At 75.1% G+C, this 49,979-nt stretch carries 45 protein-coding genes and 1 riboswitch; of the genes, 22 read left to right on the top strand and 23 right to left on the bottom strand.

Annotated elements, in window-relative coordinates; translation table 11 throughout:
* Positions 1-367: 367 nt before the first annotated feature.
* The 8 genes from E1200_RS03030 to E1200_RS03065 form a co-directional block, all read right to left on the bottom strand.
* Positions 368-838: a bifunctional nuclease family protein gene (locus E1200_RS03030; RefSeq protein WP_131950220.1), complete on the bottom strand. Its 471-nt coding sequence runs from the start codon at positions 836-838 to the stop codon at positions 368-370.
* A gap of 142 nt (positions 839-980) precedes the next feature.
* Complete coding sequence (locus tag E1200_RS03035; RefSeq protein WP_207933116.1) at positions 981-1,691, bottom strand: MerR family transcriptional regulator; 711 nt, start codon at positions 1,689-1,691, stop codon at positions 981-983.
* Between the two features lie 35 nt (positions 1,692-1,726).
* On the bottom strand, positions 1,727-2,257 hold the full coding sequence (locus E1200_RS03040; RefSeq protein WP_131950222.1) for an FHA domain-containing protein: 531 nt from the start codon (positions 2,255-2,257) through the stop codon (positions 1,727-1,729).
* A gap of 309 nt (positions 2,258-2,566) precedes the next feature.
* Positions 2,567-3,376: a DUF881 domain-containing protein gene (locus E1200_RS03045; RefSeq protein ID WP_131950223.1), complete on the bottom strand. Its 810-nt coding sequence runs from the start codon at positions 3,374-3,376 to the stop codon at positions 2,567-2,569.
* Positions 3,373-3,705: a small basic family protein gene (locus E1200_RS03050; protein WP_131950224.1), complete on the bottom strand. Its 333-nt coding sequence runs from the start codon at positions 3,703-3,705 to the stop codon at positions 3,373-3,375. Before E1200_RS03050 ends, E1200_RS03045 begins: the two co-directional genes overlap by 4 nt.
* Positions 3,706-3,757: 52 nt before the next feature.
* Positions 3,758-4,633 (bottom strand): DUF881 domain-containing protein, encoded by an 876-nt coding sequence (locus tag E1200_RS03055; RefSeq protein WP_131950225.1) that lies wholly within the window; start codon positions 4,631-4,633, stop codon positions 3,758-3,760.
* Between the two features lie 35 nt (positions 4,634-4,668).
* The gene (locus tag E1200_RS03060) at positions 4,669-5,337 is read right to left on the bottom strand and encodes a response regulator transcription factor (RefSeq protein WP_207933118.1); all 669 of its coding nucleotides are present in this window, start codon (positions 5,335-5,337) and stop codon (positions 4,669-4,671) included.
* Between the two features lie 81 nt (positions 5,338-5,418).
* A complete protein-coding gene (locus E1200_RS03065; RefSeq protein WP_131950226.1) occupies positions 5,419-6,057 on the bottom strand; it encodes a LysE family translocator in 639 nt (212 codons plus the stop codon).
* A gap of 94 nt (positions 6,058-6,151) precedes the next feature.
* Between E1200_RS03065 and E1200_RS03070 the strand changes: the two genes are divergently transcribed.
* A complete protein-coding gene (locus E1200_RS03070; protein ID WP_131950227.1) occupies positions 6,152-7,489 on the top strand; it encodes a PLP-dependent aminotransferase family protein in 1,338 nt (445 codons plus the stop codon).
* A 39-nt stretch (positions 7,490-7,528) separates the two neighbouring features.
* Here E1200_RS03070 and E1200_RS03075 read toward each other — a convergent pair whose 3' ends face one another.
* Together E1200_RS03075 and E1200_RS03080 are read right to left on the bottom strand one after the other, a co-directional pair.
* Positions 7,529-10,027 carry a mannose-1-phosphate guanyltransferase gene (locus tag E1200_RS03075; protein ID WP_131950228.1) on the bottom strand — a complete coding sequence of 833 codons (2,499 nt, stop codon included), beginning with the start codon at positions 10,025-10,027 and terminating at the stop codon, positions 7,529-7,531.
* The gene (locus E1200_RS03080) at positions 10,024-10,725 is read right to left on the bottom strand and encodes a CDP-alcohol phosphatidyltransferase family protein (protein WP_243708310.1); all 702 of its coding nucleotides are present in this window, start codon (positions 10,723-10,725) and stop codon (positions 10,024-10,026) included. The genes E1200_RS03075 and E1200_RS03080 overlap by 4 nt, the downstream gene beginning before the upstream one ends.
* Positions 10,726-10,921: 196 nt before the next feature.
* Here E1200_RS03080 and E1200_RS03085 point away from each other — a divergent pair, with 196 nt between their 5' ends.
* The 3 genes from E1200_RS03085 (at position 10,922) to E1200_RS03095 (ending at position 14,763) form a co-directional block, all read left to right on the top strand.
* Positions 10,922-11,995 (top strand): hypothetical protein, encoded by a 1,074-nt coding sequence (locus E1200_RS03085; protein ID WP_131950230.1) that lies wholly within the window; start codon positions 10,922-10,924, stop codon positions 11,993-11,995.
* A gap of 98 nt (positions 11,996-12,093) precedes the next feature.
* Positions 12,094-12,207: riboswitch (TPP riboswitch) on the top strand.
* Positions 12,203-13,936, top strand: a complete 1,734-nt coding sequence (gene thiC / locus E1200_RS03090; protein WP_131950231.1) for a phosphomethylpyrimidine synthase ThiC — start codon at positions 12,203-12,205, stop codon at positions 13,934-13,936. (Overlaps the previous riboswitch by 5 nt.)
* A 239-nt stretch (positions 13,937-14,175) precedes the next feature.
* Positions 14,176-14,763 (top strand): TetR/AcrR family transcriptional regulator, encoded by a 588-nt coding sequence (locus tag E1200_RS03095; protein WP_243708311.1) that lies wholly within the window; start codon positions 14,176-14,178, stop codon positions 14,761-14,763.
* 31 nt (positions 14,764-14,794) lie between these two features.
* Here E1200_RS03095 and E1200_RS03100 read toward each other — a convergent pair whose 3' ends face one another.
* The gene (locus E1200_RS03100; RefSeq protein ID WP_131950232.1) at positions 14,795-15,631 is read right to left on the bottom strand and encodes a metallophosphoesterase; all 837 of its coding nucleotides are present in this window, start codon (positions 15,629-15,631) and stop codon (positions 14,795-14,797) included.
* A 24-nt stretch (positions 15,632-15,655) separates the two neighbouring features.
* Positions 15,656-16,159, bottom strand: coding sequence for an anthrone oxygenase family protein (locus tag E1200_RS03105; RefSeq protein WP_131950233.1), 504 nt, complete (start codon positions 16,157-16,159; stop codon positions 15,656-15,658).
* A gap of 200 nt (positions 16,160-16,359) precedes the next feature.
* Between E1200_RS03105 and E1200_RS03110 the strand changes: the two genes are divergently transcribed.
* Entirely contained in the window at positions 16,360-17,376 is a 1,017-nt protein-coding gene (locus E1200_RS03110; protein ID WP_131950234.1) for an AraC family transcriptional regulator, read from the top strand.
* Here the strand turns inward: E1200_RS03110 and E1200_RS03115 are convergent.
* The gene (locus E1200_RS03115; protein WP_243708312.1) at positions 17,292-18,413 is read right to left on the bottom strand and encodes a carbohydrate kinase family protein; all 1,122 of its coding nucleotides are present in this window, start codon (positions 18,411-18,413) and stop codon (positions 17,292-17,294) included. The two genes, E1200_RS03110 and E1200_RS03115, sit on opposite strands and share 85 nt — an antisense overlap.
* 385 nt (positions 18,414-18,798) lie before the next feature.
* Here E1200_RS03115 and E1200_RS03120 point away from each other — a divergent pair, with 385 nt between their 5' ends.
* Complete coding sequence (locus tag E1200_RS03120; protein ID WP_131950235.1) at positions 18,799-19,056, top strand: EF-hand domain-containing protein; 258 nt, start codon at positions 18,799-18,801, stop codon at positions 19,054-19,056.
* Positions 19,057-19,121: 65 nt separating this feature from the next.
* On the opposite strand, the gene pgi is transcribed toward E1200_RS03120, so the two are convergent.
* Positions 19,122-20,768 (bottom strand): glucose-6-phosphate isomerase, encoded by a 1,647-nt coding sequence (gene pgi / locus E1200_RS03125; protein ID WP_207933122.1) that lies wholly within the window; start codon positions 20,766-20,768, stop codon positions 19,122-19,124.
* Between the two features lie 175 nt (positions 20,769-20,943).
* Between pgi and E1200_RS03130 the strand changes: the two genes are divergently transcribed.
* Both E1200_RS03130 and E1200_RS03135 read left to right on the top strand, forming a co-directional pair.
* Entirely contained in the window at positions 20,944-21,759 is an 816-nt protein-coding gene (locus E1200_RS03130; RefSeq protein ID WP_131950237.1) for an acyl-CoA thioesterase domain-containing protein, read from the top strand.
* Between the two features lie 84 nt (positions 21,760-21,843).
* Positions 21,844-23,223, top strand: coding sequence for an NADP-dependent succinic semialdehyde dehydrogenase (locus tag E1200_RS03135; RefSeq protein ID WP_131950238.1), 1,380 nt, complete (start codon positions 21,844-21,846; stop codon positions 23,221-23,223).
* Positions 23,224-23,260: 37 nt separating this feature from the next.
* Here E1200_RS03135 and paaZ read toward each other — a convergent pair whose 3' ends face one another.
* Positions 23,261-25,318 (bottom strand): phenylacetic acid degradation bifunctional protein PaaZ, encoded by a 2,058-nt coding sequence (paaZ, locus tag E1200_RS03140; RefSeq protein ID WP_207933124.1) that lies wholly within the window; start codon positions 25,316-25,318, stop codon positions 23,261-23,263.
* 165 nt (positions 25,319-25,483) lie between these two features.
* Here paaZ and E1200_RS03145 point away from each other — a divergent pair, with 165 nt between their 5' ends.
* Genes E1200_RS03145 through E1200_RS03155 form a run of 3 tightly spaced genes read left to right on the top strand, consistent with a single transcriptional unit; the run spans position 25,484 to position 28,529 of the window.
* Positions 25,484-27,061, top strand: coding sequence for an AMP-binding protein (locus E1200_RS03145; RefSeq protein WP_131950239.1), 1,578 nt, complete (start codon positions 25,484-25,486; stop codon positions 27,059-27,061).
* 29 nt (positions 27,062-27,090) lie between these two features.
* The gene (gene mgrA / locus E1200_RS03150; RefSeq protein ID WP_131950240.1) at positions 27,091-28,116 is read left to right on the top strand and encodes an L-glyceraldehyde 3-phosphate reductase; all 1,026 of its coding nucleotides are present in this window, start codon (positions 27,091-27,093) and stop codon (positions 28,114-28,116) included.
* Between the two features lie 41 nt (positions 28,117-28,157).
* The gene (locus tag E1200_RS03155; protein ID WP_131950241.1) at positions 28,158-28,529 is read left to right on the top strand and encodes a DUF6343 family protein; all 372 of its coding nucleotides are present in this window, start codon (positions 28,158-28,160) and stop codon (positions 28,527-28,529) included.
* A gap of 7 nt (positions 28,530-28,536) precedes the next feature.
* On the opposite strand, the gene E1200_RS03160 is transcribed toward E1200_RS03155, so the two are convergent.
* Together E1200_RS03160 and E1200_RS03165 are read right to left on the bottom strand one after the other, a co-directional pair.
* Positions 28,537-29,364 (bottom strand): glycosyltransferase, encoded by an 828-nt coding sequence (locus E1200_RS03160; protein WP_131950242.1) that lies wholly within the window; start codon positions 29,362-29,364, stop codon positions 28,537-28,539.
* 13 nt (positions 29,365-29,377) lie between these two features.
* Entirely contained in the window at positions 29,378-30,265 is an 888-nt protein-coding gene (locus tag E1200_RS03165) for a glycosyltransferase (RefSeq protein WP_131950243.1), read from the bottom strand.
* A 224-nt stretch (positions 30,266-30,489) separates the two neighbouring features.
* Between E1200_RS03165 and E1200_RS03170 the strand changes: the two genes are divergently transcribed.
* The 10 genes from E1200_RS03170 to E1200_RS03215 are packed head-to-tail and all read left to right on the top strand — an operon-like array spanning position 30,490 to position 41,462.
* Positions 30,490-32,130 carry a carbamoyltransferase C-terminal domain-containing protein gene (locus tag E1200_RS03170; protein WP_131950244.1) on the top strand — a complete coding sequence of 547 codons (1,641 nt, stop codon included), beginning with the start codon at positions 30,490-30,492 and terminating at the stop codon, positions 32,128-32,130.
* On the top strand, positions 32,127-33,665 hold the full coding sequence (locus tag E1200_RS03175) for an HAD-IIIA family hydrolase (protein ID WP_131950245.1): 1,539 nt from the start codon (positions 32,127-32,129) through the stop codon (positions 33,663-33,665). Before E1200_RS03170 ends, E1200_RS03175 begins: the two co-directional genes overlap by 4 nt.
* Positions 33,662-34,672: a glycosyltransferase family 9 protein gene (locus E1200_RS03180; protein ID WP_131950246.1), complete on the top strand. Its 1,011-nt coding sequence runs from the start codon at positions 33,662-33,664 to the stop codon at positions 34,670-34,672. The genes E1200_RS03175 and E1200_RS03180 overlap by 4 nt, the downstream gene beginning before the upstream one ends.
* On the top strand, positions 34,669-35,664 hold the full coding sequence (locus tag E1200_RS03185; RefSeq protein ID WP_243708313.1) for a glycosyltransferase family 4 protein: 996 nt from the start codon (positions 34,669-34,671) through the stop codon (positions 35,662-35,664). Before E1200_RS03180 ends, E1200_RS03185 begins: the two co-directional genes overlap by 4 nt.
* Entirely contained in the window at positions 35,661-36,893 is a 1,233-nt protein-coding gene (locus tag E1200_RS03190) for a glycosyltransferase (RefSeq protein WP_131950248.1), read from the top strand. The genes E1200_RS03185 and E1200_RS03190 overlap by 4 nt, the downstream gene beginning before the upstream one ends.
* Positions 36,890-37,486, top strand: a complete 597-nt coding sequence (locus E1200_RS03195; RefSeq protein ID WP_131950249.1) for an SIS domain-containing protein — start codon at positions 36,890-36,892, stop codon at positions 37,484-37,486. Before E1200_RS03190 ends, E1200_RS03195 begins: the two co-directional genes overlap by 4 nt.
* Positions 37,483-38,892, top strand: coding sequence for a PfkB family carbohydrate kinase (locus E1200_RS03200; RefSeq protein WP_131950250.1), 1,410 nt, complete (start codon positions 37,483-37,485; stop codon positions 38,890-38,892). The genes E1200_RS03195 and E1200_RS03200 overlap by 4 nt, the downstream gene beginning before the upstream one ends.
* Positions 38,889-39,566, top strand: a complete 678-nt coding sequence (locus tag E1200_RS03205; protein WP_131950251.1) for an SDR family oxidoreductase — start codon at positions 38,889-38,891, stop codon at positions 39,564-39,566. Before E1200_RS03200 ends, E1200_RS03205 begins: the two co-directional genes overlap by 4 nt.
* Positions 39,557-40,495, top strand: coding sequence for a glycosyltransferase family 9 protein (locus E1200_RS03210; protein ID WP_131950252.1), 939 nt, complete (start codon positions 39,557-39,559; stop codon positions 40,493-40,495). Before E1200_RS03205 ends, E1200_RS03210 begins: the two co-directional genes overlap by 10 nt.
* A gap of 10 nt (positions 40,496-40,505) precedes the next feature.
* Positions 40,506-41,462, top strand: coding sequence for an NAD-dependent epimerase/dehydratase family protein (locus E1200_RS03215; RefSeq protein WP_131950253.1), 957 nt, complete (start codon positions 40,506-40,508; stop codon positions 41,460-41,462).
* 16 nt (positions 41,463-41,478) lie between these two features.
* Here the strand turns inward: E1200_RS03215 and E1200_RS03220 are convergent, their stop codons facing one another.
* Entirely contained in the window at positions 41,479-42,369 is an 891-nt protein-coding gene (locus tag E1200_RS03220; RefSeq protein ID WP_131950254.1) for a polysaccharide pyruvyl transferase family protein, read from the bottom strand.
* A gap of 475 nt (positions 42,370-42,844) precedes the next feature.
* Here E1200_RS03220 and E1200_RS03225 point away from each other — a divergent pair, with 475 nt between their 5' ends.
* A complete protein-coding gene (locus E1200_RS03225) occupies positions 42,845-43,633 on the top strand; it encodes a SigB/SigF/SigG family RNA polymerase sigma factor (RefSeq protein WP_131950255.1) in 789 nt (262 codons plus the stop codon).
* 54 nt (positions 43,634-43,687) lie between these two features.
* Here the strand turns inward: E1200_RS03225 and E1200_RS03230 are convergent, their stop codons facing one another.
* The 5 genes from E1200_RS03230 to E1200_RS03250 form a co-directional block, all read right to left on the bottom strand.
* Positions 43,688-44,542 carry a serine protease gene (locus E1200_RS03230; RefSeq protein ID WP_131950256.1) on the bottom strand — a complete coding sequence of 285 codons (855 nt, stop codon included), beginning with the start codon at positions 44,540-44,542 and terminating at the stop codon, positions 43,688-43,690.
* Positions 44,543-44,643: 101 nt separating this feature from the next.
* Positions 44,644-46,161, bottom strand: coding sequence for a glycerol kinase GlpK (glpK, locus tag E1200_RS03235; RefSeq protein WP_131950257.1), 1,518 nt, complete (start codon positions 46,159-46,161; stop codon positions 44,644-44,646).
* 11 nt (positions 46,162-46,172) lie between these two features.
* Entirely contained in the window at positions 46,173-47,018 is an 846-nt protein-coding gene (locus E1200_RS03240) for an MIP/aquaporin family protein (RefSeq protein WP_131950258.1), read from the bottom strand.
* A 184-nt stretch (positions 47,019-47,202) separates the two neighbouring features.
* The gene (locus tag E1200_RS03245; RefSeq protein WP_131950259.1) at positions 47,203-48,885 is read right to left on the bottom strand and encodes a thiamine pyrophosphate-binding protein; all 1,683 of its coding nucleotides are present in this window, start codon (positions 48,883-48,885) and stop codon (positions 47,203-47,205) included.
* A complete protein-coding gene (locus tag E1200_RS03250) occupies positions 48,882-49,703 on the bottom strand; it encodes a cyclase family protein (RefSeq protein WP_243708314.1) in 822 nt (273 codons plus the stop codon). Before E1200_RS03250 ends, E1200_RS03245 begins: the two co-directional genes overlap by 4 nt.
* Between the last annotated feature and the right edge of the window lie 276 nt (positions 49,704-49,979).

Genomic DNA, 49,979 nt, shown 5'->3' on the forward strand with positions numbered 1-49,979 from the left:
CCAAAACGATCATCAGCCTCCCAGGCAGGGGTCCCCCAACTCCCTCAAGACAAACCCGTCCACACTATGCAAATGATCACGGGAAGCTCCCCCGAAGTCCGCCACCACCCGACACGGCTCACCGTGCGCTGACGGGGTCTCGGAGGGCCGCCGCCGGACCGGCACCGGCCTGCATGATCATCCATTCAGGTGATCACTGACCTGCATGATCACCCCACGGGTCGTGCGGCTGGAGGGCGCTCTAGCGCCCGGAGGTCGCAGGACCCGCCGAGCGGCGGGCCGTTTCACGAGACGCGCCAGCGGATCGGGAAACGGTTCGCCGCTCGCAACGGGGGTTCCAGGGGGTCGCCCCCCTGGGTGAACACCTCTAACCAGCCCTGCCGAAGTCCTCTGGGGAGATCGTGTCGAGGAACTCGCGGAACTTCTCGACTTCGTCCTCCTGCTCGTCCGGGATGGCCACGCCGGCTTCTTCCAGGACGTCTTCGCTGGCGAAGATCGTGGCGCCGGTGCGGAGGGCGAGGGCTATGGAGTCGGAGGGGCGGGCGCTGACCTCCACGCCGTTGGAGAAGATGAGGTCGGCGTAGAAGATGCCTTCGCGGAGGTCGGTGATGTTCACGGTGCGCAGTTGGACGCTGAGGGCGTCCAGGACGTCGCGGAACAGGTCGTGGGTGAGCGGGCGGGCCGGCAGCACCCCCTGCTGGGCGAAGGCGATCGCGGTCGCTTCGACCGCCCCGATCCAGATGGGCAGGTAGCGGTCGCCCTCCGTCTCCTTCAACAGGACGATCGGCTGATTGGAGGGCATCTCGACCCGGACGCCGACGACCTCCATCTGCTTCACTGCGGCTCCCTGCTGGTTCTCGCTGTCTCGATCACCTTGTGCAGCGGATCGATTCGTGACCGAACCCTGTAGCCAACGTACACCCGTGCCCGGACGGCTCGTGATTCCGCGGGTGCGGGAAAATCCTCCGCGGCCCCCATGGTCAGCGGTCCAGGCTTTCGCGGAGACCGGCCGAGACCAGCGCGGCGTGCAGCTTGACCGACAGCGCGGCGATCTCCCGGGCGGTCTCGGCGGCCTGCTCGTGGGCGCCGCGGCTGCGGCGGCGCAGCTGGGGCGCGACCATCTGCTCGATGAGGCCCGCCTGCCGGTCGGCGGCGGCCTTGACGGCGCGCAGGTGCCGGACCTCGAACCCGTACTCGCCGAGCGCCGCGGCGGCCCGCGCGATGCTCAGCGCGTCGCCCTCGTAGTGCGTGCCGGCGCGGCGGACGAGCCCGTACTCCTCCAGCCGGGCGAGGAGGGCCTCGTCGATGCCGGCGCCGTCCAGGAGCTGGCGGCGCGTCAGCCGGACGGCGGGGTCCTCGGCGGTGGTGTCGGCGGCGACGAGGGTGCGGGGGCGGCGCGGCTCGGGCGCGCCGAGGGGCGGGACGTCCTCGCCGCGGTCGCGCGCCTCCAGGTGCTCCCGGATCACGCGCAGCGGGAGGTAGTGGTCGCGCTGGGCGGCGAGGACGAACCGGAGCCGCTGCACGTCGGCGTCGCAGAACTTGCGGTAGCCGGACGGGCTGCGCTCCGGCTCGACGAGCCCCTCGGCCTCCAGGAACCGGATCTTGGAGATGGTGATGTCGGGGAAGTCCGGCCGGAGCAGGCCGAGGACGTCCCCGATCGTCATCAGGGACCGGGCTGGCTGCGCGTTCACGGCCCCTCCCATCGTCGCGCGTCCTCCCGCCCGCGTCAGCCGTGGGCCGGGTTGGTCAGGAACACCAGCCGGAACTTGCCGATCTGGACCTCGTCGCCGCCCGACAGCGCGGCCTGGTCGATCCGCTGCCGGTTGACGTAGAGGCCGTTGAGGCTCCCCACGTCGCGGACGGAGAACGCGTGGCCCTGCCGGGAGAACTCGGCGTGCCTGCGGGAGACGGTGACGTCGTCCAGGAAGATGTCGCTCTCGGGGTGCCGGCCCGCGGAGGTGCGGTCCTTGTCGAGGAGGAAGCGGCTGCCCGCGTTGGGGCCCCGCTTGACGACGAGCAGCGCGGTGCCCGGGGGCAGCGCCTCCATGGCCATCTGGTCGGGGCCGAGGGACTCCTCGGCGCCCGCGTCGGTGTCCAGGGCCTCGAAGCCGCCGATGGATATCGTGGACGTGGACTCGCCGGGTGACTCACGGTGCGGCGGCGGCGCGTTCCGGGTCAGCGGAGTGCCGCAGTTCGAGCAGAAGCGGGCATCATCCGGGTTGGCGTGACCGCACTGCGTGCAGTAGACGCTCGGCATCGATCCGCTCGGCCTCCTACCTTCGGCGTACCGCCCGCGAACCCCCCGCCGCAGCGGGAGCCGCCTGCGCCACGCGCTCCATCCGACCAACCCACGCCGGGGAACCGCCCCCGGCCACGGTCCAGCTCACCGGCCGCTCACGCGACGGTCGCCGCAACTTACGCGGGTATTACCCGAGGGGTCAACTGGAACGGCGAGCCGACTGGACCAAACTACATTCGTCAATGATCGCAGGTCTACGCCGCCGCGCGGACGGCCGGTCCCGGCGGCCGTGCCGGGCCCCCGGTCCACCGCGTCCCCCGTTCCCCTCTACGGAGACCGTACCGCGCCGACGGCCACTTTCGCGCGGGGGTTGATCAAGACGCCGGCGCCCTTCCCCTGCAGCGTCCCGACCAGGCCGCCGGGGATGTTCATGGCGGTGGCCATCGTGTGGGGGTCGCCGATGGCGAGGAACCGGTACGGGGCGGTGAGGAGCGCACCGCCGGACTCGATGCCGCGCGGGCCGTCCACGAAGTAGGTGTCGACCCCGGCGCGGACGTCGTTGACCTGGACGACCTCGGCGCCCGCGTCGCGGAGTTCCTCCAGGGCGTCCAGCAGGTCGATCGCCTTGACGCGGCCTCCCGGGTCGCTGATCACCATCTCGATGCCGGGCCCTTCGGCGGGGAGGGTGCCCGCCAGGAGGCCGTAGGCGGTGGTGCGTTCGCGCGCCTCCTGCAGCGCGGTCTCGCCCTCGGCGTCGCGTTCCAGTTCCGCCTTGGTGTTCTCCAGTTCGCGGAGGTCGCCTCTCAGCCGCTCTGAGCGCTGGCCCAGATCGGACAGGATGCCGACGAGTTCGTCCTGGCGCGCGGTGGCGAAGGCGGTGTCGCGCTTGGTCGCCTGGACCTGGACGACGACCGCGAAGCCCAGCAGGAGGCACAGCAGCCCGCCGGCGAGCTGGCCGCGGCTGACTCGCGGCCGCAACAGCCCGGCGAGCCCGCGCAGGCCCGCCGGCTCCGGCGGCCCCTCCTCCGCGAGCGCGTCAGCGGACGTGTCGGCGGACGTGTCGGCGGACGTGTCGGCGGACGTGTCGGCGGACGTGTCCGCGGGCTCGGTGGCGCGCTCGTCCTCGCGGGCGGTCATGCGCCGAACACCCGCCGCCGGATTCCCGCGACGTTGGCGAAGATCCGGATGCCGAGGACGACCACGACGCCGGTCGACAGCTGGGAGCCGACGCCGAGCTGGTCGCCGAGGAAGACGATCAGCGCGGCGATGACGGCGTTGCCGACGAACGAGACCACGAACACCTTCTCGTCGAAGACGCCCTCCAGCCGGGCGCGGAGCCCGCCGAACATGGCGTCGAGGGCCGCGACGATCGCGATCGGCAGGTACGGCTGCAGCCACAGCGGCACGTCGGGCTGCAGCAGCAGGCCCAGCGCCGCGCCGATCAGCAGCCCGAGCAGGGCGATCATCCCCGGGTCACCTCTCCCCCGCCCGCCGGCCGTCCCGCGCCCGGCCGACCGCTCACCGGCCGCCCTCCGCGCCGGGGACGGCGTACCGCAGCCGGACCGGCGCCGCCGCGGGCAGCCGCGCGTCCGGCGCGCCGCGCGTGCCGTACTCGATCCGGTAGCGCTGCTCCAGGGCCCGCAGCCGCCGGTCGGCGGCCGAGCCGGTGAAGGCGTCCCGCAGGCGGCGCGGGTCGCCCAGCGCCGTCACCTCGTAGGGGCGGGCCAGCGGCCGGTAGTCGACCAGGATCGCCTCCCCGGCGGAGCGGATCGCCGTCGTCGCCGTGAGCCGCCGGCCGTTGACGCCGATCGCCTCGGCGCCCGCGGCCCAGAGCCCGTTGACCAGGACCTGGAGGTCACGATCATAGACCCGCCCGCGAGCGGCCCCGGCCTCGTCGCGCGGGGAGTCGTCGAGGGTGACGACGATCCCCTCGCCGGCGGCGGGCGCGGCGGCCGCGGCGGCGGCCGCGCGGCCGAGCCGGAGGCGGACGCCCTCGCCGGCGTCGCCGCGGGCGAGGGCGGCGGCGCGGTGCCGCTCGGTCTCGGCGTGGAGCAGGTCGACGCGCCGCTGGAGCCCGTCGGTCTCCGCGGTGCGGGCGCGGATCTCCTCGACCAGCCGCGAGCGCTGCTCGGCCGCCACGGGTGCGCCGCGGCGCACCTCGGCCCCGGCGACGGCGATCAGCGTGCCGGTCAGCGCGAGCACCAGCAGGACGCCGCCGCCGCGGCCCCGCCGCGGGGGCGCGGCGTCCGGGCGGCGGGCCCGCCGCGCCGCGGCCTCCGCGTAGCCGGGGTCGAGGAGCTTGCCGGCGAGCATGTCGGCGAGCAGCGAGGGGGAGGCGCCGGGCCGCCCCGGGGCGCGGCCGCGGGGCTCGCCGGGGTCCTGTCGTGCGGTCACCGCCCCATCATGGCAAGGGACGGCGGTACCGTCCCTCAGCCGACCCGCGGCATGCGCAGGACGTAGCCGACCCGCGGCACGGTGTGGATGAGGCGGGGGTCGTGGTCGTCCAGTTTGCGGCGCAGGGAGCTGATGTAGGTCTGGACGACGCCCTCGCCGCCGGTGAAGTCGTACTGCCAGACGTGGTCGAGGATCTGCCGCTTGGTCAGCACCCGGCCGGAGTTGTGGAGCAGGTAGCGCAGCAGCGTGAACTCGGTGGGCGCCAGGTCGATCGGGACGCCGCCGCGCCGCACCTCGCAGGCGTCCTCGTCGAGTTCCAGGTCGGCGATGGTCAGCCGCGCCCGTTCGCGGCCGGCGGGCCGGGTGCGGCGGAGCACGGCGCGGACGCGGGCGGCCAGCTCGTCGAGGCTGAACGGCTTGGGCACGTGGTCGCAGCCGGGCGCCCCCGCGGCCCCGTGCATGGCGCCGGGGCCGGTGAGGAGGACGACCGGGGCCTCGCACCCGTTCCGCCGCAGCCGGGCGCGGACGTCCGGCAGCGCCGCGTCCAGCACGATCAGGTCGGGGCCGAAGCGGGGAGCGTCCGCCAGCGCCTCGGCGCCGGAGCGGGCGACGGCGGTCTCGTAACCCTCGTACCGCAGGGCGTTCGCGGCGAGGTCCGCGACGTAGGCGTCGCCGTCCACGACGAGGATCTTGGTGGGGTTCACCGTGCCAGTCTGTCCCCTTGCGATCCGCCGCCGCACCGCGGGACGCCGTGGCTCCGCTCACGTGGGCGGGTCGGGCGCGGGTCAGGCGGAGGCGGGCCGGGCCAGGCCCAGGTGGGCGGCGAGCCCGGCGAGCACCGATCCCATCAGGTACCGCTGGGCGCGCCGCCAGCCGGGCCGCCGGGCGAGGAAGACCGCGATGGAGCCGGCGCCGAGCACGATGAGGGCGTTGACCGTCACCGCGACGGTGAGCTGGGTGAGACCGAGCAGGACGCTCTGCACGGCGACGTGACCGCGGTCCGGATCGGTGAACTGCGGGAGCAGCGACACGTACAGGACCGCGATCTTCGGGTTGAGCAGGTTGGTGACGAGGCCCATCGTGAACAGCCTGCGGGGCGGGTCGGCGGGCAGGTCCGCCGGGGTGAACGCCTCCGTCCCGCCGGGCCGGACCGTCTGCCAGGCGAGCCACAGCAGGTAGGCCGCGCCGGCGGCCTTGAGCACCGTGTAGAGGGGCGGGACGAGCGTGAACACGGCGGTGATCCCGGCGGCGGCCGCGAGGATGTAGACGCCGAACCCGGCGGCGACGCCCGCCAGGGAGATCAGGCCGGCCGTGCGGCCCTGCGTCACCGACCGCGATACCAGGTAGAGCATGTTGGGGCCGGGGGTGAGGACGAGGCCGAGGGCGACGAGGGCGATGGCCGCCAGCGCGGTGGACGAGATCATGGCACTCCCCGATCGATGATGATTCGAGCCTAGATCTCCGCATAAACTCGGTGCAATACTGACATTGCTCTCGGTGCAATCGTCCGGAGGTCCGGTGGATTACCAGAGGATCGCGGACGCGGTGGCCGCCGACATCGCGACGGGCCGGCTGCGCCCCGGCGACCGGCTGCCCCCGCAGCGCGTCTTCGCCCGGCGGCGCGGGATCGCGAACTCGACGGCGGGCCGCGTGTACCGGGAACTGGCGGCGCGCGGCCTGGTGACCGGCGAGGTGGGGCGCGGCACGTTCGTCCGCGCCGGGCGGGACCGGCCCGGCCCCGCCCTCGCGGAGCCCGCCGCCGCCCGGATCGACCTGGAGCTCAGCAACCCCTCCGTCCCCGGGCAGAGCGAGCTGATGCGGGCCGGGATGGAGCGGCTGCTGCGCCGCGACGTCCTCGCCGCGGCGCTCGGCCCGGCCGGGACCACCGGGACGCCCGCCGCGCGGGAGGCGGCGGCCGGACTGCTCGCCGCGCCCGGGTGGCGGCCCGCCCCGGCGCGCATCCTGTTCGCCGGGAACGGTCGGCAGGCGATCGCGGGCGCCGTGGCCGCGCTCGTCCCGCCCGGCGGCCGGCTCGCGGCCGAGGCCGTGACCTACCCGGTGGTCAGGGGCATCGCGGCGCGGCTCGGCGTCACGCTCGTGCCGGTCGAGACCGACGGGCACGGCCTGTGCCCGGACGCCCTGGCCGCCGCCCACCGCCGTGCCCCGCTCGGTGCCGTCTACCTCCAGCCGACGCTGCACAACCCGTACGGGACGACGATGCCGCCCGAGCGCCGCGCGGAGCTGGCCGCCGTCCTGGAGCGGCTCGGCCTCCACGCGGTCGAGGACCGCGTCTGGGCGTTCCTCCCGGAGGACGGCCCGCCGCCGCTGGCGGCGGAGGCGCCGCAGCGGACGGTCGTGGTCGACAGCCTCTCCAAGCGCCTCGCGCCCGGCCTCAGCGTCGGGTTCGTGGTGCCGCCCGCCGCGCTGGCGGGCCGCGTCGGCGCCGCGCTGCGGTCCGGCGCGTGGGGGCCGACGGCGTTCGCCTTGGAGGCGGCGACCGGCTGGATCAGGAACGGGACGGTCGCGGCGGTGACCGGGGCCAAGCGCGCGGACGCGGCCGCGCGGACGCGGATCGCCGCCGAGCGCCTCCCGGGGGCGGCGGACCGGTCCGCCCCGTGCGCCTACTTCCGCTGGTGGGAGCTGCCGCCCCGGTGGCGCGCGGAGACCTTCGTCGCGGCGGCGGCGCGGCGCGGCATCGCCGTCACGCCCGGGGCCGCCTTCGCCGCCGGGACCGGCTCGTCCCCCCGCGCGGTGCGGGTCGGCCTGGCGTCCCCGCCGCTGGAGCTCCTCGGCGACGCGCTCGGCGTGCTCGCGGAGATCGCCGCCGGGTCGCCCGAGGACGACGCCGTCGACTGACGGCACGGTCGGGAGCCGGTGCGGCCGGGAACCGGTGCGTCAGGAGCCCGCGCGCTCCACGACGGCGGCCCACTCCGCCAGGAGCGCCTGGGCGGCGTCCGCGTCCGGGCCCTCGGCCCACAGGTGGGTGACCGGCTCGGACGGGTCGGGCAGCACCAGGACCCAGCGGCCGTCGTCCTCGACCACGCGGACGCCGTCGGTGGTGTCGACCGTGCGGGGGCCGGCGGCCTCCACGACGTGCCGCATCACGCTGCCCTTGGCCGCCCACGGCGTGGGGACCGAGCGGCGCAGCAGGTGCGCCTCGGGGATGCGGCGGTCGATCTGCGACAGCGTCAGCCGCGTCCGGGCGACCAGGCCGACGAGCCGGACGAACGCCGCGATCCCGTCGACGGTGCCGCTGAACTCGGGCATCAGGAAACCGCCCCGCCCGTCGCCGGCGAAGACCACGCTGGGCTGGGCGGCGGCCTTGGTCAGGACGTCCTGGGACGTGGACGTCCACTCGACCTGGACGCCGTGGAACCGGCACACCTGCTCGGCGACCCGGGTCGTCGTCACCGGCAGCGCGACCCTGCCGCCGCGCCGCTCGGCCGCGACCAGGTCGAGCATGACCAGCAGGGCGCGGTCGTCGCCGACCAGCTCGCCGTTCTCGTCCACGAGCGAGATCCGCTCCCCGACCGGGTCGAAGCGGACGCCGAACGCGGCCCGCGACGACGACACCAGCTCGCCGAGCCGTTCCAGGTCGCGCATGCGCTCGGCGAGCGTCTCGGTGGGGTTGGCCTCGTCCAGGCCGGCGTTGCGGGTGAGGACCTCGACGCCGACCTTGCCGAGCAGGTTCGGCAGGACGAGCGACGCGACGCCGCCCGCGCAGTCCAGGACGATCTTCAGCCCGGCCTCGCGGACACCGCGGATGTCGACGCGCCGCAGCAGCTCGCGGGTGTAGGTCTCGACGACGCGGGGCGGGTAGGTCAGCTCCGCGATCTCGCCGGGGAACGCGCGGCGGTACTCCTGCCGGCCGAAGACGCGCTCCAGCTTGCGCTGCGCGGCCTGCGACAGGTCGGCGCCGCCGGGGTCGAGGAAGAGGATGTCGACGCCCTGCGGGTCGCCGAGGGTGGTGCGGATGTAGATGCCGCCCACGCTGTCCTCGCGGCCGGTCTCGAACCGGGCGACGGTCAGCGGGGTGGCCTCCAGGTCGCGGACGTTGATCGCGCTGGCGGTCAGCGCGCTGTTCACCGCGCGTTTCAGCGTGCGGGCCGCGCGGGACACGTCGCGGCCGGTGACGACCGTGGTGCCCTTCTTCAGCGTCGTCGCGTACGCGCTGGCGAGCCGGACCGCCAGCTCCGGCGTGATCTCCACGTTGACCAGCCCGGACACGCCGCGCGGGCCGAACAGGTTGCGCTGCCCGCGCGACTCCCAGATCACGCTGGTGTTGACGACCGCGCCGGCCTCGATGGTCTTGAACGGGTAGACCTTCACGCCGCTGGAGACGTACGCCTCGGCCTCGATCACGCACTCGTCGCCGATGACCGCGCCCTCCTCGACGCGGGCGCCGGCCATGATGTCGGTGTTCTTGCCGACCACGCAGCCGCGCAGGTTCGTGGACGGCGCGACGAACACGTTGTCGTGGACGATGGCGCGGTGCAGGAACGCGCCCTCCTTCACGACGACGTTGCTGCCGAGGACGGTGAACTCGCGCAGCTCGACGCCCGCCTCGACCTTGGCGTAGTCGCCGATGTAGAGCGGGCCCTTCAGCACGGCCTCGGAATCGACCTCGGCGCCCTCGGCGACCCAGACGCCGGGCGACATCTCGAAGCCGTCCAGGTCGACGGCGACCGCTCCGGACAGCATGTCGGCCTGCGCCTTGAGGTAGCTCTCGTGGGTTCCGACGTCCTCCCAGTAGCAGTCGGCGATGTAGCCGAACAGCGGGGCGCCCTCCGCGAGGAGCTTGGGGAACACGTCCCCGGACCAGTCGACCGGCTCCCCCTCGGCGACGTGGTCCAGGACCTCCGGCTCCATCACGTAGATGCCGGTGTTGACGGTGTCGGAGAAGACCTGCCCCCACGTCGGCTTCTCCAGGAACCGCTGCACGCGGCCGTCGTCGTCCACGATGATGATGCCGAACTCCAGCGGGTTCGGGACGCGCTTGAGCCCGATGGTGACGAGGGCGCCGTTCTCCTCGTGGAACCGGACCATGTCGGTCAGGTCGATGTCGGTGAGCGCGTCGCCGGAGATGACGAGGAACCGGTCGTCGCGCAGCGCCTCCCCCGCGTTCTTGACGCTGCCGGCGGTGCCGAGCGGGACCTCCTCGGTCGCGTAGCTCAGCGACATGCCGAGCTCCTCGCCGTCGCCGAAGTAGTTGCGGATCAGCGCCGCCAGGAACTGGACGGTGACCACGGTCTCGCTGAACCCGTGCCGCTTCAGCAGCCGCAGCACGTGCTCCATGATCGGCCGGTTGACGAGGGGCAGCAGCGGCTTGGGCTGGTTGGCGGTCATCGGACGCAGCCGCGTCCCCTCGCCACCCGCCATCACGACGGCCTTCATCGGGGGGTCTCAGCTCCCTTCTGGTCGCCGGCCGGCGGATCCGCGCCCGGGTCGGCCCCCGGACCGGCGCCCGGGTCCGCGCCGGGCACGGCGCCGGGCCCGGCGGGCGGGGGCGAGCCGCGGCCGGCCAGCACCAGTTGCCGCGTCTGCACCCAGTAGAGGACGGCCGCCCACCAGTACAGGGCCGTCCCCCAGATGGCGAACGACCATCCGGCGACCTTCGCCGCGGTCGCCGCCGCGCCGTCGTGGTCGCCCAGCAGCAGCAGCGGGAACGCGTACAGCAGGCACATCGTCCCGGCCTTGCCGATGAAGTGCACCGGGAGCGTCCCGCCGTAGCCGAGCCGCCGGATGACCGGCGCGATCGGCAGGATCGCGACCTCCCGCGCCACCAGCACCACGACCAGCCACAGCGGGATGATCTCGCGGATCGTCAGGCCGACCAGCGTCGCCAGGATGTAGAGCCGGTCGGCCGCCGGGTCGAGCACCGCGCCGAGCTTGCTCGCCTGGTTCAGGACGCGGGCGAGCTTGCCGTCCAGCCAGTCGGACAGGCCCGCGAACACCAGCACGCCGAGCGCCCACCAGTCGGCCTCGATCAGCACCAGCCAGAGGAACAGCGGGACGCCCAGGAGCCGGGCCAGGCTCAGGGTGTTCGGCACCGTGAAGATCCGGTCCTGCGGGGCTTCCTGCTGTGTGCTCACCGACGCGCTCGCCTCCCCTGGTCCCTTGATCCTGACCCTACCGGTAAGGGTTGTGAAAGCCCCCGATGACGTCGGGCCCATTCGGCGGGCCGGCCCGCACGTACCGGGCCGCCGCCGCTTGACACCACTGGTCAGGCCGCGGGCGCGGGCCGGCGACCGCCTATAGTTCTGCACACTCCCGGACGAAGGGCTGAAGGTGTCCGTCCCCCCGCCCGCGCTCACGATCACCCTGGGCGGGAACGCCTACCGGTGGCCGCTCCGCATCTGCCTGACCGCGCTGACGGCCGGGCTGGCCGGCACGCTGTCCACGCTCACCGGCCCGGGGGCGTGGGAGCCCGAGGAGGCGGGGAGGGCCATCGCCGCATTCGGCGGCGGCGCCGTCCTCATCGCCCTCGCGGCGGCCGTGTGGGCTCTCGTTATCCACCGCGACCGCCTCACCGTGACGATCGGCCGGGACGGCCTGACCCTGCGCCGCCGCGGGCGGGAGGCGGTCGTCCCCGCCGCCGCGGTGGACGCCGTCGGGATCACCTGGCCCGTCGCCGACCCCGTCTGGACGGTCTGGTTCGATCCGGAGGCCGCGCCGGGCGTCGACGCCGTCACGAAGGTCGAGGGGCGCGCGGCGGCCCTGCTGCCGGAGCGGTCGCTTCCCCAGGGCTGGCTGGAGGCCGTCCACGCCACCGCCACCGAGACCCTGGGGGCCCGCTGGCGCGTCCTGGACGACGAGGGCGAGGAGGTGGACCGGCTGCCCGAGGACGCGCTGCGCGAGGCCGACGACATCCTCGTGGACGGGGACGGGCGCCACCGCGACGGCCGCACCGGCGCGCTGCTCGCCGTGGCCTGCGGCCCGCCCGCGGACCGGTCCGGCCTGCCGCTCCCCGGCCGGGTGACCGTGCTGCGCGATCCCCACGCCCGCCCGCTGCTGGAGCTGCGGAGGGGCCTCCCGGGCGGCGGCCGGGTGCGGGTGTTCCTCCCGGACGGGCGGCCCGCCGGCGAGATCCGCGGCTCGGACGAGCCGTCCTTCCACACGGCCGGCGGGACGCTCCTCGGCACCACCCGGGCGGCCGGCGGCCGCTGCGTCGTCACCGGCGTGGACGCCCGGGAGTCGGCCACGCTCCGGATCGAGAAGGACGGCGGCGGCCCGCTGCGGCTGGAGCGGTCGCCGTCCACCCCCGAACCGCTCCGCACCCTCGCGCTGGCCCTCCCCTGGGTCGTCCGCGGCGGCCCGCGCCGTCCCGCCAGGTGGACGGGCCGCACGTCAGGGCGGGTCTAGGGCGGGTTCGACGACGGGTTCGACGGCGTCCCGGCCCGCCGTCCTTATCCCATGGACGCCGGTTGCGGCAAGGCCGGTGCGGCGGGTTAGCGTCGGGGACGACAGATCGCGGGGGTCCGGCGAACCGGGCTGAGATAGCGGCTGGGACGGCCGCTGACCGCATGAACCTGACCGGGTAATGCCGGCGTAGGGAGAGATCGAGTCGTCATGACCGAACCTGTGGTTCCAGCTGCCCGCAAGACCTACCTGCAGGGCTCGCGACCGGAGATCCGCGTCCCGATGCGGGAGGTGCCGCTGACCAACGGCGACGCCGTCGTCCTGTACGACACGTCCGGGCCGTACACCGACCCAGAACAGGAGACCGACGTCCGCAAGGGGCTGCCCGCGCTGCGGGACCCGTGGATCACCGAGCGCGGCGACACCGCGCCGTACGACGGGCGCCCGGCGCGCCCGGAGGACGACGGCCGCCGCGCGAACGGCGCGGCACCGCCGCGGGCGGCGTTCCCGCCGCGCAGGCCGCGCCGCGCGACGGGCGGTGCCGTGACCCAGCGGGCCTACGCGCGGCGCGGGGAGATCACGCCGGAGATGGAGTTCGCGGCGCTGCGCGAGGGCGTGCCGCCGGAGGTCGTCCGCGAGGAGCTCGCGGCGGGACGGGCCGTGCTCCCCGCCAACGTCAACCACCCCGAGATCGAGCCGATGGTGATCGGCAAGAGGTTCCTCGTCAAGGTCAACGCGAACATCGGCAACTCGGCGGTGGCGTCGTCGATCGAGGACGAGGTCGAGAAGATGACGTGGGCGACCCGCTGGGGCGCCGACACGATCATGGACCTGTCCACCGGCCGGGACATCCACACCACGCGCGAGTGGATCCTGCGCAACTCGCCGGTGCCGGTGGGGACCGTCCCGCTGTACCAGGCCGTGGAGAAGGTGGGCGGCGACCCGGCCGAGCTGACGTTCGACGTCTTCCGCGACACCGTGATCGAGCAGGCCGAGCAGGGCGTGGACTACATGACCGTCCACGCCGGGGTGCTGCTGCGGTACGTGCCGCTGACGGCGCGGCGCAAGACCGGGATCGTGTCCCGCGGCGGGTCGATCATGGCGGCGTGGTGCCTGGCGCACCACGAGGAGAACTTCCTCTACACCCGCTTCCGCGAGCTGTGCGAGATCTTCGCCGCCTACGACATCACCTGGTCGCTCGGGGACGGGCTGCGCCCCGGCTCCATCGCCGACGCCAACGACGAGGCGCAGTTCGCCGAGCTGCGCACCCAGGGCGAGCTGACGAAGATCGCCGCCGAGTACGGCAACCAGGTGATGAACGAGGGGCCCGGGCACGTCCCGATGCACAAGATCAAGGAGAACGTCGACCTGCAGCAGGAGTGGTGCGACGGGGCGCCGTTCTACACCCTCGGCCCGCTGACCACCGACATCGCGCCCGGCTACGACCACATCACCTCGGCGATCGGCGCCGCGATGATCGGCCACCACGGCACCGCGATGCTCTGCTACGTCACGCCGAAGGAGCACCTCGGGCTCCCGGACCGCGACGACGTCAAGGCGGGCGTCATCGCCTACAAGATCGCGGCGCACGCCGCGGACCTGGCGAAGGGGCACCCGGGCGCGCAGGCGTGGGACGACGCGCTGTCGGAGGCGCGGTTCGACTTCCGGTGGGAGGACCAGTTCAACCTGTCCCTCGACCCGGAGACCGCCCGCTCCTTCCATGACGAGACGCTCCCGGCCGCGCCGGCGAAGACCGCGCACTTCTGCTCGATGTGCGGCCCGCACTTCTGCTCGATGAAGATCACCCGCGATGTGCGCCGGTTCGCCGAGGAGCGCGGCCTGGCCGAGGACGCCGCCCTGGACGAGGGGATGCGGGAGAAGGCCGCGGAGTTCAAGGAGGCCGGCGGGCGGGTCTACCTGCCGCTGACCCCCGGCGGCGGCTGACCGGACGGCGGTCCGCTCCCGGCGTCCCCGAACGCCGGGAGCGGACCGCGGGACCCGCCGCGGCACGGGCCTCAGCACGGGCTTCGGCACGGGCTGCGGCACGGCCGCGGCGGGTCCGCGCCTCCCCCCGGCGAGGTCCGCGGACGGGCGCGGCTACTATCAAGGGACCGTTCCAAAGCCGCGGATCCCCTCGAAACGCCGCAGGCCCGTTGCCCCGCCGGGAAGGACCGACGACCCAGTTGACCAGCGACGACTCACCGAAGGCGCGCGTCCGCGCGGTGCGCGCCGACGTGCGCCGCAACCGGGCCAGGCTGATCGGCGCGGCACGGGAGGCGTTCGAGCGCGACGGAGCCGACGCGTCCCTGGAGGGCGTCGCCCGGCTCGCCGGCGTCGGCATCGGAACGCTCTACCGCCACTTCCCGACGCGGCAGGATCTGCTGGAGGCGCTGCTCGCCGACGCCTACGGGGAACTCGCCGCCAGGGCGCGCGATCTCGCGCTCTCGGCCTCGCCGGGGGACGGCCTGCTGGAGTGGCTGCGGGAGTTCGTCTCGGCGGTCACGGCGTTCCGCGGGATGGCGGCGGCGGCCGTGGTGTCGCTGCGCGACGACCGGCCGGAGGCGTCCCGGGCGATGCGCGAGGCCGGCGAGGCGCTGTTCGCCCGCGCCCAGGAGGCCGGGGACGTGCCGGCGGACGCCGCGTTCATCGACGCGCTCCGGCTCGCGGGCGCGATCGCCATCGTCACCGAGGACGACGCGGAGGCGTCCGGCCGCCTGCTGGCGCTGGCCGCCACGGGAATGGTCCCCGGCAAGGCGGCCGCACCGCGCTGAGGCCCGCGGGCTCCCTGGGCCCTGTGGCCGGTCAGTCCGTCTCCGGGTCGGGCAGGATGCGGCGGGGCCCGCGCGGCGCCTCCGCCCGCTTGCGCCACTCGCGGGGGTAGCCGACCGACACCTCGATGTGGGGAACGTCACCGGTCCAGATCGTGCGGGGGATGTGGAGGTGCCCGTACACGACGGACACCGCGCCGAAGCGGCCGTGCCAGCCGGCGGTGCGCTCGGTGCCGCACCACTGGGCGAACTCCGGGTACCACAGGACGCGGGTGGGCTCCCGGACGAGCGGCCAGTGGTTGACGAGCACGGTCCGCGTCCCCGGCGCCAGGGCGGACAGGCGCTTCTCGGAGTAGGCGACCCGAGCGTCGCACCAGGCGTCCCGCGTGGGGTGCGGGTCCGGGTGGAGGAACACCTCGTCGGTGCACACGACGCCCGCCTCGTGCGCGATCGCGAGGGCCTCCTCCTTGGTGGCGGCCCCGTCCGGCCGGAACGTGTAGTCGTACAGGACGAACAGCGGCGCGATCGTCACGGGCCCGCCGTCGCCCTCCCACACGGGGTACGGGTCCTCGGGGGTCAGGACGCCGAAGCGCCGGCACATGTCGACGAGCCTGCGGTAGCGGGCCTCCCCGCGCAGCCGCACCGGGTCGTCCTTGACCGTCCACAGCTCGTGGTTGCCGGGCGTCCAGATCACGGTGGCGAAGCGTTCGCTCAGGGTGCGCAGCGTCCACTCGACGTCCGCGAAGCGCTCGGCGACGTCGCCGGCCACGATGAGCCAGTCATCGCCGGACGCGGGCCGCAGCCCCTCGACGAACGCGCGGTTCTCGGGGAACCCGACGTGCAGGTCGCTGATCGCGTACACACCGCTCATCCTTGAGATCGTAGGCCCTGCGCGTCACGCGTCCTTTCCCCAGAGGTACACGCCGAGGCTCATCGCGAGGACGCTCGCCCAGCTCGCCGCGGCCCGCAGGTGGTTCCAGGCCGTCCAGCGGCCGGAGTAGTCCGTCCAGACCTTCGCCGCCTCCCCCGCGTCCGCCGGAACCGCCGCGGCGTCCAGGGCGTTGTTCATCGGGATGTTCACCGCGAAGCTCGGGACGAGCGCACCCGCGAAGTACATCCCGGCCGCGACGAAGAACAGCGCGGCCGCGGACTTCTCGTCCAAGGTCAGCAGCAGTGCCCCCGCCGCGGCCGCCGCCACCGGGACCAGCAGGAACATGGCGATGAACAGCGGGTTCTGGATCTTCTGGTTGATGCCCTGCATGGCTTCGATCGCCGACGCCGGACGCGCCGCGCCCAGGCCCGGCATCACGCCTGTGGAGAAGGCGAAGTAGGTTCCGGTCATGCCGGCGGCCATGATGAGGGAGAGGGTCACCGAAGTCCCGGCGAGTACGGATCTCATCGTCGTTCCACTCTGTCGGAAGGGGTTGTCGGTGGTGCCATGTCAGGTGTTCCAGACGCCGCTGGCGGCGGTGCGCCGCGCGTAGTCGGCGAAGTCCCGTCGCGCTTGCCGTTCGCCATGTCTCCGAGTCAACAGCCGGACGGTTCCGGCCACCATCGTCGAGAAGCTCGCCCGCATACGCCGGCGTCTACGCTTGCCGCATGGACGCCCTGACCGACCTCCTCGACGGGCCCCGGGCGCGCGGCGCGTTCCTGCTCCGCGCGGCCCTCAGCCCGCCGTGGTCGCTGCGCGTCCAGGACGAGGCGCCCCTCACGCTGCTGTCGATGGTCCGCGGCGACGCGTGGCTGATCCCCGGCGGCGCCGAGCCGCGGCGCGTCTCCCCCGGCGACATGGCGGTCTTCCGGGGCCCCGATCCCTACACCGTCGCCGACTCCCCCGGAACCGAGCCGCGTGTCGTCATCCACCCCGGGCAGGTGTGCACCGCGCCGGACGGGACGCCCATGTCGGGGGCGATGGACCTCGGCGTCCGCGCCTGGGGCAACGACCCGGACGGGTCGGCGGTCATGCTGATCGGCACCTACCCGATGCGCGGAGCCGTCACCCGGCGGCTGCTGGCGGCCCTCCCGCCGGTGGCGGTCGTCCGCGGCACCGAATGGCGGTCGCCGCTGGTGGACGTGCTCCGCGAGGAGGTCGGCCGGGACGAGCCCGGGCAGGAGACCGTCCTCGACCGCCTGCTCGACCTGCTGCTCGTCGGGACGCTGCGCGCCTGGTTCGGCCGCCCGGACGCCGCGGCGCCCGGCTGGTACCGCGCCCACGGCGACGCGGTCGTCGGCCCCGCCCTGCGGCTGCTGCACGACGACCTGGCGCACCCCTGGACCGTCGCCGGGCTCGCCGCCGCGGTCGGCGTCTCCCGCGCCGCGCTCGCGCAGCGGTTCACGAGGCTGACCGGCGAACCGCCGATGGCGTACCTGACCGGCATCCGGCTGGCCCAGGCCGCCGACCTGCTCCGCGAGGGCGACGCGACGCTGGACGCGGTGGCGCGCCGGGTCGGCTACGGCACCGCGTTCGCGCTCAGCACGGCCTTCAAGCGCGAGTACGGGGTCAGCCCGCAGGAGTACCGCTCCGCCCCCGGTCAGGTGCCGATGCGGAGGGTGGGTTCGGCGCGGACGGGCGAATCGTCGGCCGTGTCCGGGATGAACGAGACGACGAACGCGTAGTCGGCCAGGACCGACTCGGGCACCTCGCCCGACTCGCCGAAGGCGGCGATCTCGCCCCAGCACGGCGCACCCAGCGAGCCGCTGTGGTGCCGGACCGACAGCCCCGCGCACAGGTTGGCGAACCGGAGCCGCTCGGCGAGCGGGAGGCCGGCGAGGGTGCCGAACACGAAGCCGGCGGCGAAGACGTCGCCCGCGCCGGTCGGGTCGAGCGCCTCGACTGGCAGCGCGCCGACCTCGGCCCGCTCCCCCGTCGCCGAGTCGATCGCGATGGCGCCGTCCCCGCCGCGCTTGACCACGACGACCGGGACGCGTCCGGCGAGGGCCTCGGCGGCCTCCACCGCCGTGCCGGTGCGCGTGTAGGCCATCGCCTCGGCGGCGTTCGGCAGGAACACGTCCACGTGCCGGAGCCGGTCGAGGACCTCGGCGGGCCATGCGCCGGTCTGGTCCCAGCCGAGGTCGCCGAAGACCAGCGCGCCGCGGCCGCGCATGGCGGGGATCCACGGCGGGACCGGGCGGTCGACGTCGACGAAGCACGCCCGGGCGGACGGCGGCGGCGCGCCCGCCAGGTCGTCCACCGGGCCGGGCACGGGGCGGGCGTAGGTCACCATGCTGCGGTCGGAGTCGTAGGCCATCGACACCGTCACCGGCGTCGGCCAGCCGCGCACCCGCCGCGACAGCCCGAGGTCGACGCCCTCCTGCTCGGCGAGGGTCCGCCAGAGGTAGGCGCCGAACATGTCGTCGCCGAACGGCGCGGCGAGCCCGACCCGCAGGCCGAGCCGGCTCATCGCGACGGCGATGTTGGCGACGCCGCCGGGGGCCGAGCCGAGCCCGTCGGTGACGAGCTCGGTGCCCGGCGGCGGCAGCCCCGGCAGCCCGGTGAAGATCATGTCCATGAACACCCGGCCGGACAGGAACACGTCCAGCGCGGGCGCCGGGCCGCTCCCGCCGCGCAGCCGCTCCCCCGCCGCCCCGCGCTCGGCGCAGGGGTCGGCGAGGGACGGCTCCGGCGGCACGCCCGGCGCGGTCTGCTGAGTCACGAGGCCCCCCGGGTGCGCGGCTCGGGCACGGTCTCCCGGACCCTAGCCCGCACGACTGACGAAAACGTCTACGTCGAACGTACAGCCGGAACCCCGCCACCGGCCTGCCCGCTTCACCCGCCGGGTCCTCTCCTCTTCGTATGGAATGCGGAGATCCGGGACGTACTGTGTGCGGCTGGAGAACCGTGTGCGGCTTTGCGGCGAGCGGCGCGGTCCGCCGCCGGCCCGGAGGGAGGCGCCGCCCGATGCCGGAGCGGTACCGGCACCGGGCACCCGAACTTACCGACGAGTAGGAACGCCCTTCCCCCGCGGCGTTTCGCCTCTTGACCGGCTCGCTCCTTATGACATGATGCGTGGCCACATCGGAGCGGGAACGAGGAGCGAGATGACGACGAGACCGGCCGGGGACGACCTTCTTGCCGTGTTCAAGCGTGCGGACCTCGGCGGCGACGAGCGGCTCGACCTGATGGAGTTCACGCTCGTCCTCGACGAGCTCGGGCTCGCCTGGACGCGCGCCGAGACGCAGGACAGGTTCGAGAAGGCGGACAGCAACCTCGACGGGTTCATCTCCTACGAGGAGTACCGCGCGATCCTGGAGTCCCAGGGCTGGGCCGAGGGCCCGCTGCCCGGCGCACGCGCCTGAACCCCGGCGGAACGGGGACGGGCCCGCCGGTCGTCCGGCGGGCCCGTCGCCGTCCGGCGGCGGTGTCAGGCCCTGCGGCCGCGCAGTTCGCGGTACCGGCGGACGAGGGCCGCGGTGGACGCGTCGGGCGCGTCGGCCGGCGGCTCGGCGGAGGTGAGCGCGGGCACGAGGTCCATGGCCATGACCTTGCCGAGCTCGACGCCCCACTGGTCGAAGGAGTCGATGCCCCAGATCGTCCCCTCGACGAACACGACGTGCTCGTACAGGGCGACCAGGGAGCCGAGCGTCTTCGGGGTGAGCTTCGGCGCCAGGATCGTGCTGGTCGGGCGGTTGCCCGGCATGACCTTGTGCGGGACGAGCTCCGCGGGCGTCCCCTCGGCGGCGATCTCCTCGGCGGTCTTGCCGAACGCGAGCGCCGAGGTCTGCGCCAGCAGGTTCGCGGTCAGCAGGTCGTGCATGCCCGCCGGCCCTTCCGCCGCCGGCTCCGCGAACGGCTCGGCGAAGCCGATGAAGTCGGCGGGGACGAGCCGCGTCCCCTGGTGGAGGAGCTGGTAGAAGGCGTGCTGCCCGTTGGTGCCGGGCTCGCCCCAGAAGATCTCGCCGGTCTGCGCGACGACGGGCGCGCCGTCGGCCCGCACCGACTTGCCGTTGGACTCCATCGTGAGCTGCTGGAGGTAGGCGGGAAACCGCGCCAGCCGCTGCGCGTAGGGCAGGACGGCCCGGGTCTGCGCGCCGAAGAAGTCGGTGTACCAGACGCCGAGCAGCCCCATCACGACCGGCATGTTCTCCTCGAACGGCGCCGCGCGGAAGTGCTCGTCGATCTCGCGGAACCCGGCGAGCATCTCGCGGAACGCCTCCCCGCCGATCGCGATCATCAGCGAGAGGCCGATGGCGCCGTCCAGGGAGTAGCGGCCGCCGACCCAGTCCCAGAAGACGAACATGTTGGCGGGGTCGATGCCGAACTCGGCGACGCGCTCGGCGTTGGTGGACACCGCGACGAAGTGCCGGGACACGGCGGCGTCGTCGCCGAGCCGCTCGACCAGCCACCGCCGCGCCGCCTTGGCGTTGGTGAGCGTCTCCAGCGTGCCGAACGTCTTGGAGCTGACGACGAACAGCGTCTGCTCGGGGTCGAGGCCGGCGAGCTTCCCGACGATGTCGGCGGGGTCGATGTTGGAGACGAACCGGCAGGTGATCCCGGCGTCCGCGTAGTCGCTGAGCGCCTCGTAGGCCATGGCGGGGCCGAGGTCGGAGCCGCCGATGCCGATGTTGACGACGGTCGTGATGCGCTTGCCGGTGAAGCCCGTCCACTCCCCCGAGCGGACGCGGCCGGAGAAGTCGGCCATCTTGTCCAGGACGGCGTGGACGTCGCCGGCGACGTCCTGCCCGTCCACGGTCAGCGCCTCGCCCGGCGGGAGCCGCAGCGCGGTGTGCAGGACGGCGCGGTCCTCGCTGACGTTGATGCGCTCCCCGGTGAACATGGCCTCGATGCGGGCGCGCAGCCCGGCCCGCTCGGCGAGCGCCGTCAGCAGCCGCATCGTCTCGCCGGTGACGCGGTGCTTGGAGTAGTCCAGGTGGAGGTCCCCCGCGGTGACGGTCATGCGGCCGACGCGTCCCGGATCGTCCGCGAAGAGCTCGCGCAGGTGCCGCCCGGCGAGTTCCGCCTGATGCGCCGCCAGGGCGGACCATTCGGGCGACTCGGTGATATCTGGCATTGCCTCTCTCATCTCCTCAGGGGCGGGCCGGGCACCGAACCCCCCGGGCGCCGCGCCGCCCCACCGGCGATCATAGGTCGACCGCGCGTGACCGTATCAGGGCCGGTCCCCGCCGCGCAGGCGACCGGAGCCGCCGGTAGGGTCGCCTCCGGTGCCAGGCGCAGGAGGTTTCCGGATGAGCGAGGTCCCCATGGAGCTCACGCGGATGTTCGAGCTCACCCCGCTCGGCGGGGACGCCTTCCTCGCCACCTCCCCGCCGGTGGGCCGGCCGCGGCTGTTCGGCGGCCAGGTGGCCGGGCAGAGCCTGCGCGCCGCGTGCCTGACGGCGGACGGGCGGCCGCCGCACTCCCTGCACGCCTACTTCATCCGGCCGGGCACGCCGGACGAGCCGCTGACCTACGACGTCGCCCGCACCCGCGACGGCCGGTCGTTCTCGACCCGGCACGTCACCGCGAGCCAGGGCGGGAAGCCGATCCTGGAGCTCATCGCCTCCTTCCACGACCCGGAGGACGGGTTCGACTGGCAGGAGCCCGCCCCGGCGGCACCGGCCCCGGAGGGGCTGGAGCCCCTGGAGCTGCCCGCCTACTTCCGCCATCCGCCGGGCCTCGATCTCCGCGTCGTGGACCCGCCCCCGGACGGCGACTGGCCGGTCACCCACCCGTTCTGGATCCGGGCCGCCGGGCCGGTCGGCGACGATCCGGCGCTGCACGCCTGCCTGATCGCCTACCTGTCGGACATGGGGGTGGTCGGCAGTGCCCGCGCGCCGGGCTCGCCGCGGGAGCTGGCCACGGCCGTCACGCTCGACCACGCTGTGTGGTTCCACCGGCCGGCGCGCGCCGACCGGTGGCTGCTGTACTCGGTCGCCCCGGTCACGAACCACGGCGCCCGCGGCCTCGCGCGCGGAACGCTCCACACCGCCGACGGGACGCTGGTGGCGTCGATCGCGCAGGAGGCGCTGCTGCGTCCCGCGGCCGGCGCCGGACAGGCATAGTCCGGCCCACGGCGACTCGGCGTTTCCGGGACGGCCCCTCGGGCACCCCGCTGACAACAGCGGACATCGAGGGAGTATCCCGGCATGACGACGATCGCCACGACCAACCCCGCCACGGGCGAGGTCGAGAAGACCTTCGACGCGCTGGCCGACGAGGAGGTCGACCGGCGCATCGCGCGGGCGGCGGAGACGTTCGCCTCCTTCCGGACGACGGACCTCGCGCGGCGGGCGGAGTGGATGCGCGCGGCCGCCGGCATCCTCGACGAGGAGGCCGGCCGGATCGGCGCGATGCTGACGGCGGAGATGGGCAAGACGCTCAAGGCGGCCGAGGCCGAGGCGGCGAAGTGCGCCCAGGCGTGCCGGTTCTACGCCGGCCACGCCGGGGAGTTCCTCGCCGAGCGGCGCCCCGCCGACGCCGGGGACGTGGGGGCGCGCGACGCCTACGTGCGCTACGAGCCGCTCGGCCCGGTGCTCGCGGTCATGCCGTGGAACTTCCCGCTCTGGCAGGTGATCAGGTTCGCGGCGCCGAACCTGATGGCGGGCAACGTCGGGCTGCTGAAGCACGCCTCGAACGTCCCGCAGACGGCCCTGTTCCTGGAGGACCTCTTCCGCCGCGCCGGGTTCCCCGAGGGGGCGTTCCAGACGCTGCTGATCGGCTCGGCCGAGGTCGAGCGGGTGCTGCGCGACCCGCGGGTGAAGGCCGCGACGCTCACCGGCAGCGAGCCGGCCGGGCGGTCGGTCGCCGCGATCGCCGCGGACGAGGTGAAGCCGACCGTGCTGGAGCTCGGCGGCAGCGACCCGTTCGTGGTGATGCCGTCGGCCGACATCGAGGCCGCCGCGCGCACCGCGGCGGAGTCGCGGTGCCTCAACAACGGGCAGAGCTGCATCTCGGCCAAGCGCTTCATCGTCGACTCCGCGTGCGCGGACGAGTTCGAGCGGCTGTTCGTCGCGAACATGCGCGCGATGAGGGTCGGCGACCCGATGGACGAGGCCACCGACGTCGGCCCGCTCGTCAGCGAGGCCCAGCGCGCCGAGGTCGAGGAGCTCGTCGCCGACGCGGTGGGCAAGGGCGCGGCGGTGCTGTGCGGCGGCGAGCGCCCGGAGGGGCCCGGCTGGTTCTACCCGCCGACCGTCCTGTCCGGCGTGACGCCGCGGATGCGCATGTACGACGAGGAGGTCTTCGGGCCGGTCGCCTCCCTGTTCCGGGTCGACGGCATCGCGGAGGCGATCGGCCTCGCCAACGCGACCGGGTTCGGGCTCGGCTCCAACGCCTGGACGCGCGACGACGCCGAGCGGGAGCGGTTCGTCCGCGAGCTGGACGCCGGGCAGGTCTTCATCAACGGCAAGACCACCTCCTACCCGGAGCTGCCGTTCGGCGGCGTGAAGCGCTCCGGCTACGGCCGCGAGCTGTCGGCCGAAGGCATGCGCGCCTTCTGCAACGCCAAGACGGTGTGGGTCGGCTGACCCGGCCGGGAGCGCCCGGCCGGGCCCGGACCGTCCGTCAGTCCTGCTTGGGGCGCTTGGCGACGAGCGTCAGCACGTCGTACTTGGCGACCGAGGCGCCCTCCTGGTTGGTGACGTCGGTGTCCCACCGGACCTCGCCGTAGCCGGCGCCCTCGCGCGGGGTGATCTGCTTGGCGGTGAGCGTGACGGTCAGTTCGTCCCCGGGCTTGACCGGGGTGAGGAACCGCAGGTTCTCCAGCCCGTAGTTCGCCAGGACGGGACCCGGGGCGGGGTCGACGAACAGGCCCGCGGCGAACGACACCACCAGGTAGCCGTGCGCGACGCGCCCGCCGAAGAACGGGTTCGCGGCGGCGGCCTCCTCGTCCATGTGGGCGTAGAAGACGTCGCCGGTGAACTCCGCGAAGTGCTCCACGTCGTCGAGGGTCACGGCCCGGGGGCCGCCGACGGCGGTGTCTCCGACGCGCAGGTCCTCCAGGTGCTTGCGGAACGGGTGCTCGCCGGTGACCGTCCGGTCCGTGCCGGGGACCCACCGGCCGGTGATCGAGGTCAGCATCGCGGGCCCGGCCTGCACGGCGGTGCGCCGCATGTGGTGCACCACCCCGCGGATCCCGCCCATCTCCTCGCCGCCGCCGGCGCGCCCCGGGCCGCCGTGGACGAGCGCGGGCAGCGGCGAGCCGTGCCCGGTCGACTCCCCGGCGTTCTCGGAGTTCAGCACCAGCAGCCGCCCGTGCCACGGCGCGGTGCCGAGCACGACGTGCCGGGCGAACTCCGCGTCGGCGGTCACGACCGATCCGGCGAGGCTGCCGCGGCCGCGGACCGCCAGCGCGACGGCCTCGCCGGCGCCGTCGTAGGGCAACAGCGTGCTGACCGGCCCGAACGCCTCGACCTCGTGCGGTTCGGCGCGGGCGGTGTCGTCGGCGCGCAGCAGGATCGGCGACATGAAGGCGCCGCGCTCGGCGTCGGCGCCGCGCACCTCCACCCGGCCGGGGTCGCCGAACACCAGGCTGGCCGCGTCCAGCAGCGCCTTGAGCGAGCGCCGCACCTCCTCGCGCTGGTCGAGGCCGGCGAGCGCGCCCATCCGCACCTCCGGGTCGGCGGGGTTCCCGACCACGACCTTCGCCAGCCGGTCGCGGACGGCCTCGGCGACGTCGCCGATGAGCGCGGACGGGACGAGCGCGCGGCGGATCGCGGTGCACTTCTGCCCCGCCTTGACGGTCATCTCCGCGACGAGCTGCTCGACGTACAGGTCGAACTCGGCCGTGCCGGGCACCGCGTCCGGCCCGAGGACCGAGCAGTTCAGCGAGTCGGCCTCGGCGTTGAACCGGACGGAGCCGCCCACGATCCCCGGGTGGGTGCGCAGGAGCCGCGCGGTGGACGCCGACCCGGTGAACCCGACGATGTCCTGCTCGGTGAGGTGGTCGAGCAGGTCGCCCGGCTCGCCGCAGACCAGCTGCACCGCGCCCTCCGGCAGGATGCCGGACTCGACGATCAGCTCGACGAGCCGGGCCGTCAGGTAGGCGGTCTGGCTCGCCGGCTTGATCAGGCTCGGCACGCCGGCGAGGAACGCGGGCGCGAGCTTCTCCAGCGGCCCCCAGACCGGGAAGTTGAACGCGTTGATCTGCACCGCGACGCCGTGCGAGGGGGTGCACAGGTGCTGCCCGACGAACGTCCCGCCCTTCCCGAGCGGCTCGACGTCCCCCTCGATCAGCACCGTGTCGTTCGGCAGCTCGCGCCTGCCCTTGCTCGAATAGGCGAACAGGACGCCGATGCCGCCGTCGATGTCGAACCTGGAGTCGCCGAGGGTCGCGCCCGTCCGCGCCGACAGGGCGTACAGCTCCTCGCGATGCTCGCGCAGGTGGGACGCCAGTGCCTTCAGCAGGGCCGCCCGCTGGTGGAACGTCAGCTCCCGCAGCACCGGGCCGCCGACCCTGCGGCCGTACTCCAGCGCCCCGCCCATGTCGACGCCCGCCGAAGAGACGCGGGCGACCTCGTCCCCGGTGACGGCGTCGCGCAGCGGCACCCCCTCGGCGTCCGGAGCCTGCCAAGAACCCGACACGTAACTGCGCAGCACGACCACGTGGACCTCCTCGTCCATTGCTCTGAGTCTTCCTGCCACCTACGAGCCTCGTTCACGCCTCGCAGAGATGACAGCCGGTACGCGGTCCTTTTGTGTACTCGCACCCCCGCTCCGCGGCCCGCACCCCTGCGGCAAAAGGACATATCTTGTGGATCTGTCCTTCACTTGCGTACGCTGCCGGTCATGGTCACGCGCACCCGTATCTCCGCCGAGCTCAACGGGCTGCGTGCCGCCGCCCGCGCCGGGATGATCGGCCCGATGCCTCCCCGGGCCCTCGCCGCATCGGCGCGGGCGATGCGGCGGTACGGGCCGCTCGGCGCCGCGACGGCACTGCCCGCGCACCGCTTCCCGGAGCGGACCGGCCTGGTCGACGACCGCGGCGGCCTCACGTTCGGCGAGCTGGACCGGCGCTGCAACGCCCTCGCCAACGCGCTGCTGGCGCGCGGCATCGGCGCCGGCGACACCGTGGGCATCCTGTGCCGCAACCACCGCGGGCTCCTGGAGGCGATGTCGGGGGCCGCGAAGACGGGCGCATCCGTACTGTTCCTCAACACCGACTTCGCCGCGCCGCAGCTCCGCGACGCCGTCACCCGCGAGGGCGTCACCGCCGTCGTCCACGACGAGGAGTTCGCCCCCGTGGTGGACGGGCTCGTGGTGGACGGCCGCACCATGCCGTGCTTCTCCGAGACCGACCTGGACGAGCTCATCGGCGGCGCGGACGACGCGCCGCCGCCCGCGCCGTCCCGGCACGGCTCCATGGTGATCCTGACCAGCGGCACGTCCGGGCGGCCGAAGGGCGCGCCGCGGTCGCAGCCCCGGTCGGTGGCGCTGCCCGGCGGCATCCTGTCGAAGGTGCCGTTCCGCGGCGGGGAGCCCATGTTCGTCGGCCCGCCGCTGTTCCACGGCCTCGGGCTGACCTCCGCGATCCTCGCGCTGGGCCTCGGGTCCACGCTGGTGCTGCGGCGGCGGTTCGACGCGGCCCGCGTCCTCGACGACCTGGAGACGCACCGGTGCGCGTCCCTCGTCGCGGTCCCGGTGATGCTGAGCCGGCTGCTGGCGGTCCCCGGCGCGCGGGAGCGCAGCCTGCCCGGCCTGAAGGTGGTCATGACGGGCGGCGCGCGGCTCGACCCCGACCTCGCGAACCGCGTCCTGGCGGCGTTCGGGCCGGTGCTCTACAACTTCTACGGCTCCACCGAGGCGTCCTGCATCACGATCGCCACCCCGGACGACCTGGCCGCCGCGCCCGGCTGCGTCGGCCGCCCGCCCGCCGGGACGACGGTCGCGATCCTCGGCGACGACGACCGGCCCGTGCCGCCCGGCGGCACCGGCCGCATCTTCGTCGACACCCCGGCCCGGTTCGCCGGCTACACCGGCGGGGGCGGCAAGGAGGAGGTCGGCGGGCTGATGGCGGTCGGCGACCTCGGCCACCTCGACGGCGCCGGCCGGCTGCACGTCGACGGCCGCGCCGACGACATGATCGTGTCGGGCGGCGAGAACGTCCACCCCGGCGAGGTCGAGGACCTGCTCGCCGCGCACCCCGATGTGGAGGAGGCCGCCGTCACCGGCGTGCCCGACGCCGAGTTCGGGCAGCGGCTGCGCGCCTACGTGGTCCGCGCGGGCGGCGCCGCGCTGACCGAGGACGACGTCAAGGGGCACGTCGCCGCCAACCTCGCCCGGCACAAGGTCCCCCGCGACGTGGTCTTCCGCGACCGGCTGCCGCGCAACCCCGCGGGCAAGGTCCTCAAGCACGCCCTGGATTGAGGCCGTCCCGCTGCTGGGATACTCCGGGCATGACCTACGTGGCGGACAGTGAGCGGTACGAGCGGATCCCCTACCGGCGGTGCGGGCGCAGCGGGCTGCGGCTCCCGGCGATCTCGCTGGGGCTGTGGCACAACTTCGGCGACGACCGGCCGCTGGAGGTGCAGCGGGCCATCCTGCGGCGCGCGTTCGACCTCGGCGTCACGCACTTCGACCTGGCGAACAACTACGGGCCGCCGTACGGCTCGGCGGAGCTCAACTTCGGCCGGGTCATGCGGGAGGACCTGCGGCCGTACCGGGACGAGCTGATCATCAGCACGAAGGCCGGCTACGACATGTGGCCCGGCCCGTACGGGGACTGGGGCTCGCGCAAGTACCTGCTGGCCAGCCTCGACCAGTCGCTGAGCCGGATGGGCCTGGACTACGTCGACATCTTCTACAGCCACCGCTTCGACCCGGAGACGCCGCTTGAGGAGACGATGGGCGCGCTGGACAGCGCCGTCCGGTCCGGGAAGGCGCTGTACGCGGGGATCTCGTCGTACTCGGCCGAGCGCACCGCGCAGGCCGCGGCGATCCTGCGGGAGATGGGGACGCCGCTGCTGATCCACCAGCCGTCCTACTCGATGCTGAACCGGTGGATCGAGGGCGGGCTGCTCGGCACGCTCGAACGGGAGGGCGTCGGCTGCATCGCCTTCTCGCCCCTGGCGCAGGGGATGCTGACCGACAAGTACCTCGGCGGCGTGCCCGCGGGGTCGCGGGCCAGCAAGGGCACGTCGTTCTCGGCGGACCTGCTCACCGAGGAGAACGTCCGGCACGTCCGGACGCTGAACGAGATCGCCCGGGGACGCGGGCAGTCGCTCGCGCAGATGGCGCTGGCGTGGTCGCTGCGCGACGGCCGGGTCACCTCGTCGCTGATCGGCGCGAGCAGCGTCGGCCAGCTGGAGGAGAACCTCGCGGCGCTGGACCGGCTGGACTTCACCGAGGACGAGCTGGCAGCGATCGACCGGGACGCCGTCGACGCGGGCGTCAACATCTGGGCGGCCTCCAGCGCGGGCTGACCGCCGCGCATCGACCGGCCGCGACCGGGCACGAGCACCCCATGGTTTCCTCTCCCGACCAGAACGACCCCCGCGAACAGGCATCCGGCGGACAGGCTCCCGGCGGGCGGCCGCCCGGCGGGGACGGCGCGCCGGCGCCCGAGTGGAGCGACCCGGACTGGCGCGGCCCCGGCTCGCGGGGCCGCTACCGGCACGGGCAGCCGAGCGGGAGCGAGCCGCTCACCGCCCGCAGCCCGCTGCGGCTGCGGGCGATCCTGTCGGCGGTCGCGCTGGTCCTCGCGGTGGGCGGCGCGATCGGGTTCGCGGTGACCGCGGACGGCGACGGCATGTGGGCGGCCGCGGCCATCTGCGCGGTGGTCGCCGTCATCGCCGCCGTCGACCTGGTCGTGCTCGCCCGGCGGACCCGCACCTGACGCGCCGTCAGTAGTCCGCGAGGCGGGCGCGCGCCGCCGCCACCGCCGGCGGGACGGGGCGGCGCGCGCCGGCCAGCGCGGGCAGGGCGCGGGCGGCGTCCGCGAGGCCCGCGCGGCCGTCCCGGGTGCCGAGCGCCGCGGCGGCGGCGCCGGCGACCGCCGGGAGCGGGCGGCGCAGCCAGGCGGTCAGCAGCCGGTTGCGCGCCTCCCTGCGGCGGCGCCCGGCCGGGTCGCGGCCCGCCGTGGACGGGTGGTGGTGGACGACCAGTTCGGGCACGTACGCCAGCCCCCACCCGGCGGCGGCCAGGTCCAGGGCGAGGAGTTCCTCCTCCCCGCCGAAGTGCAGCACCTCCGAGAAGCCGCCGGCGTCGAGGAACGCGTCCCGCCGGACGATGACCGAGCAGGCGAGGAAGCCGAGGATCGCCGGTCCGGGCAGCCCGTCCGGCCGGCCGAGCGGGGCGCGGGCCATCTCCGCCGAAACCGGCTCCAGCCGCTCCTCCTCGCCGACGAGGACGCGGGCGGCGAGCAGCGCCGTCCGCGGGTGCGCGTCCAGGATCTCCACGGCGCGGTCCAGGGCGCCGGGGGCCCACCAGGAGTCGTCGTCGGCGAACGCGACGTAGCGGGTCGAGGCGTGCCAGGCCGCGGTGGTGCGGGCGGCGGCGCCCAGGTTGCGCGGCAGCCGCAGCACCGCGGCGCCGGCCTCCTCGGCGACGGCGGCCGTGCCGTCGGCGGAGGCGTTGTCGGCGACGATCACCGGGGCGGTGTGCCGGGCGAGGCTGCGGCGCAGTTCCGGGGCGCGGTCGCGGGTCGCGACGACGACCGTGACGGCGGGCATCGGCGGCGTCCTCCTAGCTCACGTAGCGGCGGGCCCTGGACGCCCGCTGGGACGCCTCCAGGCTCCGGAGCCGCTCCTCGACGTCGGGGGGCAGCGGGCGGCGCTCGCGCGCGACCCAGGCCAGCCCCGCGGCGGCCTCGGCGAGCGCGGCGGCCGTGACGCGGTCGCGCGGCAGGGTGCGCAGCAGCCCGGCCGTGCGCCGCGCGGCGGCGGGCAGCGGGCGGCGCAGCCAGGTGAACCACAGCGTGTTGCGGATGCCGTGGCGGCGCCGCAGGTGCGGCTCGCGCAGCGGGGACGGCTCGTGGTGCACGACGACGTCCTCGGCGAAGCAGAGCTGCCAGCCCAGCGTCATCAGGTCGGCGCTGAGCAGCTCCTCCTCGCCGCCCAGCCACAGGCGCGGGGAGAACCCGCCGGCCTCGCGGAACGCCTCGGCCCTGACCATGGACGCCCCGGCGAGGAACGAGCCGAGGGCCGGGCCGGGCAGCCACGGCGGCCCGGGGACCGGCGAATGCCGCAGCTCCGGCACGATCGGGTCCTCGCGGCCGCCGGGGTCGACGAGGATCCGCCCGGTGACGACCGCGAGCCGCGGGTGGGCGTCGAGCAGGTCCGCGGCGCGCGACGGGGCGTCCGGCTCCCACCAGGTGTCGTCGTCCCAGAACGCCACGTACGGAGTGCGGACGTGGTCGACGGCCAGATTCCGGGCGACGGCGCCGAGATTGCGCGGGGAACGGATCAGCTCCACCTCGGGGAATTCCGCCGCGACGGCGTCGGAAGCGCCGTCCCGCGACGCGTTGTCGACGACGATGACCGGGGGCGATTCCGTGATCTTCCGGGTGCGCGCGAGGGCGGCCAGCAGCGAATGCCGGCGGTCCCGGGTGATCATTACGACGGTGAAGCGCATATCGCCGCGGGTACCCCCGGGACCCGGATCTATGTGTGCTTCCCGCCCACTAGCTGCTACTTCGCCTGACAGCGACTTTCCGGACGGCAACGTTTAGAGCCCCAGTTATCGGCAATCTCGGAATCACCTATAGGGGATTTGCTTCTCGATAGACCCGCCAAGCACCGGTGCCCACGACGACGTCACCGGTACACCACCGATTGCAGCGCCGAAACGGGGCTCATATGCGCGTGCTCGGAATCAATGCGATCTTTCATGACCCGGCGGCCGCACTGGTCGTCGACGGGGCCGTCGTCGCGGCGGCGGAGGAGGAGCGCTTCAGCCGCCGCAAGCACGGCAAGCGGCCGGTGCCCTTCGCCGGCTGGGAACTGCCGGAGCAGGCCGCCCGCTGGTGCCTCGCCGAGGCCGGGCTGGAGCCCGGCGACCTCGACGCCGTCGCCTACTCCTACGACCCGGACCTCGTCGAGCCCGGGCTGGACGGGCACGACGTCCAGTGGGAGAGGCTGCGGACGCTGTACGCGCGGCGGGCGCCGAACTTCCTGGCGACCGCGCTGCCGGGCCTCGACCCGGGGATCGTGCGGTACGTGCCGCACCACGTGGCGCACGCCGCGTCCGCCGCGCTCGCCGCGCCCGGCCCCGGCGACGGCGACGTCCTGGTCCTGGACGGCCGCGGCGAGTCGCACTCGCACCTCGCCGGGACCTACGAGGGCGGCGTCCTGAACCCGCTGCGCGCGCAGCGCCTCCCCCACTCGCTCGGCCTCATGTACGAGGACCTCACCCAGCACCTCGGCTTCCTGCGCTCCAGCGACGAGTACAAGGTCATGGCGCTGGCCTCCTACGGCGAGCCGCGCTTCCTGAACGAGCTGCGCGAGCACGTCCACGCCACCGGGGACGGCGGCTTCGCCGTCGCGGGCATCGACTGGGGCGCGCTGGCCAAGCCCCGCCCGCCGGACGGCGAGTGGACCCGCGACCACGCCGACCTCGCCGCGAGCGTCCAGGCCCGTCTCGAAGAGGTCCTGCTGGACCTGGCGTCCTGGCTGCACGGCCGCACCGGCTCCCGTCGGCTGATGCTCGCCGGCGGCGTCGCCCTCAACTGCGTCGCGAACTCGCGGCTCGCCGAGGCGGGGCCCTACGACGACATCTGGGTGCAGCCCGCCGCGGGCGACGCCGGCACGGCGCTCGGCGCCGCGCTGCACGTCGCGCAGGCGGGCGGCGACCCGCCGTCGGCCATGCCCGGCGCCGATCTCGGGCGCCGGTGGGACGACCGGGAGATCGCGGCCTTCCTGGACACCGCCAGGATCCCGTACGAGCGTCCCGGCGACCTGGCCGCGGAGGTGGCCGGCGCCCTCGCCCGCAACGAGATCGTGGCGTGGTTCCAGGGGCGGTCCGAGTTCGGGCCGCGCGCGCTCGGCCACCGGTCGCTGCTCGCCCACCCGGGCCACGAGGAGAACCTGGAGCGGCTCAACGACGTGAAGGGCCGCGAGCAGTTCCGGCCGATCGCGCCGATGGTCGCGCTCGACCAGGCGGCGGAGGTCTTCGACGGGCCGCTGCCCAGCCCGTACATGCTGTTCGTCCAACGGGTGCGGCCCGGCTGGCGCGAGCGGATCCCCGCGGTCGTCCACGTGGACGGCACCGCCCGGATCCAGACGGTCGACGCCGCCGACGAGCCCCTTGTCGCGCGGCTGCTGGCGGAGTTCCGCGACCGGACCGGCCTGCCGGTGGTCGTCAACACGAGCCTGAACACCGCCGGGCGCCCCATGGTCGACGACCCGCGGGACGCGCTGGAGTGCTTCGGCTCCGCCCCGGTGGACCTGCTGGCCATCGGGCCGTTCGTCGTCCGCCGACGGGAGGTGCACGCCCGATGAGCCGACCCGCCGACGGCATCACCGTCGTCATCCCGACGATCGGCCGGGAGAGCCTGCGCGGCACGCTGCGGGCGCTGCTCGCCGGGCTCGGCGGCGCGGCGCGGCCCGCGATCCGCGAGATCGTCGTCGTGGACGACCGTCCCGCGCCCGGAGCGCCGCTCCCCCTGCCCGCGGACATGCCGCCGGCCGGGCCGGAGGTCCGGGTGATCCGCTCGGGGGGCCGCGGGCCCGCCGCCGCCCGGAACGCGGGCTGGCGCGCCGCCGCGGCCGGGTGGGTCGCCTTCCTGGACGACGACGTCGTCCCCGCGCCGGACTGGCCCGCCGCCCTCGCCGCGGACCTCGCGGACCTGGCGCCCCAGGTGGGCGGCTCCCAGGGCCGCGTCACGGTCCCGCCGCCGGACGGCCGGGCCCCGACCGACTGGGAGCGCAACACCGCGGCCCTCGCGGACGCGGAGTGGATCACCGCCGACATGGCCTACCGCCGCGGCGTCCTCGCCGAGCTGGGCGGTTTCGACGAGCGGTTCCGCCGCGCCTACCGCGAGGACGCGGACCTGGCGCTGCGCGCCATGGACGCCGGGCACGGGCTCGTCCTCGGCGAGCGGAGGGTGACCCACCCGGTCCGGCCCGCCGGCTTCTGGGCGTCGGTGCGGGCGCAGGCGGGCAACGCCGACGACGTCCTCATGTGGCGGGTCCACGGCGGCTCGTGGCGCGAGCGCGCCGGCGAGGGCCGCGGCATGCTCCGCCGCCACGTCCTCACCACCGCCGCCGCCCTGGCCGCCGCCGGATCGCCCGCGGTGCTGCGCGGCCGCCGCGGCCGGGCCGCCGCGCTGGCCGCCGGAGGCGTCTGGGGCGCGCTGACCGCCGGGTTCGCCCACCGGCGGATCCGGCCTGGCCCGCGGACGCCCGGGGAGGTCGCGAAGATGCTGGTGACCAGCGCCGCCATCCCGCCCGCCGCGGTGTGGCACCGGGTGCGCGGCCTGGCCGTCCATCGCGGGGCACGGCCCTGGGGCGGGCCGCGGGTCGTGCTGTTCGACCGCGACGACACGCTCATCCGCGACGTCCCCTACAACGGGGACCCGGAGCGGGTGGAGCCGATGCCGGGGGCGCGCCGCGCCCTGGACCGGCTGCGGCGGCACGGCGTGCTGATCGGCGTCGTGTCCAACCAGTCGGGCGTGGCGAAGGGCCTCATCACCGCCGGGGACGTCCGGCGCGTCAACGCGCGGGTCGAGCGGATCCTCGGCCGGTTCGACGTGTGGGAGTTCTGCCCGCACGACGGCGGCGACGGCTGCGAGTGCCGCAAGCCGCGGCCGGCGATGATCGAGCGCGCGGCCCGGCGGCTCGGGGCGCGCCCGTCCGACTGCGCCGTCATCGGCGACATCGGCGGGGACGTCGAGGCCGCGGCCGCGGCCGGCGCGCGCGGCATCCTCGTCCCGACCCGCCGCACCCGCCCCGAAGAGGTGGCGAGCGCGGCCGAGACGGCGCCGACGCTCCGCGCGGCCGTCGATCTGGTCCTCGGCGGAAGGCGGCGCCGATGAAGGTCCTCGTCGCCCGCCAGGACAACATCGGCGACGTGCTGCTCGCCGGCCCGGCCGTGCGGGCGGTCGCCGGACGCGCCGACGAGGTCGTGCTGCTGTGCGGCCCGCGCGGGCGCGCGGCCGCCGACCTGCTGCCCGGCGTCGACCGCGTCATCGAGTGGTGCGCGCCGTGGATCGACCCGGACCGGGTGCCGGTCGAGCGGGACGACATCGACGGCATCACCCGCCGGCTCCGCGGCTTCGACCGGGCGCTGATCCTGACCTCGTTCCACCAGTCGCCGCTGCCGCTGGCGCTGCTGCTGCGGCTGGCCGGGACGCCGTGGATCGGCGGCATCAGCGAGGACTACCCCGGGTCGCTGCTCGACCTGCGGCACCGCCCCGGCGAGGACATGCCCGAGCCGCTGCGGATGCTGTCGCTCGCGGAGGACGCCGGGTTCCCCGCCCCGGCCGACACCCGGCTGCGGGTGCGGGAGCCGCTCCCGGACACCGACCACCTCACCGGCGGCCCCGGGTACGTCGTCGTGCACCCGGGCACGTCCGTGCCCGCGCGGGCCTGGCCGCCGGAGCGCTGCGCAGAGGCCGTCCGGCTGCTGCGCGCCGCGGGCCGCCGCGTCGTCGTCACCGGCCACGGGGAGGAGAAGGAGCTGACCGCGCTCGTCGCCGGCGAGGACGGCCTCGACCTCGGCGGCCGGACGTCGCTCGCCGAGCTGGCGTCGGTGCTGCGGGGCGCGTGCGCCGTGATCGCCGGCAACACCGGCCCCGCGCACCTCGCCGCGGCCGTCGGGACGCCGGTCGTGTCGCTGTTCGCGCCGACCGTGCCCGCGGCCCGGTGGGCGCCGTTCGGCGTCCCGATGGCGCTGCTCGGCGACCAGATGGCGCCGTGCAAGGACAGCCGCGCCCGCGAATGCCCGGTCGAGGGGCATCCCTGCCTGGCGTCGGTCCGCGCGGACGAGGCCGCCGCGGCCGTGGAGATCGTGGCCTCGGTCGAGGAGGTGCCCACCCGGTGAGAGTGCTGATGTGGCACGTGCACGGCTCTTGGGCGACGTCGTTCGTCCACGGGCCGCAGACCACGCTCGTCCCCGCGACCCCCGGCCGGGACGCCGACGGGAAGGGGCGGCCCGACACCTTCCACTGGCCCGGCCGCGCGGTCGAGGTCGCGCCGGAGCGGCTCCGCCACGAGGACGTCGACGTCGTCGTGCTGCAGCGGCCCCATGAGCTGCGGCTGGCCGAGGAGTGGCTGGGGCGCCGGCCCGGACGCGACGTCCCCGCCGTCTACGTCGAGCACGACACTCCCCGCCGGACCCCGTCCGACATCGGCATGCCCGAGGAGGTCGTGCCCGACAGCCGGCACTTCCTGCACGACCGCTCCGACATCCCGGTCGTCCACGTCACCCATTTCAACCGGCTGTTCTGGAACTGCGGGCGGGCACCGGTCAGGGTCATCGAGCACGGCGTCGTCGACCCCGGCCACCGGTACACCGGCGAGCTGCCGCGCGCGGGCGTGGTCGTCAACGACCCGCTGCGCCGCGGCCGCGTCGCCGGCACCGACCTGCTGCCCGAGCTCGCGGCGGCCGTCCCCCTCGACCTGTTCGGCATGAACGTGCGGGACGCCCCCGAACGGCTCGGGATCGCCCCCGAATCCCTCTGGACGTTCGAGGACCTGCCGCAGGCGCAGATGCACGAGCTGCTCGCCCGCCGCCGCGTCTACGTCCACCCCTACCGGTGGACCTCGCTCGGCCTCGCCCTGATCGAGGCCATGATGCTCGGCCTGCCGGTGGTGGCGCTCGCCACCACCGAGGCGGTCGAGGCGGTGCCGCCGGAGACCGGGGTGCTGTCCACGCGCGTCGCCGCACTCGCCGACGCCGCGCGCAGCCTGGCTGCCGACCCGCCGCGAGCCCGCCAGATGGGCAAGGAGGCGCGGGCCTACGCCGTCGAGCGGTACGGCCTGCCGCGGTTCCTGCGCGACTGGCGGCGAACTCTCCAGGAGGTAGCGCGATGAGGATAGCCATGATCTCCGAGCACGCCAGCCCGCTCGCCGCCCTAGGCGGCCCCGCGGGACTCGGCGGAGCGGACGGCGGCGGGCAGAACGTGTTCGTCGCGGAACTGGCCGCCGAACTCGGCCGGCAGGGGCACTACGTCACCGTCTACACGCGGCGGGACGCGCCCGGCCCGCCGGACCGGGTGCGGCTCGCGCCCGGCGTGACCGTCGAGCACGTCCCGGCGGGCCCGCCCGAGCGCATCGCCAAGGACGAGCTGCTGCCCTGGATGCACGACTTCGGGCGCTACCTGGAGCACCGCTGGTCGGCGGATCCACCGGACGTCGCGCACGCCCACTTCTGGATGAGCGGCCTCGCGGCGGTCCAGGCCGCGCAGCCGCCCGCGGCGCCGCGCGTGCCGGTCGTGCAGACCTACCACGCGCTCGGCACCGTCAAGCGCCGCCACCAGGGCGGCAGGGACACCAGCCCGGCGTCCCGGGTGCGGCTGGAGCGCGCGCTCGGCCGCGCCGCCGACACCGTGATCGCGACCTGCTCGGACGAGGTCGCCGAGCTGACCGCGATGGGCGTGCCCCGCGACCGCGTCCGGGTGGTCCCGTGCGGCGTCGACCTCGGCCTGTTCTCGCCCGGCGGCGGCGCGGCCGGGCCCGCGCCCGGCGGCCGGCACCGCCTGGTGGTGCTGTCGCGGCTCGTCGAGCGCAAGGGCGTCGACACCGCCATCCGCGCGCTGGCGCACCTGCCGGACGCCGAGCTCGCCGTCGCCGGCGGACCGCCGCACGGCGGCCTCGACGGCGACCCCGAGGTGCGCCGCCTGCGGGCGGTCGCGCGGGAGGCGGGCGTGTCCGGCCGCGTGGAGTTCCTCGGCCGGCTCGGCCGCGCCGAGGTGCCCGCGCTGCTGCGGTCGGCGAGCCTCGTGCTCACCCTCCCCTGGTACGAGCCGTTCGGGATGGTGCCGCTGGAGGCGATGGCCTGCGGCGTCCCGGTCGTGGCGAGCGCCGTCGGCGGGCACCTCGACACCGTGGTGGACGGCGTCACCGGGACCCTCGTCCGGCCGCGCGACCCCGAGGCCGCCGCCCGCGCGGTCCGGGCGCTGCTCGACGATCCGGACGCGCGGGCCGCGATGGGGATCGCCGCCGCCGGCCGGGCGCGCGAGCGCTACTCCTGGGCGAGCGTCGCCGCCGGCACCACCGAGGTCTACCGGCACGCCGCGGCGCGGAGCGAGGTGCCCGCATGACGGCCCCCGCCCGCACCAGGACCGCGACCCCGCAGGACCGGCGGCTGGAGGCGCTCGCCGAGGCCGCGCTGCGGTTCCGCGAGCAGGTCCCCACCATCGAGGCGTGGGGGCGGCGCCTCGCCGGCGTCCTGCGCGGCGGCGGGCGGCTGCTGGCGTGCGGCAACGGCGGCAGCGCCGCCGAGGCGCAGCACCTGACCGCCGAGCTCGTCGGCCGGTTCGAGGACGAGCGGCGGCCGCTGTCGGCGATCCCGCTGCACGGCGACACCTCGTCGGTCACCGCCATCGGCAACGACTACGGCCACGCCAGCGTCTTCGCGCGGCAGGTGCAGGCGCACGGGCGGCCCGGCGACGTGCTGGTGTGCCTGTCGACCAGCGGCCGCAGCCCCAACGTGATCGCGGCGGCGCGCGCGGCCCGGCACCTCGGCATCACCGCGTGGGCGATCACCGGGCCGGGGCCGAACGCCCTCGCCGGCGCGTGCGACGACGCCGTCACCGTGGACGCGGCCGCCACCTCGACCGTCCAGGAGATCCACCTCGCCGCGATCCACCTGCTGTGCGGGGTGATCGACGACGCTCTGGGGGTGACGCCATGACCGCCCCGCTGGTGGTCGTCGGGGACGTCCTGCTCGACATCGACATCGTCGGCAGCAGCAGCCGGCTCTGCCCGGACGCGCCCGTGCCCGTCGTCGAGCAGGCCGAGGAGCTGCCCCGCCCGGGCGGCGCCGGGCTGGCGGCGCTGCTCGCGGCCCTGCAACCGGGCAATGCCGGGCGCGAGGTGGTGCTCGTCACCGCCCTCGCCGACGACGAGCCCGGCCGGCGGCTGCGCGCGATGCTCGAGAAGCACATGGAGGTCGCCGCCCTGCACCTGCACGGCGGCACCCCCTGCAAGCTGCGCATCCGGTCCGGCGGCCAGTCGGTGGCGCGCCTGGACGCCGGGGAAGGGCAGGCCCTCGACGGGCCCGTCGGCCCGCGCGTCACCGACGCCATCGCCGGGGCGGGCGCGGTGCTGGTCGCCGACTACGGCCGCGGCGTCACCCGGCACCGCGCCGTCCGGTCCCTGCTGAGCGGGCTCCCCGCGGAGGTCCCCGTCGTGTGGGACCCGCATCCGCGCGGCGAGGCGCCCGTCCCGGGCGTGCGGCTCCTCACCCCGAACGCGGCCGAGGCCGCCCGGCTCGCCGCCGCGTGCGGCGCCGAGGTCACCGGGACGGGGCTGTCGGCGGCGGGGCGGTGCGGCCGGTACCTGGCCGGCGCCTGGGGCATCGAGGGCGTCGCGGTCACGCTCGGCTCGGAGGGCGCGCTGCTGTGCGACGGGTCGGAGGCGCCGCTGCTGGCGCCGGCGCGGCCCGCCCGCGGCGACTCGTGCGGCGCGGGCGACAGCTTCGCGGCGGGCGCCGCGGGCGCGCTCGCCGACGGCGGGTCGCTCGCCGACGCCGTCACCGAGGGCGTCGACCTCGCCTCGGAGTTCGTCCGCGCCGGGGCCGCCGCGGGCGTCGCGGCGCAGCTCGCCGAGACCGGCACCGCGCGGCTCGTCCCCGAGCGCGGCGAGGACGCCTGGGACATCGTCGAGCGGACGCGGCGGGCCGGCGGGACGGTCGTGGCGACCGGCGGCTGCTTCGACCTGCTGCACGCCGGGCACGTCAGCATGCTGCAGCAGGCGCGGCGGCTCGGCGACTGCCTGATCGTGTGCGTCAACTCCGACGCCTCGGTCCGGCGGCGCAAGGGGCCGACCCGCCCGGTGACGCCCGCCGCCGACCGCGTCCGGGTCCTGGAGGCGCTCAGCGACGTCGACGCCGCGCTGGTGTTCGACGACGACACGCCCGCCCCGCTGCTGGAGCGGCTGCGCCCGGACGTGTGGGTGAAGGGCGCCGACTACGCCGGAACCACGCTGCCCGAGGCCGAGACGGTCCGGGCCCATGACGGGGAGGTGGTCCTGCTCCCCCTGCTGGAGGGGCGGTCCACCACCCGGCTGCTGTCCACCACGAAGGGAAACGCGTCATGAACGTCCTCATCACCGGTGGCGCCTCCGGACTCGGCGCGGCCGTCGCGCGCAGGGTCGCGGCCGACGGCGGGCGGCCGCTCGTCCTCGACCGGCACCCGCCGAAGGACGAGTTCGAGTACATGCAGGCCGACCTGGCCGACCGGCGGTGCGCCGAGCGGGCCGTGCACGGCCTGGCCCGCGCCGCCGGCGGGCTGAACGCGGTCGTCACCGCCGCGGGCATCGACGCCTGCGGGACGCTGTGCGAGGTCCCCGCCGAGGACTGGGAGCGGGTCGTGCAGGTGAACCTGCTCGGCACCGCCGCCGTCGTCCGGGCCGCGCTCCCCTACCTGGAGAACGAGCCGCACGGGCGGGTCGTGACCGTCGCGTCGACGCTGGGGTTCCGGGCGGTGAGCGACGCGACCGCGTACTGCGCGTCCAAGTTCGGCGTCGTCGGGTTCACCCGGGCCCTCGCCGTGGAGATGGCGGGCCGCGTCGCGGTCACCATGGTCGTGCCCGGCGGCATGGACACCGCGTTCTTCGACGACCGCACCGAGCAGTACAAGCCCGGTCCGGACGCGAAGCTCAACCGCCCCGAGGACGTGGCGGCGACGGTGGCGTTCGCGCTGTCCCAGCCCGCGGGCTGCGAGGTGCGGGAGATGGTCGTCTGCCCGTCGCAGGAACCGTCGTGGCCGTGACGGGCCACCGGGTCCTGGTGCTGCGCGCGCTCGGCCTCGGCGACCTGCTGACCGGCGTCCCGGCGCTGCGGGCTCTGCGCCGCGGGGCGCCCGGCGCGCGGATCACGCTCGCCGCACCGGCCGCGCTCGGCTTCATCGCCCGCGCCAGCGGTGCGGTCGACGACGTCCTGCCGGTGGACCGGCTGGCCCCGCTGCCGCACTTAGGCCCGGTGGACCTCGCGGTCAACCTGCACGGCAGCGGCCCGCAGAGCCACCGCGTCCTGGCCGGGCCGCGGCCGGACCGCCTCGTGGCGTTCGCCTGCGCCGAGGCGGGCCACACCGGCGGCCCCGCCTGGGATCCCGCCGAGCACGAGGTCGCGCGATGGTGCCGGCTCGTGTCGGCGTACGGGTTCGGCGCCGACCCCGCCGACCTGGACCTGCCCGCGCCGCCGGAGCCGTCGCCCGCGCCGGGCGCCGTCGTCGTCCATCCGGGCGCGGCGTACCCGGCGCGCCGCTGGCCCGCCGAGCGGTTCGCGGCCGTCGCGCGCGCGCTGCGCGGCCGCGGCGAGCGCGTCGTCGTCACCGGCGGCCCCGGCGAGGCGGGACTCGCGCGGCGCGTCGTGGAGCTCGCCGGGCTCGGCGGCGCTGCCGACCTGTCGGGCCGCACCGGCCTGGCGGAGCTGGCCGCGCTCGTCGCGGCGGCGCGGCTCGTGGTGTGCGGCGACACCGGCGTCGCCCACCTCGCGACCGCGTACCGGACGCCGTCGGTCCTGCTGTTCGGCCCGACGCCCCCGGCCCGGTGGGGCCCGCCGGACCGGGCGGAGCACCTGGTCCTGTGGGCCGGGCGGCCGGGAGACCCGCACGGCCGCGAGCCCGACCCGGGGCTGCTGGAGATCTCCGCGGGCCAGGCCGTCGAAGCCGCGGGCCGAGCGCTCACCGCCAACCGCTGAGGGGGACATCATGAGACACCCACGCGCCGTCGTCACCGGAGGCTCCGGCTTCCTCGGCTCGCACCTGTGCGAGGCCCTGCTGGACCGGGGCATCTCCGTGGTGTGCCTGGACAACCTGCTGACCGGCACGTCCCGCAACATCGCCCACCTGGCCGAACGGCGCGACTTCCGGTTCCTGAGGCGCGACCTCACCGAGCCGGTGCACGTGCCCGGCGAGGTCGGCTACGTGTTCCACCTGGCCTCGGCGGCGTCCCCGGCCGACTACCTGCGGCTGCCGATCCAGACGCTGGAGGTCGGCAGCCTCGGCACCCGCAACGCGCTCGGCCTCGCCGAGGCCAAGGGCGCCCGGTTCGTGCTGGCGTCCACGTCCGAGGTGTACGGGGACCCGCTCGTGCACCCGCAGCCCGAGTCGTACTGGGGCAACGTGAACCCGGTCGGGCCGCGCAGCGTCTACGACGAGGCCAAGCGGTTCGGGGAGGCGCTGACGTCGGCGTTCCGGCACTCCCGCGGCCTCGACACCGCGATCGCGCGGATCTTCAACAGCTACGGCCCGCGGATGCGGCCCGACGACGGCCGCGCCATCCCGACGTTCGTGCGGCAGGCGCTGACCGGGGAGGACCTCACGGTCACCGGCGACGGCTCGCAGACCCGCTCGATCTGCCATGTGGACGACACCGTCCGGGGCATCATGGCGCTCGCGACGGCCGGCCACCCCGGGCCGGTCAACATCGGCAGCCCCTACGAGGTGTCCATGGCCGAGCTCGCCCGGCTGATCATCGAGCTGACCGGGTCGCGGTCCCGGCTGCGCTTCGTCGACCTGCCGGAGGACGACCCGCGCGTCCGGCGGCCCGACACCACGCTCGCCGAGGAGGCGCTGGGCTGGCGCCCCCGCGTCTCGGTCGAGGACGGCCTGCGCGCCACGATCGAATGGTTCGCCGGGCAGCTCCCTGCCGCCCGCCCGGCGTGACCCGGCGGGGCCGTCCTCAGCGGACGCCCAGGACCGCCAGCAGCTCACCGATCAAGGGCGTGCCGGGGGCCGGCCCCGGCACGCCTTCCGGTGACCGGCACCAGTCCCACCAGCGGTCGAGCTCGTCCGGGTCCAGCAGCGGCCCGTCCTGCCCGGTGCCGCGTTCGCCGACGGTCACGACGGCCGGCCACGACCACGCCCGCGCCTGCGCGGTGACCTTCGCGCCCCCGCGCACCGGGTCGACGGCCAGCGCGGGCACCCCGTTCTTCAGCGCCAGGACCAGCCCGTGCAGGCGCGTGGTGACCACCAGGTCGAGCCTGCGCAGCACCGACTCCAGCTCGGCCGCCGTCGTGCACAGCCGCCAGTCGCGCGGGTCGAGCCGCGTGTCCAGGGGCAGCCGGGCGCACTCCCGGGCGGCGAGCCACTCCGTCAGCTCCCGCTCGACCCGGTCGTGCAGCCGCCGCGTCCCGTACTCCGCCTGGCCGGGCGCCAGCACGACCCCCGCGACGGGCACCCGCGGGGTCTCCGGCAGCGCGGCCAGATCGGTCCGCGGCGGCGCCGCGGGCGCGTCGCGGGCGAGGACCGCGTCGAAACCGGTGACCGCGGGGCCGGCGGGGTCGATGACCGAGACCCCGACGGCGACGCGCGTGCAGCGGGCGTACCGGCGGTGCAGCTCCTCGACCTGCGGGCCGTGCAGCGGGCCGCAGGCGAACACCAGGTGGGTGTAGCGGCCGGGGTCGGCGCGGTCGAGGTCCAGGCCGCCCGGCCGGAGCACCGGGCTCCACGCCAGCTCGCACCGCACCCCGGCGCCGGCGAGCGCCCGCCGCACCGCCTCCATCGCCAGGACGTCGCCCGCCGTCGCCTCGCCGTGCAGGAAACTCGGCCACCCCGTCACCAGGACGCGCATCCGCCGTCCGCCCCTCTCGCCGTCCGTACCGCCCGTGCCAGCCGTGCCGCCCGTGCCGTCCGGTGGCCGGTGTGCCCGCTCCCCGCGGCGGCACTCCCGCCGGACGGGCCCTTCCCGGACCGGGACATTGAGACACCTACCGGTTTACCGAGGCGCCCGGGCGGGCAGAGTCTGTTCGCGGCCCACTCGCCGAGTTCCGAGCCGGTTGCCCGGAGCTGCGAGTCTGGGCCGCACCAGCTTTCACGACCCCGGGGGCGGGCCCCGCCTGCGCGGCGTGCGCCGCCGGCCGGCGGCCCCCTCGGCATCTTCCTGCGTCTCCACCTGCCGCGGCCACCTGGCGCGGTCGGCGTGGACCGGCCCGATTCCCCACGCCGGAGGCGGTTTCCGTGTGATCCACCGTTTGGCGGGTAGTGGGTCCAGACCGAGCGATCACCCCTGTCCTCGCCGGCCCCGCTCCGGAAGGGAGAACGTCCGCATGACGTCGGCGCAGCCCACCACGAGGTTCAACGACGGACAGGCCGAGAACCTCCTGGCGGAGATGAACCGGCTGGCGGAGGGAGATCCCCGGCGGGAACGGCTGCGGTCGCGCATCGTCGACATGCACGCGCCGCTCGTCCGCGGGGTGGCGCGCCGGTACGCCAACCGCGGGGAGCCCATCGACGACCTCCAGCAGGTCGCCTACCTCGGCCTGGTCAAGGCCATCAACCGGTTCGACCCGGGCATCGGCGACCGGTTCGTCACCTACGCCTACCCGGTGGTGACCGGGGAGGTGAAGCGGCACTTCCGCGACAAGACCTGGGGCATCCGGGTGTCGCGGCGCATCCAGGAGCTGCGCCCGATCCTGCAGCGCACCATCCAGGAGCACACCCGCGAGCACGGCGTCTCCCCCACCACGGCGGAGATCGCCTCCCTCATGGGCATCACCGAAGAGGAGACCGTCGAGGTCATCATCGCCTGCGACGCCTACCGGCCGCTGTCCCTGGAGGCCCCGGCGGACGGGTCTCCCGACGGCGACGCCGGCACCGTCGGCGAGTACCTCGGTTCGGACGACCCCGCCCTGGACGCCTTCATCGACGGGCACGCCCTCCGCCCGCTGATCGACGAGCTGCCCGAGCGGGAGCGGACCATCCTGCTGCTGCGCTTCTTCGGCAACAAGACCCAGACGCAGATCGCCGAGCAGATCGGGCTGTCGCAGATGCACGTCTCGCGGCTGCTCCGCGCCACGCTGGAGCGGCTCCGCACGGGGCTCCTCACCGAACGCTGACCGGCGCGCCGGCGCGGCCGGCGACCGGGGGCCCGGTCACCGGCCGCGGGACCGTCACGGCCTCGGCAGCGCGCACTTCCCGTCGAGCACCACGTCGTTGCCCTTGCCGAGGCAGCGGGCCAGCCGGTAGGTCTGCTGGCCGTAGTTGATCCCCTGGCGGACGGTGACGTTCCCGCGCCGGTCCACCTCGCACGGGTTGTTCAGCGTGCAGCGCTCGCCGTCCTCGTTGCCGGTGTTGTTCACGCCGACGACGCGGCGGGTCCGCGCGTCGACGATCGGCGAGCCGGACGTGCCGCCGATCGTCTGGCAGTCCGGCGTGTAGCGGATGGAGTTCTGCCACGTCCAGCCGGCCTCGCGCAGCCGGTGGACGGTGGCGTCGATCTTGCAGCCGTAGATCGTCCGCCAGTAGCCCGACACGACCCGGATCGGGGTGCCGTCGTGCGGCCTGGCGACCGACAGGCGCAGCGCGGGGACGCCGTGGCGCTCGCGGATGGCGGCGTAGGTGGTGTCGAGCCGGTAGAGGGCCACGTCGGTGTCGGTCATCGTGGCGTACTCGATCCGCGTGGCGCGCAGCGTGCCGAGCTCCTCGGTGCCGGTCCGGTCGAGGAGCGTGAACGTCCGGGACGAGTCCCGGTCCACGATGACCTCGCCCGCCGCGGGCATGCCCGTCTCCAGGCAGTGGCCGTTGGTCAGGACCAGCGCCCGGTCGGTGTCGCGGGTGCGCGGGCCGCGCACGAGGGAGCCGGAGCAGTTGCTGAGCGCGACGATCCCGGTGAAGTCGACGTCGGCCCTGAGCGGCGCGGGAGCGGCGGGCGCGGCGGGGGCGGCCTGCGCGGCCCCGGCCGAGGCCAGCGTGGCGGCGCCCAGCACGGCGGCGAGGGCGGCGGAGGCGAGGCGGCGTCGGGTCATCGGAGTCCTTTCGTAGCGGCCGGCGAAGGCGCGCCGGCCGGTGGCGGGCTGTCCGGGTGGGAAGGGCGAAGGGCGGGCGGGCCGCGGTGTTCCGGTCGCATTCAGTCCACGTCCACCCAGCCGTAGGTGCGCTCGACGGCCTTCTTCCAGCCGGCGTAGCCCTCCCGGCGCCGCTCCTCGTCCCAGGTGGGCTCCCAGCGGCGGTCCTCGTTCCAGTTCCGGCGGAGCTCGTCGGTGGTGTTCCAGAACCCGACGGCCAGCCCCGCCGCGTACGCGGCGCCCAGGGCGGTGGTCTCGGCGACGACGGGCCGCGACACCGGGACGCCGAGGATGTCGGCCTGCATCTGCATGCACAGCTCGTTGGCGGTGACCCCGCCGTCGACCTTGAGCACGTCCAGGGAGACGCCGGAGTCCTCGCGCATGGCCTCGACGACGTCGCGGGACTGGTAGCAGATCGATTCGAGGGTGGCGCGGGCCAGGTGGGCGTTGGTGTTGTAGCGGGACAGGCCGACGATGGCGCCGCGGGCGTCGGAGCGCCAGTACGGGGCGAACAGGCCGGAGAAGGCGGGGACGAAGTAGACCCCGCCGTTGTCCTCGACCTGCCGGGCGAGCGACTCGCTCTGGGCGGCGCCGGAGATGATGCCGAGCTGGTCGCGCAGCCACTGCACCGCCGACCCGGTCACCGCGATCGACCCCTCCAGCGCGTAGACGGGCCGCTGGTCGCCGAACTGGTAGCAGACGGTCGTCAGCATCCCCGCCTTGGACCTGACGAGCTCCTCACCGGTGTTGAGCAGGAGGAAGTTGCCGGTGCCGTAGGTGTTCTTGGCCTCGCCGGGCGCGAAGCACACCTGCCCGACCGTCGCGGCCTGCTGGTCGCCGAGGATGCCGGTGAGCGGGACCTCGCCGCCGAAGGGCCCGTCGGCGCGGGTCGTCCCGTACGGGTCGGGCGCCGACGACGGCTTGATCTCCGGGAGCATCCGCCGCGGGATGCCGAAGAACGACAGGAGCTGGTCGTCCCAGTCGAGGGTCTCCAGGTCCATCAGCATGGTGCGGCTGGCGTTGGTCGGGTCGGTGACGTGCACGCCCCCGTCCGTCCCGCCGGTCAGGTTCCACAGCACCCAGGTGTCGACGTTGCCGAAGAGCGCGTCGCCGTTCTCGGCGGCCTCGCGGACGCCGTCGACGTTCTCCAGGATCCACTGGACCTTGCCGCCGGAGAAGTACGTGGCGGGCGGCAGGCCGGCGCGGTGCCGGATCGTGTCCCCCCTGCCGTCGCGTTCGAGGGCGGAGGCGATGCGGTCGGTGCGGGTGTCCTGCCAGACGATCGCGTTGTGGTAGGCGCGGCCGGTCCGCCGGTTCCACACCACGGCGGTCTCGCGCTGGTTGGTGATCCCGACCGCCGCGAGGTCGGCATGGGTGAGGTTCGCCCGGTTCATGGCGGACTGGATGACCGACCGGGTCCGCTCCCAGATCTCGGTGGGGTCGTGCTCGACCCACCCCGCCCGCGGCAGGATCTGCTCGTGCTCCAGCTGGTGCCGCGCGACCTCATTGCCGGCGTGGTCGAAGATCATGAAGCGGGTGCTCGTGGTGCCCTGGTCCAGCGCTCCGACGAAGTCGGCCATGGACTCTCCCTTCAGGAAACGTCGTATTCCGGCTTCGGTTCGGTGGGCGCGGCCTCCTCCTCCTCGCCCGGGATGTTGCGCCCGACGAGGAGGATGTAGAGGCCGGCCCCGATCACGCCGCCGATGAGCGGTCCCGCGATCGGGACCCAGAAATACAGATCTCCGTACTGATCGCTCCACGGGCTCTCGTAGCCCGTCATCCACTGGACCAGCCGCGGGCCGATGTCGCGGGCCGGGTTGATCGCGTACCCGGCCGCCGAGCCGAACGCCATCCCGATCGCCACCACGATGAGGCCGATGATGAACGGCGCCAGGTTCGCCAGCGGCGGCGCGTTGCGCGGGTCGGTGACCGCCAGCACGAGGAACAGCAGGATCGCGGTGCCGATGATCTGGTCGCGGAACGCGCCCCAGGTCCCGATCGGCAGCGTCCCGTTGCCGGGCATGGTGGAGAAGACGATGTGCGACTTCTCCGTCAGGCCGGGGTCGAACTTCTGCAGGATCTCGCTGTAGTTCCACCGGACGATCAGCGCGCCGACGAACGCCCCGAGGATCTGGGCGAAGGAGTAGGGCAGCACCTTGCGCCAGGGGAAGCCCTTGAACACCGCGAGGGCGACCGTGACGGCCGGGTTGATGTGCCCGCCGCTGATCCGGGCCGACACGTACACGCCGAGCGTGACCCCGATGCCCCACGCCCACGAGATGCTGTCGTGGTCGCCGAGGCTCTGCGGCTCGCCGAGCCCGCTGCCCGCGATGACCTGCGCGACGACGCCGACCCCGAACAGGATCAGGATCAGCGTCCCGGCGAACTCCGCGGCCATCGACCGGGCCAGCGGGGGGAGCTCCGGCCCGCGCGTCATCTCTCCTCCTCGGGGGCGGGTGACGTAAGGCACGGCCGCCGCGAAGGTAAACGCGCGGGACGAGATCCGTCAACGGTGCGGCGGCGGCGATGCCGGCGCGCGGTCCCGGCCGTCCCCAGGGAGTCGGTCACGGACATGATCATGCCCGGGCGGCGCCCCCCTACACCGCTCCCGCGGCGGGCGGTCAGTGGCCGCGGAACGCCTCTTCGAGCCACCAGGCGGGACGGTCCCGGGTGACCTTGGCGTCCACGAGCATCGGGCGGTCGCGCGGCCCCGCCAGCCACTCCGACACCGCGGCGAGGTCCGCCCGCCGCCGGACGGTCGCCGCCGCGCAGCCGAACCCGCGGCCGATCGCGGCCAGGTCGGCGGGCGGGAACGTCACCGTGTCCAGCGGGTGCCCGCCGGGGCCGAAGTGGTGCACCTCCGCGCCGTACGCCTCGTCGTCGTAGACGACGATGAGGAGGTCCAGCCCCAGCCGGACGGCCGTCTCCAGCTCCGCGGCCGACATCAGCGCGCCGCCGTCCCCGAGCGCGGCGACGGTGAGGCGGCCGGGCCGGGCCACGGCGGCGCCGATGGCGGTGGCGAGGCCGAGCCCGACCGACTGGAACGCCTGGGTGAACACGAGCGCGTCGGCGTCGGGGACGTCCAGGAACATCGCCGGGTAGCCCATGAAGTTGCCGGAGTCGACGGCGACGGTGCGCTCGCGGGGCAGCATGCCGTCCAGCGCGATCGACAGCGTCCGCGGATCGATGCGGGGCCCGCCGGAGTCGTCGTCCCCGGCGGGGTGCTCCTCGTACGGGACGTCCTGCCAGCGCCCCTCCCGGGCGAGGCGGCCGGCCACCTCCGGGGTGCGGTAGCCGGTCGCGGTGTGCCCGCGCGCCGCCAGCTCCGCGGCGGCGGCCCGCGCGGTCTCGGCGGCGTCGCCGATGAGGCCGAGGTCGACGGGGTGGTGCGCGCCGAGCGCGCGGGCGTCCACGTCGACCTGGACGACCCGCGCGTCCCGGGCGACGAGGGCGCCGTGCCGGGTCGTCCACATGTTCAGCGAGCAGCCCCAGCCGACGACGAGGTCGGCGCCGCGGATCAGCTCCGCCGCGGCCGGGGTGGCGAACCCGCCGCTGACGTCCAGGGCGAACGGGTCGCCGGCGAACAGTCCCCGCGCGACGGCGGAGGTGGCCGGCAGCGCGCCGCAGCGCCCGGCCAGCTCGGCGAGCGGCTCGCGGGCGCCGGACAGCCGCGCGCCGCGGCCAGCGACGAACACCGGCCGCGCGGCGGCCTGGAGCAGGTCGGCGAGGCGGGCGACCGCGGCGGGCGGCGGCACCGGCAGCGGCGGGACGGCCGGCCGCCCGCGCGCGGCGGGGAGCTCCGCCGGGTCGCCGGGGTGCTCGGCCTCCTGGATGTCGAGCGGGAGGCCCAGCAGGACGGTGCGGCGCTCGGTGACCGCCGTGCGGCAGGCGCGGGCCACGTCGGCGAGCGCGGTCTCCGGGGAGTGGACCCGCTCGGGGACCGCGCCGACCGCCGCCGCGATGGCCGCCTGGTCGACGCGGAAGTTGGAGCGGACCGCGCCGGCGGCCGTCTCGCCCGCGACCACCAGCAGCGGCGTGCGGCTCTTGGCGGCCTCGGCGATGCCGGTGACCGCGTTGGTGAGGCCCGGCCCCTGGTGCAGCGACACCACGCCGAGTTCGCCGCTCACCCGCGCGTACGCGTCGGCCATCGTGGCGGCGCCGCCCTCGTGCCGGGCGGCGACGAACCGCGCGCCGCCCGCGACGAGCGCGTTGGTGACGTGGAAGTTCCCGCTGCCGACGACCCCGAAGACGGTGCCGGCGCCGAGGCGCGCGAGGGCGCCGCCCACGGCCTCCGCGACGTTCATCGCTCGATCAGCGCGAGCACGCGGGCGGGGCTGCCCGAGCCGCCGACGATCGGCAGCGGCGAGGCGAGCAGCACGGCGCCGCGGGCGGGGAGCCGGTCGAGGTTCTGCAGCTGGGTGAGGCCGTACTTGCCGGCGCCGAGGAAGTAGGAGTGGCAGGGGAACGGCGGGTCGAACGCGTGCGCGCCGCCCGCGTCGGTGCCGACGGTCTCGACGCCGAGGCCGATGAGGGGGGTCTCCTCGGCGAGCCACCGCGCGCACTCGGCCGAGACGCCGGGCGTGTGCGGGCCGTTCTCGTCGGCGTTGAGGAAGGTGTCCTGGTCGCCGGAGCGCGCGTCCCAGCCGGTGCGGAAGAGGAGCCAGCCGCCGTCCGGCAGCGGCCCGTGCGCCTCCTCCCATTCCCGGACGTGCTCGATCTCCAGCAGGAAGTCGGGGTCGGCGGCGGCGCGCGCGGAGGCGTCCAGCACGACGGCCGGGGCGACGAGCCTGCCCGGCGGCACCTGCGACACGTCCTCGCCGTCGCGTCCGGTGGCCCAGTGCACGGGCGCGTCGAAGTGGGTGCCGACGTGCTCGCCGGTGACGAGGTTGTTCCAGTACCAGGCGGGACCGCGGTCGTCGTACCGGCTGATCTCCTCCAGCCGGAACGGGACCGTGTTGGCGAACGGCTCCGGCAGCCGGAGGATCGGCGTCCGCTCCGACAGCGGGGCGGTCAGGTCGACGATCTCCACCCGCCCGTCGGAGAGGGCGGCGAGCAGCTGGTCGAGCAGGGACATCGGGCCTCCGGCGGGCGCGGGGTCGGGCTGGTGATCGCGGTGCGCCACGAACGTACCGCAGGCGGCCTGCTCGGAGGGGGTCCCCCGGGGGCCTCTCCGAGCGGGCCGTCTCCGTTGGTCCGTGTCCATGCCGGGGCCCCGTTTTCGTTACTTGACCACATGGACGCGTCCCCCCGGGGCGCTCACCATCGGGGGCGGAACCCCGGCCGATCCCGCCCCCACGGAGGTCCGCATGCGCCGCAGGCCCTGGTCGCTCGCGCTCGCCCTCGCAACCCTGCCCCTGGCCCTGTCCGCTCCGCCGGCACACGCCGCTCCCCCGCCGTC

Origin of the sequence: Actinomadura sp. GC306 (genome assembly GCF_004348665.1) — a bacterium.
Lineage (GTDB): Bacteria > Actinomycetota > Actinomycetes > Streptosporangiales > Streptosporangiaceae > Spirillospora.

What these genes read in the sequence shown, in the direction of transcription:
- E1200_RS03050 (WP_131950224.1), bottom strand. Translation starts at nt 3,705, where the DNA reads ATGATCGCCCTGCTCGGGCTGCTGATCGGCGCGGCGCTGGGCCTGCTG.
- E1200_RS03075 (WP_131950228.1), bottom strand. Translation starts at nt 10,027, where the DNA reads ATGAAGGCCGTCGTGATGGCGGGTGGCGAGGGGACGCGGCTGCGTCCG.
- E1200_RS03045 (WP_131950223.1), bottom strand. Translation starts at nt 3,376, where the DNA reads ATGACCGCCCGCGAGGACGAGCGCGCCACCGAGCCCGCGGACACGTCC.
- E1200_RS03170 (WP_131950244.1), top strand. Translation starts at nt 30,490, where the DNA reads ATGCGCGTGCTCGGAATCAATGCGATCTTTCATGACCCGGCGGCCGCA.
- E1200_RS03165 (WP_131950243.1), bottom strand. Translation starts at nt 30,265, where the DNA reads ATGCGCTTCACCGTCGTAATGATCACCCGGGACCGCCGGCATTCGCTG.
- E1200_RS03230 (WP_131950256.1), bottom strand. Translation starts at nt 44,542, where the DNA reads ATGACCCGACGCCGCCTCGCCTCCGCCGCCCTCGCCGCCGTGCTGGGC.
- E1200_RS03190 (WP_131950248.1), top strand. Translation starts at nt 35,661, where the DNA reads ATGAGGATAGCCATGATCTCCGAGCACGCCAGCCCGCTCGCCGCCCTA.
- E1200_RS03225 (WP_131950255.1), top strand. Translation starts at nt 42,845, where the DNA reads ATGACGTCGGCGCAGCCCACCACGAGGTTCAACGACGGACAGGCCGAG.
- E1200_RS03130 (WP_131950237.1), top strand. Translation starts at nt 20,944, where the DNA reads ATGAGCGAGGTCCCCATGGAGCTCACGCGGATGTTCGAGCTCACCCCG.
- E1200_RS03145 (WP_131950239.1), top strand. Translation starts at nt 25,484, where the DNA reads ATGGTCACGCGCACCCGTATCTCCGCCGAGCTCAACGGGCTGCGTGCC.
- E1200_RS03120 (WP_131950235.1), top strand. Translation starts at nt 18,799, where the DNA reads ATGACGACGAGACCGGCCGGGGACGACCTTCTTGCCGTGTTCAAGCGT.
- thiC (WP_131950231.1), top strand. Translation starts at nt 12,203, where the DNA reads ATGACCGAACCTGTGGTTCCAGCTGCCCGCAAGACCTACCTGCAGGGC.
- E1200_RS03245 (WP_131950259.1), bottom strand. Translation starts at nt 48,885, where the DNA reads ATGAACGTCGCGGAGGCCGTGGGCGGCGCCCTCGCGCGCCTCGGCGCC.
- E1200_RS03135 (WP_131950238.1), top strand. Translation starts at nt 21,844, where the DNA reads ATGACGACGATCGCCACGACCAACCCCGCCACGGGCGAGGTCGAGAAG.
- E1200_RS03200 (WP_131950250.1), top strand. Translation starts at nt 37,483, where the DNA reads ATGACCGCCCCGCTGGTGGTCGTCGGGGACGTCCTGCTCGACATCGAC.
- E1200_RS03175 (WP_131950245.1), top strand. Translation starts at nt 32,127, where the DNA reads ATGAGCCGACCCGCCGACGGCATCACCGTCGTCATCCCGACGATCGGC.
- E1200_RS03240 (WP_131950258.1), bottom strand. Translation starts at nt 47,018, where the DNA reads ATGACGCGCGGGCCGGAGCTCCCCCCGCTGGCCCGGTCGATGGCCGCG.
- E1200_RS03215 (WP_131950253.1), top strand. Translation starts at nt 40,506, where the DNA reads ATGAGACACCCACGCGCCGTCGTCACCGGAGGCTCCGGCTTCCTCGGC.
- E1200_RS03155 (WP_131950241.1), top strand. Translation starts at nt 28,158, where the DNA reads ATGGTTTCCTCTCCCGACCAGAACGACCCCCGCGAACAGGCATCCGGC.
- glpK (WP_131950257.1), bottom strand. Translation starts at nt 46,161, where the DNA reads ATGGCCGACTTCGTCGGAGCGCTGGACCAGGGCACCACGAGCACCCGC.
- E1200_RS03065 (WP_131950226.1), bottom strand. Translation starts at nt 6,057, where the DNA reads ATGATCTCGTCCACCGCGCTGGCGGCCATCGCCCTCGTCGCCCTCGGC.
- paaZ (WP_207933124.1), bottom strand. Translation starts at nt 25,318, where the DNA reads ATGGACGAGGAGGTCCACGTGGTCGTGCTGCGCAGTTACGTGTCGGGT.
- E1200_RS03040 (WP_131950222.1), bottom strand. Translation starts at nt 2,257, where the DNA reads ATGCCGAGCGTCTACTGCACGCAGTGCGGTCACGCCAACCCGGATGAT.
- E1200_RS03110 (WP_131950234.1), top strand. Translation starts at nt 16,360, where the DNA reads ATGGACGCCCTGACCGACCTCCTCGACGGGCCCCGGGCGCGCGGCGCG.
- E1200_RS03105 (WP_131950233.1), bottom strand. Translation starts at nt 16,159, where the DNA reads ATGAGATCCGTACTCGCCGGGACTTCGGTGACCCTCTCCCTCATCATG.
- E1200_RS03195 (WP_131950249.1), top strand. Translation starts at nt 36,890, where the DNA reads ATGACGGCCCCCGCCCGCACCAGGACCGCGACCCCGCAGGACCGGCGG.
- E1200_RS03160 (WP_131950242.1), bottom strand. Translation starts at nt 29,364, where the DNA reads ATGCCCGCCGTCACGGTCGTCGTCGCGACCCGCGACCGCGCCCCGGAA.
- pgi (WP_207933122.1), bottom strand. Translation starts at nt 20,768, where the DNA reads ATGCCAGATATCACCGAGTCGCCCGAATGGTCCGCCCTGGCGGCGCAT.
- mgrA (WP_131950240.1), top strand. Translation starts at nt 27,091, where the DNA reads ATGACCTACGTGGCGGACAGTGAGCGGTACGAGCGGATCCCCTACCGG.
- E1200_RS03205 (WP_131950251.1), top strand. Translation starts at nt 38,889, where the DNA reads ATGAACGTCCTCATCACCGGTGGCGCCTCCGGACTCGGCGCGGCCGTC.
- E1200_RS03220 (WP_131950254.1), bottom strand. Translation starts at nt 42,369, where the DNA reads ATGCGCGTCCTGGTGACGGGGTGGCCGAGTTTCCTGCACGGCGAGGCG.
- E1200_RS03100 (WP_131950232.1), bottom strand. Translation starts at nt 15,631, where the DNA reads ATGAGCGGTGTGTACGCGATCAGCGACCTGCACGTCGGGTTCCCCGAG.
- E1200_RS03180 (WP_131950246.1), top strand. Translation starts at nt 33,662, where the DNA reads ATGAAGGTCCTCGTCGCCCGCCAGGACAACATCGGCGACGTGCTGCTC.